Source organism: Chloroflexus sp., from assembly GCF_034434295.1.
Lineage (GTDB): Bacteria > Chloroflexota > Chloroflexia > Chloroflexales > Chloroflexaceae > Chloroflexus.
Map to the genome: position 1 here is coordinate 57672 of NZ_DAOTZQ010000148.1, position 43893 is coordinate 101564.

Sequence of the window (43893 nt, forward strand, 5' to 3'; positions counted from 1 at the left end):
CGCCACCCCACCAACTGCCAGCGAGCGTGAGCCGTAAGTGCCGTAGCCGAATGGAGTTCCTTGCGTATCGCCCCACTGCACTTCGACATCTTCGTAGGGCACACCTAACTCATCGGCGACGATCTGGGCGAACGTGGTCTCAAGGCCCTGGCCGTGAGGGAGAGAACCGGTTGTAACCACGACCTTGCCGGTCAAATGGACACGGACATTTGCACTCTCCCAGAGGCCAGCACCCCAGCCCTGACCACCCATCCAGGCACTCGGTGCAATCCCACAAATCTCGACATATGACGAGATACCAATACCGAGATACCGATCCTGCTTGCGCAACTCTGCCTGCTGCTTGCGGAACTCGGCATAACCGACAATTTCGAGCGCCTTATTCAAGGCCGGTTCGTAATTACCACTATCGTAGGGTAGCAGACCGAGACCGTTATCGTAGGGGAAGTCTTCAGGCTGGATGTAGTTTTTGCGGCGCACTTCCGCCGGATCCATCCCAATCTCGGCGGCGAAGCGGTCAACCATACGCTCGATCAGATAGCTGGCTTCAGGGCGACCGGCACCACGGTAAGCGTCCACCATTGCCGTATTGGTATACGCACCGGTCACGTGGACATACGCGGCAGGAATCTTGTAGACACCGGTAATAATGCGCCCGTAGAGTGTTGTTGGAATACCGGCAGCAACGGTTGAGAAGTACGCCCCGATATTCGCCCAGGTCTTCACGCGCAAACCGGTAATCTTACCGTCGCGCGTACCGGCCAGCTCTGCTTCCGTAATGTGATCGCGACCATGGGTTGAATACTTATAGTTCTCAGAGCGATCTTCGACAAACTTCACCGGACGGCCCAGCTTACGGGCAGCCCACATAGTGAAGGCCATATCGTTGTAGCAGAAGATCTTCTGGCCGAAGCCACCACCCACGTTCGGCGCAATACAGCGCAGCTTGGTTTCCGGCACCCCGAAGACGAATGCGGTCAAGAGCAGGCGATGCACATGGGGAGCCTGCGACGTCATCCAAACCGTCCACTCGCCGGTTGTGGCATCGTAGCGCGCAATCGCACCGCGAGTCTCCATCGGGGTGGGAATCAGGCGCTGGTTGATAATCTCTTCCTTGACGACGACCTCAGCGCTGGCAATCGCCGCATCGGCTGCCGCCTTGTTGCCACACTCCCATTCAAACACAATATTGTTAGGAGCTGCCTCGTGGATCTGGGGAGCACCGGGTTCGACTGCCTTACGCGCATCGACAACTGCCGGCAGCGGCTCGTACTCAACCTCAACTGCATCAGCAGCGTCGCGCGCAATATACCGATCTTCGGCAACCACCATCGCCACCGGATCACCGACAAGTGCTACCTTATCGACCGCCAGGGCGCGGGGCGGGACCGGATAATTCTTTACCCCTGCCGCCTGCCATGCTGCCGGCATCGGATTTATGTCAAGCATATCCTTGCCGGTAAACACGGCAACAACACCCGGCATTGCCAGAGCGCGACTGGCATCAATCGAAACAATCTTCGCGTGGGCGTATGGGCTACGCACCAGTGCGATATGGAGCATTCCCGGCAGCTTGATGTCGTCGAGGTAATTGCCGTGGCCGGTAATCAGCTTCGGATCCTCACGGCGCTTGAGCGCCCGTCCAACCAATCGCTCCTTCATTTCGGTAGCGGTCATCCTTGACTCCTCACTAGGTTTGTGAACTTCTGTCGGACGGATTAATCAGCAGCCTGCATTGCTGCCATCTTCTCGGCAGCGTAGCGTACAGCGCGGACAATGTTCTCGTAGCCGGTGCAGCGGCAGAGATTCCCTTCAAGACCGTGGCGAATCTCTTCTTCGGAGGGATTGGGGTTACGTTTGAGCAGATCGGCAGCAGCCATAATCATGCCAGGCGTGCAGAAACCACATTGCAAGCCGTGCTTCTCCCAGAAACCTTCTTGCAATGGGTGCAACTGACCATCCTGAGCCAGTCCTTCGATGGTGGTAATCTCAGCACCATCACACTGAACGGCCAACGTTGTACACGACTTCACACTGACCCCGTTAATGTGAACTACACACGCACCACACTGGCTGGTATCGCACCCGATGTGGGTACCCGTCAGATTCAGATGCTCGCGCAGGTAATGAACCAGCAGCAGGCGGGGTTCTACCTCGCTGGTATGGCGAACGCCATTAACCGTGACCGTAATCGTTGTCACTCTCCAACCTCCTCGTTGTCTGCGAAACGAACAACCAGACTAATGTTATGACGGGCGAAAACGGCGGGACAGCGTCGTGCATGGTGCCGCCCGATCAGGTAAGCAACGTAACGTGATGGTGTCTCCTGGTCAACGTCGTTGACCGAGTAGATAGCCGAGTAAGAAGGCAACAATCACCCAGGGCACCCATGGGCGCTCTTTCAGAAAATCTTCTATCACACCCAGAGCAACATCAACTTCGCTAAGTCCTTCTCCTGCCGGCACGTGAATCGTGCGGCGGAACAACGGTGTTTCCGGTTGGGCTGAGACCGATGATTCCCTTTCCTCGGTGGCAGGTGCTGAAGCCGATGCAGTAGGTGCTGAAGTCGGTGTAGATGCAGCGGTTGATGTTTCCGTCGCCGATTCGACAGGTGTTGCCGCCGGAGGTGTCTCAGGTGCAGCAGGTGCTACCGCAGGCTCTGCGACAGTTTCGCTACCCGATCCACCGGCGCGACGAGCTTCGATCTGCGCTGCCAGTGCCTTCAAGCTCTGCGAGATAAGCGTCTTGGCAGCACCATCGAGCAATCGCTGTCCAACACTGGCAATCGTGCCACCTATATGTGCTTCACCACCATAATCAAGAATTGTGCGACCGTTTTCTTCGCGAAGCTGAATACTGCCGGAACCCTTCAAAAAGCCATTGCTCCCTTTTCCATCAACATGAATTTCGTAGGACTCAGGTGGATGCAGATTGTCAATCTTGACCCGTCCACTGTACACACCGCGAACGGCTTGTAGACCAATTTTCAACGTGCTTTCATATTCATTCTCGCCGACCTGTTCGAGACGTTGACAACCGGGGATAGTGCGAGCCAATACCTCTGGATCATTCAGCGCGGCCCACACCTCCTCACGACTGGCGGCAAATGTGTAATTACCGGCGATCTTCACACTCACTCCTTGTTGACCGGTTCAGATGCGCTAAGCCGGACAACCTCTGTCGAAGATAGCTTCACCCTGATCACCTCACAACAGACATAGTAATGGCGATCAGGCTTGCAGCAATAATTCGGTACACGTACAATGGTGACTATATGTAGATTCAGATATGGGTTCCATATCTATCCTACCTAATAGTAAATGCTTTGTCAAGGCAAAAGAATGGCGATTCTGGTGTCTGTTTGCAAAGCGATACCTGATGGTGATACGGTATACAAAACTGTGAAACGCGCATCGTCCAATGAGTTTCTGCTGACGCAGCGAGAACAATCTTCGCGAAATACTTGACAAATATACGTCGCATAGTTTATATTGAATATCGCTGTATGGTGCAGGCGACACCATCAATGTACCTCAACAACATACACGCACTCATCCAGAGCGGTGGAGGGACCGGCCCGTTGAAACCGCAGCAACCCTCGTATGCGTCGCCGCATACGAACGGTGCTAAGTCCGGCAGAGGTGTTCTGGAAGATGAGCGACGTGGAAGACCGGCTTAGTGCAACGATTTCACGCCCTCATCGCACGTTGAGGGCGTTTTTGTTGCCTGCAATCTGGCTTATCTGTTTTGAGGAGGTTGTTATGTCTGATGCTCCGCGCTTCACCGGTTTTGAAACTCTCGCCCTGCATGCCGGCCAAACCCCCGATCCGACCACTGGGTCGCGAGCTGTTCCTATCTACGCCACGACATCCTATCAATTCAAAGACACAGACCACGCAGCACGCCTGTTCAATCTGCAAGAGTTTGGTAATATCTACACTCGCATTATGAATCCGACCACCGATGTCTTTGAACAGCGGATGGCGGCACTGGAGGGCGGAGTAGGTGCGCTGGCGCTGGCATCGGGGCAGGCCGCTGAAACACTGGCTATTCTCAACCTGGCCGGGAGCGGCGACAATATCGTTGCATCCTCTGACCTGTATGGCGGCACCTACAACCTTTTCCGTCATACATTACCAAAGTTAGGCATTACAACTCGCTTTGTTGATGCCCGTGATTACGATGGCTTTGCCGCTGCGATTGATGGACGTACCAAAGCCTTCTTTCTCGAATTAGTCGGCAATCCACGCCTTGATGTGCTCGACCTGGAGCGCATTGCCGCAATTGCGCATGCGCAGGGTGTGCCGGTCATCGTCGATGCCACCACAGTCACACCGTACCTATGGCAACCGATCCAGCACGGCGCCGATATTGTGATCCACTCGGCAACCAAGTACATTGGTGGTCATGGCACGGCTATCGGGGGCATCATTATTGACAGCGGTAAGTTTGACTGGGCAGCCAGTGGTCGTTTTCCCGAATTTACCAATCCCGATCCGAGCTATCACGGCCTGATCTATACCCAGGCGTTCGGCAACCTGGCGTACATTATCAAGGCACGAGTGCAGGGGCTTCGCGACATTGGCGCTGCGCTTAGCCCATTCAACAGCTTCCTTTTCCTGCAAGGGTTAGAGACGTTGCCGCTGCGGATGGAACGACACAGCAAGAATGCGCTGGCAGTGGCCCGTTATCTGAGTGAGCATCCCAAAGTGGCGTGGGTCAACTATCCCGGTCTCCCCAGCCATCCGAGCTATGCACTGGCTCAGAAGTATCTGCCGCGTGGGCAAAGCGGGATTGTTGGCTTCGGCCTGAAGGGTGGGCGTGCCGCCGGACGTACCTTCATTGAGCGGTTACGGCTATTCTCGCACCTCGCCAATATCGGTGATGCCAAGAGCCTTGCGATCCATCCGGCGACCACCACCCACAGCCAGTTGACGCCGGAAGAGCAATTGCTGACCGGCGTGACCGACGATTATGTCCGGCTCTCGATTGGCCTGGAGACGATTGATGATATTCTGGCCGATCTTGATCATGCCCTGGCAGGAACTCCATCATAGTGTTGGATCAGGGAGCAACGACAACGGCGTCGCTGCTCTCTGATACCGGCGAGGAGCAACAACCGTATGGAAGCGATTGTGCAGGCGCCAACCCCAGAAGGGGTTGGCATTGTGCGTACTCAACGGATGCATTGGACAACCCCCCTGACCCTTACGAGTGGTGCAACATTAGGCCCAATCACCCTGGCGTATGAAACCTACGGTGAACTGGCACCGGATCGCTCGAATGCTATCTTGATTCTGCACGCTCTGTCTGGCGATGCCCACGCTGCCGGGTTTCACAGTCCAACCGACCGCAAACCAGGCTGGTGGGACGCGATGATCGGGCCGGGGCGGCCGTTTGACACCAATCGTTACTTCGTAATCTGCTCAAACGTGATCGGCGGCTGCCGTGGCTCAACTGGCCCATCAAGCCCACACCCGTCTGATGGACGACCTTACGGTTCACGCTTTCCCCTCATTACTATCGAAGATATGGTGCATGCGCAACAGCGCCTGATCGATGCGCTGGGCATCGATACCCTGCTCGCCGTGGCGGGTGGCTCAATGGGTGGATTTCAGGCCCTGGCCTGGACGGTAGAGTATCCGCAGCGGGTGCGTGGCGCCATCCTGCTGGCTACCAGTGCCCGCTCTAGCCCCCAGACTGTGGCCTGGAACTATATCGGTCGGCGGGCAATTATGGCCGATCCACGCTGGCGGGGCGGGGATTATTACGATAGCGACGCACCACGCGATGGGCTGGCAGTGGCTCGTATGCTCGGTCACATTACTTATCTCTGCGAAGAAAAACTGGAACAGCGGTTTGGCCGTCGGGTTGATGGTGATGCACTCGATTTGGGGCCACGGTTTGCTATCGAACACTACCTTGAACATCAAGCAGCACGCTTCAACGACCGCTTTGATGCCAACTCGTACCTGGTGATTACGCGGGCAATGGACAACTGGGATCTGACAGCGCGGTATGGCTCGCTGGCAGCCGCTTTTGATTTGACCCGTGCCCGTTTTCTGGCCCTGGCGTATAGCAGCGATTGGCTCTACCCGCCGGCAGAAACGTATCAGATGGCAGCCGCCGCGCAAGCAGCCGGTCGTTCATTCACGCCACATTTGATTACCACCGATGCCGGGCATGATGCGTTCCTGACCGATGTTGCAGCGCAGAGCGAGTTGATCCGTGATTTTCTGAACAGCCTGATGACAGAATAGTATAGCACAAGGGTTGTTTTTTAAGAGTTTTTTTATCACTCATCCGGTTGCGCATACACTAATCTACTACATATAATATGTAGGCGTCTATCGGCACCGGGTAGAGGACACCCTTGAAGGTTTTCAGAACACTGCTGACACAGTGGTTGCGGCTACCTGTAGCCAAACGGCTTCTCATTGCGGGAATGCCGCTAATTGGGTTATTCCTCGCATATAGCGTTGGATGGGATTATCGAGGGTGGGTTGTAGCATTAACAATCCTTGCCATCGTTCTGATTATCGGGTTGTGGCAATACTTCCAGCATCGGATCGCAATCCAGCAGCAGTACATCTGCGAACTTGAGCAAGAATTAGCAGATGCCCGGACTGTAGCTGCCATCGCGACTCGTACCGAAAGTGCGTTTCTAACAAACATCAGCCACGAGTTGCGGACACCGCTAAACACGATTATTGGTTATAGTGAGTTGTTACATGAAGAAGTACTAGATGAGCCTCTCTCCGTTGATGAGGTACGTGAACGGCTGGAGCGCATTCAGGCTGCGGCCAGGCAGTTGTTGAGCCTGATCAACGACATCATCGAACTGGCGCGGCTAGAGGCTGGTGATGTTCTGTTAAATTATGAACCATGGCCAATCGGATTGCTGATCAAAGAGGTTTGTGCCACGATTGAACCCCTGGTAGAACAGCAACAAAATCGCCTCGTGGTTGATGTGCAACCAGACCCTGAGATGGTTGTTCATATCGACCGTAAAAAGGTTCGTCAGGTTTTATTCCACCTCCTGGATAATGCCGTAAAATTCACCTGGCAGGGAGAAATTAATTTCATCGTCACAATTCGGCGAAGTGATGATGGAACTGAATTATTGATCTGTAGCATCAGTGATACCGGTGTCGGTATGACCGCACAACAACTCGATCTGCTGTTTGCACCGTTTACCCGCTTCGATGAACCACTCACGCAGCGATCCAGAGGTGTCGGTATCGGTCTGACCATCGCTCATCGGTTATGTCTACTAATGAATGGAACGATTGCCGTTACCAGCAAGCCCGGTAACGGCACAACGTTCTTGATTACGCTCCCTCTGCCTTCTGGTCAAACTGACACCCAAAGTGATACCTATGACTACCAAACTGAACTCAATGCGTCTTCTTGAACGTCATCACATCGCGTACACCGTTCAGGAGTACGAATATAACGATGCATCTGATGCGCAAACAATTGCCCGAATGATCGGGGTTCCAGCAGATCAGGTTTTTAAGACACTCGTTGTTGGTAATACTGGCATGCGACCGATTCTGGCAATGGTTCCGGCTGACGCACAACTGTCACTGAAGCGTCTGGCCTCCCTGATTGGCACCAAATCGCTTGAACTACTCCCGCGCGCTGACGTCGAGCGTCTGACCGGCTTGCAAATTGGCGGGATCGGTGCGTTGGCGTTAACCGCAAAAGGGTGGACATCGTACCTCGATGAGTCTGCACTGCGATATCCGGTCGTGTATGTTAATGCCGGAAAGCGGGGCATACTTCTTGGGTTAGCACCAACCGATCTGGTACGCGTGGTCGGGGCAAAAGTTGGTGCAATTGCTGAACGAGGATAGGTGTAGAACCTGGCGGGGGAGAGGATAGCAGTGTTACCTCTGCCGGGACTTCGGTCTGGTTCAGGTCCTTGCAGAAGAGGATGTGTTTGGTATCGATGGTTGATACCTGCGAGGCAATCGGCTACGATGCAGACTCAATTCTATCAAGTCTCTCTGGGGCTTTGGCCGAGACAGAACTGCGTCGGCTACGTGGTGAGGCGTAGATATATTTAGAGAAGCCGGGGAATGATATAGAGACCGATACCCATCCAGCAGGGTGCGCAGTAAGTACAGAAGCATAGATTTCTGCACGCCAAATCATCCTGGTACGCCGGAACAGTCTTTGCCGGCCCGACGTCCGAGTTGCACGGAAAGCCGGCCTGTGCTAGAATACGGGCGACGGCGACGTAGCAAAGTGGTAATGCAGCGGTCTGCAAAACCGCCATTCGCGGGTTCGATTCCCGCCGTCGCCTCCAGATGACGTCCGTAACGAGAGGTCAATCGCCTCTCGTTCTTTGTTTCACGATAAAACATGCGAATACTCTGTGCCCTGACCTACTATCGTCCCTACACCAGTGGTCTTACCATCTATGTTGAACGACTGGCTCGTGGCCTGGCCCGTCGTGGTCATCAGGTGACGGTGCTCACCTCGCAGTACGATCCGAGTCTGCCCAAGCTTGAATGGCTCGATGGCGTGCGAGTGGTTCGCGCTCCGGTGCTGGCTCGGATTAGCAAAGGTGTACTAATGCCAACATTTGGCTGGCTGGCAACCCGACTTGCCCTCGAACATGACGCGATGAGTCTTCATTTGCCACAGTTCGATGCACCAGGACTGGCGTTACGCGGTCGTCTCTTGAAACAGCCGGTTGTATTGACCTACCACAGTGATCTGAAATTACCCCCCGGCATGTTGAACCGGGTAGCCAATCGTGTGGTTGACGTTGCCAATCAGGCAGCGGCTGCACTGGCAACCCGCATCGTAGCGTATACACAGGACTTCGCCGATCATTCACCGTATCTTCGGCGTTGGCGCACAAAAGTGACTATCATCCCGCCACCAGTTGAGGTGGCCGGGGTTCCGGAGTCAGAGATTGACGCATTTCGCCGGCGCTGGAATCTTCAGGGGCCGGTGATCGGCATGGCTGCCCGCCTGGCCGCTGAGAAGGGGGTTGAGGTGCTGTTGGCGGCACTTCCACGCATCCTGGCCGTGTATCCGACGGCACGTGTTCTTTTTGCCGGACCACACGAACATGTACTCGGCGAAGAGGCATACGCTCGCCGGCTGGCACCGCTATTTGCACAATTTCGCGATCACTGGACATTTCTCGGCACCCTCGCTCCGCGGGAGATGGCAGCGTTTTTCCCCAATCTCGATGTACTGGTGGTGCCATCGCTCAACTCAACCGAAACCTTTGGTCTGGTACAGGTCGAAGCGATGCTCTGCGGCACACCAACGGTTGCCAGTAATCTACCCGGTGTACGCCAGCCACCATTAATGACCGGGATGGGGAAGGTCGTCCCAATTGGCGATGCAACTGCTCTGGCCGAAGCTATTCTTGAGATTATTGGCAATCGCGCTGCATATGTACGACCACGCGAAGAAATCGCCGCACTCTTTAGTACAGAGCGTACCGTCATCGAATACGAAAACCTCTTCCGTCAGTTAGGAGTCGCCGATCGGGTGTGAACGCGGTACAATACCCTTGGAAGACGCTCGATGAAGGTTGCTGATATGCCTGACTACTTACGACCACATTTGCTCACATTACCTATACACCGGGCGATGATCCGTTCGATAGAAGCACGACTGTTTGCTGAACTGGCGCCTGATTTGCCGGAACCCATCATTGATATTGGCTCCGGTGATGGAACGTTTGTCCAGATTGCCCTGCCCAACAAGCAAATCTTTGGTATTGACCCACGCAAAGCCGATACGCACGAAGCGGCGCGGCGAGGTGTATACTCAGCCTTGTGTGTGGCCGATGGTGCCGCTCTGCCGTTCCCTGATCAATCGTTTGCTGCGGCAATCTCAAATTGCGTGCTTGAACACGTACAGCCTCTCGACCAAACCCTGCGCGAAGTGGCACGGGTCGTTCGTCCAGGGGCACCATTTGTTGCCTCAGTAGTTGGTGATCGTTTCCCGCGGGAATTACTCGGTACATGGCTGCTCAATCGGTTGGGGTTTGATGGCAGTAGCATTTATGGACGCTGGTTCAACCGTATTTCTTACCATTACAACACGCTCAGCAGGGCTGAATGGACAGAGCGCTTTGCCCGTGCAGGCTTCACTGTAGAGGTATGCCGACCATATATGAGTGATGCAGCCCTAAAGTTGTTTGATCTCAGTCACTACTACGGTGCACCGAGCCTGATCACGCGTGCACTGACGGGGCGCTGGCTGGTGGCACCACCCTTTACGCCTAATCTCCTGTGGGAACCGATCCTGCGTCGGATTTATGAAGCACCTGCGCCAGCCGATGCACCGTGCTACTTTTTTGTTTTGCGGAGGCATCATGACTGAATCGACAATGACGGCTGCTGAATTGACTGCTGCCGGACGAGCAGCATTGATCGCTGGCGATACCGTAACTGCGCGGTTGCGGTTTCGCGAAGCGCTTGAACTTGATCCCAATTACGTAGAAGCGCTCCTGGGGATGGCTGCTGCCGTGCGGCCATATCGCGATAAGCGCGAGTACCTTCTACGGGCACTGGCAATTGATCCCAACCTGGCCGAAGCACAAGCAACGCTGGAACAGGTCGAGGTAAAACTGGCGGCAGGTGAATTACTCGCGCCCACCGGGGTACAGGTACGTGAGCAGAATGAGACTGCGGACGTTACGGAACCCTCTCCACCACCAGCCCCACCTGAAACGGAGACGTTATTCTGCTATCGCCATCCGCAACGTGAAACCGGGCTGCGCTGTATCAGTTGTAGTCGTCCGATCTGTCCAGAGTGTGCTCGTGCTACACCGGTTGGTCAGATCTGCCCGGACTGTGCCCGTGAGCGGATGCCGGTGAACTATCAGGTAGGTCCTATACAGTTACTGATCGCCGGAATTGTTGCCCTTGTGTACGGTGTGATCGTAACTTTTGTTGCCGGGGTCGTGATTGGCTGGGCTGGATTTTTTGGCTTCATTGTCGCCTTCTTGCTCGGCCCAGTGACCGGTAATGCTCTCGCCCGTCTGATCGACTGGTCGACCGGACGTAAGCGAGGACGCCTGCTCATGATTGTGGTAAGTATCGCCTACTCGTGTGGTTCACTGCCGTACATTGGGCTGATCATCTTACTGGGAGGTTTTCCCCTCGTCTTACTCTTCTACTCGATCATTGTGGTGACCACAGCGCTGGCGTGGCTGCGTTGATAACAATTTCATCATTATCAACCAAACGCAGGGGATAGTGGTACAATAAAGCCACGTATCATCGTTTAAGAGTAGGAACATTGGCCCTGCGCGGGTGAGAGCCAATTCCCAGTATTGCGCGGCACGAGGCAGCGCTTCACCCGGCACTGGCACAGGTGCATCAGCAAAAGCCGGTAGCTCTCAGGGGAGGCGTTATGACAGAAGAGCGCACCATGAAACTGGCCATCCGCGGTGATAAAAATCCTCTTGATCTGGTAGAGAAATGTCTACGCGAACAGATTTTTGCCAGGAACGCGCCATCGAGAGCGTGATTCGCGTCTTAAACCGTTCACGATTCGGTTTTTCAGCAGGCAATAGCCGTCGTCCACGAGCGACACTCCTCTTCCTTGGCCCGACAGGCGTTGGCAAAACAGCCACAGCCCGGGCGCTGGCCGAACTGCTCCGCCCAGACGGCAGTGCATTTCTCAAGATTGACTGCTCGCTCTTTAGCCAGGGCCACGAGGTGAGTGCACTGGTTGGTGCGCCGCCAAGCTATGTAGGACGTGACCAGAAACCGTTGCTCAATCCTGACATCATCGAACAAGAGAACAGTGTCGTACTATTCGATGAGATCGAGAAGGGACAGCCCGAACTGTGGAATCTTCTGTTGCAAGTGATGGAAGATGGTGAAATTCTTCTGCTCAATGGTGGCCGACGGGTAAGTTTTCAGCAGAGCATTGTCATTTTCACCACTAATGTCGGTGCGAAGGAGATGGTTGATTTTCTTGATCGGCGCACAATCGGATTTCGCACACCTCATAAAGATGTTGAAGCGACCGGTCGTGAAATCTATCAAATCGGATTTGAAGCCTTGCAAAAGGTCTTTCAGCCAGAATGGATCAACCGGCTCGATGAGATTATTGCATTTCGCCCGCTTTCTGCCGACACGCTTAGCCAGGTATTCGATCGGATGATTGCCGAATGCAATCAGCAATATTTGCGCTATGCTATTCAATTGCGTGTCACGCCCGAAGCAAAAGAGTACCTCCTCAATAAAGGGTTTGATTCGCGTTTTGGCGCTCGTCCACTGCGACAACGCATCTTGAAAGACATCGAGTCGCCCCTGTCCGATCTCCTTGCCTCTGGGGGTATTCCTACCGGTAGCCTGGTAGAATTGCGTTATACCGGCATTGATCAGCACGGACAGGCGCTGGAGTTCTACTACACCGAAGCACCAGAATTGATTGAGCGTGCCGAAGAACTGCGGCAGCGCGATCTGCAACGGATCGCGGTTGGACAGAGTGATGGCCCTCAGCCACTAAGTATCAGTTTGACCCACGAGCGCAGTAATGCTGCCGAAGGGGGTATTTTCACTACACGTGGCCCACGAGCCACACCACGTCGCGATCCTCACTTCGGTGACAAATAGTATCAAATCTTCATAGAGCCAGCGTTGTTCATCAGTCTAGTGATAGGGTTTACCTCGCTCCAATGGGTAGACTTCTCAACGGGGATCGGCCATCACTCATACCACTGTCACAGAACGAGCACGAAAGTTAATTGATGGGCAGGCTGGACACCAGCGCCACGATCTGCACTACGATGATCAAACCAAATGGTGATCGCTGTCCAATGATTGCAAAATTAACGAAGAGGGCAGGCTGACAACCTGCCCTCCAAATCACAGCGTCACACGGGCAGTGTCACTTGCCGTCACACCCCCCATCAACCTTCACTTTCACGGCGCATTCGGATTGGGACGACGGGCGACCGATAGATCGGGTTCAGCACCATCGGCCAGAGGGCGTTTGAGAATGACGTAACTGCGTCCCGGCATCACCGCCTGTACCCCACACACTTCCCAGCCATCAGCGCCCAAACCGTTGAGGAAACGCCGGGCAAACCCGGTATTGCGCTCGCCCGCCTCCGGATAACTCTCCTGACCTTCAACGGAAACACGCTGCCACGCCTCGACAAACACCACTTTGTACTCCCAGCGCATACTATCTGCTCCTGTGTTAGGCAACGGGTGATCGTGGCGCCGGTCGCCCGTTGCGTCCGACGTGCCCCCGGTCTGTCGGGCACGCATGCAGTGTAGTACTGATTTCACGTAATGTCAATTACAAAATTACACTTCTGAAATAAAAAAGGTTTTTGGTTTTTTTATTGACAATAGACTGAAATGCTGGTAGACTGTACAGTAGTAGTTCGGAGTAGTGTGACTATGGATACCACACGTTACCCGTCCGACAGTCCAGCCGGCATCATCTTACGCTACTTGCAGCGTCATGCCAGGGCTACAGTAAAAGAACTTGCTGATTTGATCGGTGTCAGTACGACAGCCGTTCGCGATCATCTTGTGCATTTGCAGGCCGAAGGCATGGTCGAGGTTACCAGTGAGCGAAGTGGGCCGGGTCGTCCGCGATTGGTGTATAGCTTGTCTGAAAAGGCTCAAAAATCCTTCCCCAAGCAGTATGATCGGCTCATTAGCACCTTGCTGCGCGAGCTGATCGAGCTGGAAGGGGAGGGGAAAGTCGAGCAGTTGCTTGATCGGGTCAGCCAGCGCCTGGCGAGTGAGTATGCCGACCGCATGGCAGGCTCCGATGTAGCTGCACGCCTGAACGAGCTGCGGGCATTACTTGAACAGCGTGGCGTGCCGGCGGAGATTGATCCGGAAGGCGATGTGTTGCGCCTGTTCGCCTGCCCGTACTACGATGTCGCAGCCGATTATCCTGAGGTCTGTTCAATGGAGCGGCGGATGATCGAGTATGTACTGGGCGAGAAGCTGGTGCTCGAAGATACGATTCGAGCCGGAGCGCATAATTGCCGCTTCGTCCTGCGCCCACAAGATATTCCGCTGACCATGACACCTCCGGCTGCTGATCCGACGATTGAGGTATAAGCCTGTTGTAGTAAACCTGTATCGAGGAGTCCATGAGCAACGATCTGATCATCAAAGATCTCTACGCCCGGATTGGCGACAAAGAGATTCTGCGCGGTGTCAATCTGACCGTGCACCAGGGCACAGTTCACGCCATTATGGGACCGAATGGCAGTGGTAAGAGCACCCTGTCATACATCATTGCCGGCCATCCATCCTATGAGGTGACCGGGGGCGAAATCTGGTACAAAGGCCACAATCTGCTCGAACTCGAGCCGGATGAGCGCAGCCGCCTGGGTGTCTTCCTCGCGTTCCAGTATCCGGTAGCGGTGCCGGGCGTGACGGTGGCGAATTTCCTGCGTTCGGCTATCAATGCGCACCGTGTCGAGGAGGGCAAAGACCCCAAAGAGACGGTAATTCCCGCCGCCGAATTCCGCAAACTGTTGCGCGAGGGCTTGAATCTGCTCGATATGGACGAGAGCTTCGCCCGTCGTTATCTCAATGACGGCTTTAGCGGTGGCGAAAAGAAGCGGCTTGAGATTTTGCAGATGATGTTGCTGAAGCCAACAATGGCTGTGCTTGATGAGACTGACTCAGGTCTTGACATTGATGCATTGCGGATCGTTGCCAACGGTGTCAATCGACTGGCAGGACCACACATGGGGGTCCTGGTGATCACCCACTATCAGCGCCTGCTGAACTACATCAAGCCCGACGTGGTCTCGGTGATGATGGATGGCCGTATCGTCCGCGAGGGTGGCCCTGAGCTGGCGCTAGAACTGGAAGAGAAGGGTTACGATTGGCTCCGCGAAGAGCTGACCGGTGCAGCATAGGGGGAATGTAGATGACGACGACACTCCCAACCCTAAACGAAATCAGTGCTGAGTTTGTTGTTGCCCGCTCGCAAGCGGCTAGCGAGCCAGCCTGGTTAACCGAGCGCCGGCGAGAGGCGTGGTCTGCTTTCGCGCAGATGAATCCGCCAGAGTGGCGACGAACCGATCTGAGTAAGCTCGATCCCACGACGATAGCCCCTGCTGATGGTGCGCATGCAACTGCGATCCAGTGGGACCCGGCCTTGAGTAGCCAGGGTGTCATTTTCACCACGCTGGCTGCCGCCTTGCACAGCCACGAGGCGCTGATTCAGCGTTACATGGATACGGCGGTTGAGCCGTTGAAGCATAAGTTTAGCGCCCTGCGCGCTGCGCTCTGGCAAGACGGTGCGTTGCTATACGTGCCCAAAGGTGTTGCAATCGAAGTGCCGCTGCGTCTAATCTACACGCTGGGCGCTGACGGGGTGGCGATCTTCCCGCGCACGCTGGTGATTGTCGAGCCGCAGGCAAGTGTTACCCTCATCGAAGAGTTTACCTCGCCTGATCTGCGCGCCGGTTCGTTTGCCGGCCCCATTACCGAAATCTTTGTCGGTGATGGGGCCAGTGTGCGCTTTGTCAGCATTCAGCACTGGGGCGCCGGTGTATACCATCTGGGTGGACAGCGGGCGATCTTGCAGCGCGATGCCAGCCTGGAGTGGACATCCATTCAGCTCGGTGGTCAGGTACAGCATATTGAAGCTGAAACAACGCTGGTGGGCAACGGCTCGCGGCTAAACTGGCTTGGAGCAACATTTGCCTCCGATAGTCAGCATCTGGTTATCACACCCTGGATGCGCCACGTCGGACACAATTGCGAGAGCTTTATGCAGTTTAAGACGGTGGTCAACGATACCGCGTATAGTGTGTTCGACGGCATGATCAAGATCGAACACGAGTCGGCGGCGACCAGTACCCGGCTGGAAGAGCATGCGCTACACCTCAGTCCCAAGGCGCGGAACGACAGTATTCCGGGCTTGATGATTAGCACGAATGACGTGTTGAAGGGTGGCCATGCCTCAACCAGCGGTGATATTGATGAAGAGCAGCTCTTCTACATGCAAACCCGCGGTATTCCACGGGCAGAAGCGCAACGCATGATCGTGATGGGTTTCTTCGAGCCGGCACTCGAAACGGTGCTGCTGGAAGAGCTGCGGGCTGAGCTGACGGCGGAGATTGCAGCCAAAATCTAGGGTGATCTTGCCGCAGGCTGGGTTAGCCTGCGGCAACCCCCCGGATACAAAGGTCGTGCGTCGGCGGAGAGCGCCTTGCCGTATAGACTGTCGCCGGCAATCCTGGCGGTGACAGATGAGGTCATAGCATATGGCTATCCTGTCTCAGTTCGATGTGCTTGCACTGCGCCGAGAGTTTCCGATCTTGCAGCAGCATGTTCACGGCAAGCCACTGGCCTTTCTCGACAGTGCGGCATCATCACAAAAGCCACGCCGGGTGATTGAGACGCTGGAAGATTATTACCGGCGCTACAATGCCAACGTTCACCGCGGTGTCTACCGCTTGAGCGAAGAGGCAACCTTTGCCTACGAGCGAGCACGGGGAAAGCTGGCACGCTTTATCAATGCTGCCAGTCAACGCGAGATCATTTTTGTTCGTAATACCACCGAAGCGATTAACTTGGTTGCTTATGCCTGGGGCGGGGCAAATATTCGCGCTGGTGATCGCATTTTGCTGACCATGATGGAGCACCACTCGAATATTGTGCCCTGGCAGTTGCTGGCGCAACGTACCGGTGCCGAGTTGATCTATCTGCCCATCGATGGGCAAGGACGACTGGTGCTTGATGATCTCGACCGTCTGCTTGACGAACGGGTAAAGCTGGTTGCCTTTACCCACCAATCGAACGTCCTGGGCACAATCAACCCGGTGGCACCGATTGTAGACCGGGCGCGAGCGGTCGGAGCGCGGGTCTTACTCGACGCTGCCCAAAGCGCTCCACATATGCCGATTGATGTACAGGCTCTGGGTGTGGATTTTCTGGCCTTTAGTGGCCACAAGATGTGTGGCCCAACCGGGATTGGCGTCCTGTGGGGCCGGCGTGAAGTATTGCAGGCGATGCCGCCATTTCTGGGTGGTGGCTCAATGATCGACCTGGTCGAGCTTGATCATAGTACCTTCGCCGCGATACCGACACGGTTTGAGGCAGGGACACCGGCAATCGGCGAGGCAATCGCTCTCGGCGAAGCAGCCGACTACCTGCAAGAGGTGGGACTGGCTACCATCCATCAGCACGAACAGGAACTGACCGCTTATGCACTTGAACGGCTGGCCGCCGTTCCCGGTATAACGATCTATGGGCCGCCGGCTGGACCGGATCGCGGTGGCGCTATCAGCTTCAGCCTTGAAGGAGTCCATCCGCACGATGTGGCTGCGGTCCTGGATCAGGAAGGGGTTGCAGTACGCGCCGGCCATCACTGTACCCAGCCTCTGCATCGAGTGCTGGGTGTACCGGCAACCACGCGGGCCAGCTTCTACCTGTACAACTTGCCCGAAGAGATTGATCGGCTGGTTGCCGGGCTGCACAGGGCACGACAGCTCTTTGCCTGATAGAGGCAGGAAACAACAATGGATGACATTTATCGCGAGCAAATTCTCGAACATGCCCGTCATCCACGCAACTTCGGTCATCTGCCGGCACCGACGGTTATCCGCGAGGAGCGTAATCCGCTCTGCGGAGACCAAATCCGGTTGGAACTGGCGATTACCGATGATGTTATTACCGATGTGCGCTTCAGCGGGCGTGGATGTGCGATCAGCCAGGCCAGTGCGTCACTCTTGACCGAAGCGATCAAGGGGATGCCGGTCGACGCCGCCAAACAGTTTAGTAAGGATGATCTACTCGATTTAATCGGGATACCGCTGGCTCACAACCCAACCCGGCTCAAATGCGCCCTGCTTTCGCTGAAAGCCTTGAAGGCCGGCCTGTACGGAGTGAGCCAGATGGATGAGGATATGTAGTCAGATACCTGGAAAAGGAGTAGCACCGTGGTTGCTGAAGCAGTCAATTTGCAATTCGATTACTCGCGCTATGGCTTCCGTCAGGAAGAGCGCTATGTCTATAAAGCACCGAAAGGGCTAAACGAGCGCATCGTGCGCGAACTCTCCGGGATGAAGGGTGAGCCGGAGTGGATGCTCAAGCGCCGTCTGCGTGCACTTGAGATATTCAATAAGAAGCCTACGCCCCTGGTAGGCACCTGGGCTAATCCTGAACTGGCCGAATTGAACTACGACGATATTCACTACTTCGTCCGCGCCAACGAGCGTCCACAGACCGACTGGGACGCCGTGCCGCCGGAGATCAAGAATACCTTCGAGCGTCTGGGTATTCCCGAAGCCGAGCGGAAGTTTCTCGCCGGCGTTGGTGCGCAGTACGAGTCGGAAGTGGTCTATCACTCGCTGCGTGAGGAGTGGGCGAAGCAGGGCGTGATTTTCCTCGATACCGACACAGCCCTGAAAGAGTACCCCGAATTCTTCAAAGAGTACTTCGGGACCATTGTGCCGGCAGCAGACAACAAGTATGCCGCGCTCAATACCGCAGTATGGTCGGGGGGATCGTTCGTCTACGTCCCAAAGGGTGTGAAGGTTGATATTCCGCTCCAGGCGTACTTCCGCATCAATGCCGAGCGTATGGGGCAGTTCGAGCGAACGCTGATCATCATCGATGAGGGGGCCGAGGCGCACTACATCGAGGGTTGTACGGCACCGATCTACAGCACCAACTCGCTCCACTCGGCTGTGGTCGAGGTGATTGTGAAGAAAGGTGGCAAGTTCCGCTACACCACGATCCAAAACTGGGCCAACAACATCTTCAATCTGGTCACCAAGCGAGCAGTGGCCTATGAAGAGGCCAGTATGGAATGGGTGGACGGCAATATCGGCTCGAAGCTGACGATGAAGTACCCATCGGTCTATCTGATGGGACGTAAGGCACGCGGCGAGGTGCTCTCGGTGGCGTATGCCGGGCGTGGTCAGCATCAGGACGCCGGCGCCAAGATGGTACACCTGGCCCCGGAAACCACCTCACGCATTACCAACAAGTCGGTGAGCAAGGATGGTGGTAAGACAACCTACCGCGGGCTGGCAAAGGTGGCACCTGGCGCTTACGGTGCGAAGATCAACGTCAACTGTGACGCACTGATCCTGGACGAGCGCTCGGCCTCGGATACGATCCCGTATATCGAGATTGAAGAGGATCGCTGCACGCTGGCCCACGAGGCAACCGTTGGTCGGATCGGTGCCGAGCAGCTCTTCTACCTGATGAGCCGCGGGATCTCCGAGTCGGATGCCCTCTCGATGATCGTGCTCGGCTTCATGGAGCCATTCACCCGTGAATTGCCGATGGAGTACGCGGTTGAGCTAAACCGTCTGATCCAGCTCGAAATGGAAGGGTCGGTCGGCTAATTGACAGGGTGAGACGAGTAGCGAAGAGCGCTCCCGATGATAGGGAGCGCTCAGATTGTTTCGTGTACATTCTATTATGTCAACTTAAGTTGTCACCTATCCTATGAGCAGGCCACAGAGGCTAACGGTCAGGATGAACAGCACGACGTTGCCCGCAACACCGTATGGCGTACCTACGTGTACGATGTGGGGAACAGTCAGTTCCTATGGAATGTGCTACGTCACATCTCACGGTAGCAACCCGGATTATACCCATCCTTTGTATCCTCTGTGTCTCTATGGTGAGCAAGGAAGCAACTTAGGTTATGTCAAACACCTGGAACATTCACCTGTTTTGAACCAACACGGAGTAGGCCATGCAACTGGTTGAGGTCTGCACACTCGACGATGTCCCGGTGGGTAGTGGTCGCGCATTTACCGTTGGCGGGCGCCGGATCGCCATCTTTCGGGTGGCGGAGCACGACGTCTACGCGCTCGACGATCTCTGTTCACACGATGAAGCTTCGTTAAGCGAAGGTGACCTTGATACAGAAGAGTTGTGTGTCGAGTGTCCGATGCACGGTTCGCTATTTGATTTGCGAACCGGCAAGCCACGCACTTTGCCCGCATTTGCTCCGGTCGCAACGTACCGCAGTGAGGTGCGTAACAATCGGATATTTGTTGAGTTTTCTGATTAACAACTTGACTAATGAAATAAAACACGCTACAATGGTAGTGTCAGTAGGTCGCTACAGGCACTGCTATTTGCTAAGGCGGAGGTTTCTATGAGCGGTTACGCCCATCCTGAAGCACTGGTCGAGACTCAGTGGGTCGCCGATCATCTCAATGATCCCAATGTTCGTATTGTCGAGAGCGATGAAGATCTGTTGCTGTACGATACCGGTCACATTCCTGGCGCGGTAAAGATTGACTGGGTGCAAGACTTGAACGATCCAGTTGTTCGTGATTACCTTGACTCTGAGCGGTTTGCCGCGCTGATGCGGGCAAAGGGCATCAGTAACGATACCACAGTCGTTCTGTACGGTGACAAGCACAACTGGTGGGCAACCTATGCCTTTTGGGTCTTTAAGCTCTTCGGCCACCGTGATGTGCGCATTATGAACGGTGGGCGGGCGAAGTGGATTGCTGAGGGCCGTCCGTTGACGCGCGAAGTCCCCTCGTATCCACAGGGGAATTATGTCGCACCACCGCGCAATGACGCTGAAATTCGGGCATTTCGTGATCAGGTGCTAGAGTTTGTCCGTCAGCGCAAAGGCGTTCTGGTCGATGTCCGCAGCCCGCAAGAGTACACCGGTGAACGCACCCATATGCCCGATTATCCGCAAGAGGGCACGCTACGTGGCGGTCATATTCCCACTGCGGTCAACATTCCCTGGGCCAGGGCGGTGAATGAGGATAGCACCTTCAAGAGCGTCGAAGAGATACGCGAGTTGTACGCCGCTCAGGGTGTTACCCCTGACAAAGAGGTGATTGCCTACTGCCGGATTGGCGAGCGGAGCAGCCATACCTGGTTTGTGCTGACCTACTTGCTGGGCTTCCCCAACGTCCGCAATTACGATGGGAGCTGGACGGAGTGGGGCAACAGTGTCGGTCTGCCCATCGAGAAGAATGTGTAGAGCGTGGTGTAAACAGCTATATAGATCGTCTCAGCGGGTGAGGGGTGACTCATGTGTCGCCCCTGCAATGTCTCAGGTAGGTGTAAGGGTCGTAAAACGAAGGGTGTAGCGGGCAACCACGAGAATGACCGGCATACCTTCACAACATACAGGCTATTCGCGCAATGGGAGCACGCACGCCAGAGTTGTTGATACGACACCACGTCGTAATCTGCGTACAATGAAGAGTAACGGCTGAGTGAAATAGCTACTACCAGGGAGATGACAATCGGTGTCTGAACCAGTTTCACACCAGGACGCAATCGAACGTCTGCTCGATCATTACCGCCAGCCTCGTCACTATGGCGAGCTGCCCGATGCGGTGACCTACAGCGGTGGTGTGCCCGATTGTGGCGATACGCTCACAGTCTACCTGCGGGTTGCGCCCAACGGCCAGCTTACCGATTTGCAATTTACCGGTCAGGGGTGTAGTGTCAGTGTTGGCACGGCATCAATCTTGATCGAACAGTTGCAGGGAGCAACGGTAGCCGATCTGCTGGCGCTCGATGAAACGGCAGCAGTGCAGATTGTGGGCAGTGAGATCTTTCAGGCCCGACCACACTGTGCTACCCTGATATTCAGAACGTTGCAGGCCGCAGCACGACTGGTCGAGCGTCAGGCGTCATAGCACATCCTGATTGACACTGGGCGTTGTTCAGGTTGTTATGCGGGAAGGATGTGACAGTGGTGCTACGCCCAGCAGGACGCTACGACAGGTCCCCACCCTCACCCGCCCCCGCTGGGGACAGGAAGCACTGATCCAGGGTGGCCACCGCTGGCGCGAGCTAGTGCAGGTAGTGAGCACGCCGGAGGTGCGCACTCCCAGGTATGGCAGGGGGTGAGTGCGCTGGAGACGTGCGCTCCCAGGGCCTCCCAGGGCTGCGTGGGAGGTGGTGGGCACGCCGGAGGCTCGCGATCCCAGGGTGTATCATGGTGATATATGACGAGTGTATATATGACGACTCTGCTCGATCTTGTTGGTCAAACACCGTTGTTGCCGCTCCATCATGTGCTTGAGCTGCCGGCCGGCATTGAGCTGTACGGCAAAGCGGAGTGGTACAACCCCGGCGGCTCGGTAAAGGATCGGCCCGCGCTATGGATGATTCGCGACGGAGAGCGGCGCGGTTTGTTGCAACCGGGGGTTCGTATCGCCGATGCCACCAGCGGCAACACCGGGATCGCCTACGCCACGATTGGCGCAGCGCTTGGCTATGGGGTGACACTGGCGATGCCGGCCAACGCCAGCCTTGAACGGCGGCGGATCCTCCGTGCACTTGGCGCCGAGCTGATCCTGACCGATCCGGCTGAAGGAATGGATGCTGCGATCACGACGATCCGACAACTGGTGGCAGAACATCCTGATCGCTACTTTTACCCCGATCAATACAGCAATCCGGCCAATCCCCAGGCGCACTACGAGACAACCGGCCCGGAAATCTGGCAACAGACTGATGGCCGTGTCACCCATTTTGTGGCAGCATTGGGTACCAGTGGTACGTTTATGGGTACCGGTCGGCGATTGCGTGAGTACAACCCCGCCATTCGTCTGATCGCCGTTCAGCCCGATAGCCCGTACCACGCACTGGAGGGAGTGAAGCATATGGCTTCCACTCGTATTGTGCCCGCGATCTACCAGCCCGAACAGGCCGATGCGATTGTTGAAGTGCGGAGCGAAGATGCCTTTGCCATGGCCCGGCATCTGGCGCGCCGGGCGGGATTGCTGGTGGGGATTTCGGCAGCCGCAAATGTGGTGGCCGCAGCACGGGTAGCTCGTGAAGCCGGTCAGGGTGTGGTCGTGACCATTCTTTGCGATAGCGCGAATCGCTATCTCAGTGAGCGCTTTTGGGAAGAACCGGGTTTTGCCGAAGGTGCCGGTATTTAGGTTCTAGGTGCGTATGACACTCATTATTCCTGATCAGGCCGCAGCAGCAATCGCTGCCCACGCTGAAGCAACATACCCCGATGAATGTGTGGGCTTGCTGGTGGGGACCCTTAATGGCGAAAAGAAGACAGTCCTACAGGTCGTAACCCTGGAAAATCGCTGGAGCGGCCAGGTTCAACTGGCTGCGACCGATGACCCGCATTCGCGCCGGGATCGGTTTTACCTCGATCCACGTGATTATTTACGGGTGGATCGCGAAACACGTGCCGCCGGTTATGAAATTATCGGCTGTTATCACTCTCACCCCGATGCCGAGGCCGTGCCATCGGAACGAGATCGTATAGGCGCTCAGGCTATCGGCGGGTCGGGATTTTCATTTGTGATCCAATCGGTACATAACGGTGTGGCAACGGCCTTACATTCCTGGTTGCTGGTGAATGAAGGAACACGATTTATTGCGGAAGAGGTACATATCATCGCTACCGGGAATGGCAAATAATATCAGAAGGTATTACGTCTCTTTATCACTTGTAAAGGAGTCTTGCAATGGCGGTGACGGTGACAATTCCAACAGCTCTGCGCCAGTATGCTGGCGGTAATGCGAGCGTTAGCCTGGAGGCCAGCGATGTCGGTGGCCTGATTCGTGGTCTGGTCGAGCTGTATCCGGCGTTGGGTCGCCATCTGCTCGATGAGCAGGGCCGTTTGCGCAGTTTTGTCAATCTGTACGTTGGCGATGAGGATATTCGTTATCTCGATGGCGAGGCGACCCCCCTGCGCGATGGCGATACAGTGAGCATTATTCCGGCAATCGCCGGAGGAGGACAGTCATGAGTGAGGTGACCCTCTCGAATGAAGAGATCGCCCGCTATTCGCGTCACCTGATTATGCCCGAAGTGGGGATGGCCGGTCAGCGCCGGCTCAAGCAGGGCAGTGTGTTGCTGATCGGTACAGGTGGTCTGGGATCGCCGCTGGCCCTCTACCTGGCCGCAGCCGGGGTCGGGCATATCGGCCTGGTTGATTTTGATGTGGTGGATGCGTCCAATCTCCAGCGTCAGATCGTTCACGGCACGAGCACCGTCGGCGTGGCGAAGACCGAGTCGGCGAAGCGGCGGTTGCAAGATCTCAATCCCTATATCGAGATCACAACCTACGAAACGCAGATCACCTCGCAAAATGCTCTCGATCTGATGCGGCCATACGATGTGATTGTGGACGGCACCGACAACTTCCCGACCCGTTATCTCACCAACGACGCCTGTGTGTTGCTGGGTAAGCCCAACGTCTACGGCAGCATCTTCCGTTTTGAAGGTCAGGCTACGGTCTTCTCGGCCCGTGATGGCGGGCCGTGCTACCGCTGTCTCTACCCCGAACCACCACCGCCAGGGCTGGTACCGAGTTGCGCGGAGGGTGGCGTGCTGGGTGTGCTCCCTGGCGTGATTGGCACCATTCAGGCCACAGAAGTGATAAAATTGCTTACCGGGATCGGCGAACCACTGATTGGGCGTCTCCTGCTCTACGATGCGTTGAGCATGCGCTTCCGCGAGCTGAAGCTCCGTCGTAATCCGTCGTGCCCGGTCTGTGGTGATCATCCGACGATCACCGAACTGATCGATTATGAACAATTTTGTGGCATTGCACCAGAGGAGCCGACATTGTCGAACCAATTTGAGATCACGCCGCGCGAACTCGCGGAATGGCTGGAACGGCCTGATCGTCCCTTCCTGCTCGATGTGCGCAATCCCTACGAAGTGGCGATTGCCTCTATTCCCGGTACCGACAAGCTGATCCCGCTCGATCAGTTGCCCGAACGGATCAACGAACTCGATTCGGCACGCGAGATGGTGGTCTACTGCCGGAGCGGTGTGCGCAGCGGGCGGGCCGTAGAACTGCTGAAGACAGCCGGTTTTCGCAAAGTGAAAAATCTGGTCGGCGGTATTTTACGTTGGGCCGACGACGTGGATCCGTCGCTACCGAAGTATTGACACGCTGAAACAAAGCATCGTTACCCGCCGGCATCGATTGCGATGAACCGGTGTGGGCGATGTTTTGTGTAGTATCAGGAGGACGTGATGATTGGTATTATCGGTACTGGCTGGGGGGCACGGGTACAGGTTCCTGCCTTTCGGGCGGCAGGGCTGACCGTGACGGCACTGGCCGGCAGTAATCCAGACAAAACGGCACGGGTGGCTCAGGAGTTGGGCGCACCATTCGCTACCGCCAACTGGCGCGAGGTGCTTGAACGGCAGGATGTGCAGTTGGTGAGCATCGTAACGCCGCCGTACCTCCATCGTGAGATGGCCGAAGCTGCGCTGGCCGCCGGCAAGCATGTGTTGTGCGAGAAGCCAACGGCGCTGAACGCAGCCGAGGCGGAGTCGATGCTGGCTGCAGCACAGCGCTACCGCGACCGGTTGGCTCTGATCGACCACGAGCTGCGTTTCTTGCCGGCAGTGCAGGCGGCGCGGGCACGGGTAGCCGCCGGTGATATTGGTGACGTGCGGGCCGCCGAAGTCCGCTTCTTCGCTGCCGGACGAGCCGATCCGCAGCGGGTATGGGACTGGTGGAGTGATCGGGCTGCCGGTGGTGGTGTGCTGGGCGCAATCGGCTCGCACCAGATCGACCTGCTGCGTTACATCCTGGCCGACGAGGTCGCAACGGCGCAGGGCACTGTTCGCACCTTGATCGGCCAGCGTCCAGACGCAACCGGAACCCTACGCCAGGTCACCAGCGACGATTACACGACAGCCATCATCCGCTTCACCCGCGGTACTGTGGCCACCCTGACCGCAACCGTCGTTGCCCGCACCAACGAACCACTGACCGTCACAGTGTACGGCAGTGAGGGTACCTTGCGCTTTAGTGGTGGACAGCTTGCCATCGGGACTGGTGACACCTTTCACGACATCACGCCGCCGCACACGGTTGAGATACCGGCCACACTGAGCGGCGAATTTCCACAGGGTACCGTGTATCTTGGGCATGCGTTGTGCGCCGCGCTTTCCGGTGAACGCGACGCGATCAGCCCGGCGGCAACCTTCAGTGATGGCCTGGCGATTCAGCGCGTGATTGACGCAATTGCCGGTTAGCGCCTGGGGCGTGACATACTACCCTGGTACATAGCTGCCGCACACCAGCAGATCACGCTGGATGCGGCAGCATGGCAAAGCCGGAGTGGACAACTATCACCTCAACAGTTTTCATCTCCCCCCTTGACAGGTATCCCTTCTTTATCGTACAGTAGAGCACACGCTGAAAGGAAGCCAATGATGGTCACGGCACACCAACGCGCTCTCGAACAAGATGACAGGCGACTGGCCTTGCTCTGTAAGGCGTTGAGCCATCCTGTGCGTGTGCAAATCCTCCGCTACGTCCTGCGCCACCCTGGCTGCATCGTCAACCAGATTGTCCTCCATATGCCCGAAGACGGCCCCCACGCCCAATCGACCATCTCCCAGCACCTGCGCGTCCTGCGCGAGGCCGGCCTGCTTGAGACGTATGACGACGGTGCCGCCGTGTGTCATTATGTCAACCCTGACAGTCTGGTCTGGTTGCGCGAGTACCTGGAGCAGTTGTGAGGGGTTGTGGCAGAGCTAAAGAGCACGATCTATTTCAAACATGACTACTGCGGTCATAAATACCACCCGGCGGGCATCTTCCCACACAATAGGTTCTCCTTCTTTTTGCCCGGCATGTTCTTGACGCTGTATAAGATTGATCGTTTCCTGCCAATACTTCAGTAATGCGTCTAAAAATGACTTAACGGTAGTACCAGACCTTTTTCTACTGCTCTGGAGTTCAAGGACAGCTCTTACGCGGTTAATTGTTTTCGTCTTATCCGAAAAATCACTGGGTGGTTGATATTTATTTACCAACACTTCTGCAAACTCTTGCACTGCTTCTCGACAAAGATGTCCAATCGTCGAAAAGTGTTGCTCTACATCGTGCGACCACAACATTCGCTCTGCTTGATCCCACTTTTGATAAGCCAGGGAATATTTTTGCCGAAAGGTTTCAGCCTCAAGAAAATGACGAATCGAAGCTTCAACGCGCTGTATTGACTCGCCGAGCTGCTGCTTCAGATGTTCATAATACATAAAACCTCGCGGTGTTACATCGAAAAATATAGAATGCCTACCAAAAGTAATTGCAATTAATCCTTCTCTACCAAGAGTTTCTATGTCACCTTTATATGCGATATACGTTTTGTTACTGAAACCGGGATGTTGAATGAAGGAATTAGCAAGAGTTTGTACAAATATAAACTTTTGACGCTCCTCACGCCGAACATTTCGTGCTGCTTCCACAAGTACAATAAGAAGCTCCTTTTGCTCTGGTTCAAGCAAGATATGGTCAAACATTGGTAAAACTCCTGGATGTTTGAAATAGATTGCAGACATTAAAAATAATCCAATAGTTTCATCAGATTCCAATCATGATTCAGATGAGGGTACTATAGTAATCTGATATGTACGTACTATTTTTTACACACAAAAGGCTAATATTGTCAAGTAATAAAAACTAATCTTATTAGTTGCAGATAGTATCAGTAGCTCTTTACCAACAGACCACATAACCCAGCAGCTACCAGAAAGAACCGTACAACTATCACACTTCTATCACACTTCCGACCGTTGTCCCAACCCCAGACAGGATCGTTAATGACAGCGTAATGAAAAAAACTTCCATCAGAGCAAAAAAAGCCCAAAACCCCAGCTTTCCATCCACATAAACCCCATTTTTGAGTGTGTGATTTGATTATTCTCGACAATCTGATAATTTGAAGACAATGTGTTAGGAAGTAATAATCAATTTACTTTATTTGTTTTGTTACGATGGCACTTATACGATGTCGAGTAAGCTCTGGATCATGCTGGCAGTTTGTTGTTCTCAATACTTTTAGCTCTACTTTATTGTCCGAATACGCGCATTGTCAATCACTAGAAAGAGTGAGAAATGAGTGCCGACTATGGCATCCCGTAGAGGCGGGTTCTGAACCCTCCCCTACGGAAACCGTCTATCCGGGCAACGACACTGATGGTCTTATCATCGACTTGCAGTGTGTCCTGCGGTGAATCTTTCAATCCCAGGGTTGTCGATAATCAAACCAACAATGTCCCTGAGTTTTAAGGTAGGTTTTGCGCCACCCTGACCAACACACATGCCATACCTCCGAAAAGACCCCTCAGCCAACACACATGTTTGCACCGCAAAACGGCAGGCGTCTGCTCGCCATTCGACTGCGTGACTGATGGTACAATACAGCGAGAAGGATACATGCTGATCGGCAAGGGTGCAGAAGATTATGCCCATCTCGTACCGCGAGCAGGCCCAATTAACATGCCCACACTGTGGCGGTGATTTTGATGCGGAAGTCTGGTTGATTGTTGATGCCGATGAGGAGCCGGAAGCAGCGGCGGCACTGCGACGCGAAGAGTTGAATCTGGTGGAGTGTCCGCATTGCGGTGCGCGTGGACCGGCCGGAGCACCGCTGCTATACCACGATGCCCGTGCCCGCCGAGTGATCTTTACACCGGCCCCCGGCTCAACCGACCACGAGATTCGTGATCAGGCACGGGATCTGCACGCCCTGCTGGTCGGTTCGATTGACCAGGAGCAGCGCCGTCCGTACCTCACCGATGTTGATATTACCCAGGATATGAGCGGCCTGGCCCTGCTGCTGCGACGCCTCGATGCCCGTCGTTCTACGACGCCGCCGTCACCGTCGCCACCACCACCGCCGGCGGTGGCAGAACCGCCACCACTCCTCGCTGCGGTCGAAGCCTTGCTGGCCGCCGACACTGATGCCGAACTGGAACGAGTGCTGGCGCAGCACCCGGAATTGCTCGAACCGTCGGCCCTGGCGACGCTCACCCAGTTGGCCGAGGTCGCGGTTGCCCAGGGTGAGCACGAGATTGCGCAGGGCTTACGCAACGCCCGTGAGTTGCTGGCCCGCATGCAACCACGCCCGACACCTGAACAGTTGACGGCGATTCCACCTGCTGCGCTGCAAGAGCTGCTCAATGCGCACAGCGATGCTGAACTCGAACAGGTGATTGCCCGCCATCCGCTGTTGCTGCGCCCCGAAATCGATCAGTTGCTGGAAGGTGAAATCGAAACAGCCCTGGCATCCGGAGCGGATCGGCTGGCACAGTTGCTGGCGAGTCGGCGCGAGATGTTGGTGGCATTCCGTACTGCACCAACACCGGAAGCCGATCTGGAGGAAGCGATTGAGGCACTGCTGATTGCCGACGACGAAGAGACGATTGCGCAGGTGCTCGACCAATATCCGCTGCTGTTGAGCGAGGCTGCTGAACAGGCACTTTGGGAATTTGCGTCCGAAGCACGGGCCGGTGGCGATGACGAGCTGGCTCGCCACGCGATTGCCTGTCGTGAGATGTTGCGCCGTGTGCGCGCCGGATTGGAAGAAGGCCATTCATAGCTGATGGGAACGGGTATGCTGAAACGAACTCCTCTTTACAATGCGCACCTGGCAATGGGCGCGCGCATGGTCGAATTTGGCGGCTGGGAGATGCCGGTGCAGTATCGCGGCATCATTGAAGAACACCACGCTGTGCGCAACCGGGCCGGTCTGTTCGACATCAGTCATATGGGGCGGTTTATGGTGCGTGGTGCGCACGCCGAGGCGTTTCTCCAGCGGATGGTCACCTGCGACGTGCGGGCCATCCCGCTCGGCCACGCCAGCTACGGGCTGCTCTGTCGGCCTGACGGTGGGATTGTTGACGACGTGTTCCTGTACCATCTCCCCGACGAGTTTATGGTGGTGGTGAATGCGGCCAACCGGCAAAAAGACTGGGACTGGCTCCAGCAGCATACGGCTGGATTTGAGGTGGAGATTGAAGATCGTTCCGAGCGTTGGGCGATGCTGGCGCTCCAGGGGCCACAGGCTGAACAACTGCTGGCCGGGGCAGAGAGTTCAACAACCGCTGACATTGGTTTGTTGCCGTTTCACGGGGTGGCGATGACGACAATCTTCGGGCAGAATGCGCTGATTGCCCGCACCGGCTACACCGGCGAAGACGGGTTTGAAATCTTTTTTGAGGCCATCCACGCCGAACAGTTCTGGCACGGTTTGCTCGCGCTCGGCGGCAATGCGGTGCAGGCTTGCGGCCTGGGTGCACGCGACAGCCTACGCTTTGAGGCGTGTCTGGCGTTGTACGGTCATGAAATTGACGAGACGACGAACCCTTACGAAGCCCGTTTGGGATGGGTGGTCAAACTGGATAAGGGTGACTTTATCGGTCGGGAAGCGTTGCAGGCGATCAAGCAGAATGGGGTAAGCCGACGGCTGGTCGGTTTCGAGATGGTTGGGAAGGGAATTGCCCGCACCGGCTATCCGGTACATCGACTAGACGGCGAACCGGTGGGGTTTGTTACCAGTGGTATGCCATCACCGACCCTTGGTCGTCCGCTGGGAATGGCATATGTGCCAACCGATCTCAGCAGCGAAGGTAGTGAATTTGATGTCATCGTGCGCGAGCGTCCTGTACGTGCGCGCGTGGTAAAGATGCCTTTCTATAAGCCGCGCTACAAGCGCTAGAGGAGTTCGACATGGCTTACAACACTCCATCCGATCTACGGTACAGCAAAACCCACGAGTGGGTACGACAGGAGGGTGATGAGGTCGTGATTGGGATTACCGATTATGCCCAGCACGCGCTCGGCGATGTGGTGTACATCGAACTGCCGACAGTCGGCTCGACGATTACCGTCGGCGAGAGCTTCGGGATTGTCGAGTCGGTGAAGGCCAGTTCAGACCTGTACGCCCCGGTGAGTGGCGAAGTGGTGGCCGTAAATACTGCACTCGAAAGCGATCAGGCGCCGATCAACAGTGATCCGTATGGTACGGGCTGGATGTTGCGCGTGCGCCCCAGTGGCGAATCGGCTGAATTGCTCGATGCCGAGGCGTATGCTGCATTTGTTGCCGAAATCGATCATTAAACGTTAGCTAGATGGAAGCTGGTATGACCCACTACATTCCGATTACCGATGCCGATCGCCAGGCGATGTTACAGGCAATCGGTGTTGAAACAATTGAAGACCTCTTTGTTGATGTTCCGGCCAGTCATCGCTTTCCGCCGCTCGAACTGCCACCACCATTGTCGGAGCCGGAGCTGATGGCCGAACTCAATCGGCTGAGTGAAGCCAATGCCCATAACCGCAAGTACAGTATCTTTCTTGGCGCCGGTGCGTACAACCACTTTGTACCGGCAGCCGTCGATCAGATTATTCGCCGGGGTGAATACTACACGGCCTACACACCCTACCAGCCGGAGATCAGCCAGGGAACGTTGCAGGCCATCTTTGAATATCAGAGCCTGATCTGTGCCCTGACCGGCATGGAGATTGCGAACGCATCGCACTACGATGGCGCGACCGCACTCGCCGAATCGGCCATCATGGCGCTCAATGTGGTGCGTAACCGGCGCAAAATCGTGGTGGCACGCAGCGTCAATCCGCAGTACCGGGCAGTGCTGCGCACCTACATGCAAGGTCTGGATGTCGAGATTGTCGGTGATGAGAATCCGGGAGCCACTATCGCCGACGCCCTGGCCCAGGTTGACGAGCACACGGCGCTGTTGATTGTGCAGAATCCTGATTTCCTCGGTCGTCTCCACGATCTACGTGGTTTGGGTGCCCAGGTGCAGGCACGAGGTGCTCTGCTCGCCGTGCATTTCGACCCCATCGCCCTGGGGCTGTTCCAGACTCCAGCCGAGGCTGGGGCCGATATTGCAACCGGTGAAGGCCAACCACTTGGTCTCGGCCTGACCTTCGGTGGCCCGTACCTCGGTATCTTCACCACACGCCAGAAGTACGTCCACAAGATTGCCGGGCGGATTGTTGGGATAACGAAAGATGTTGATGGGCGTATGGCCTACGTGCTGACCCTGCGCGCACGCGAGCAAGACATTCGCCGTGAGCGGGCCACGAGCAATATCTGTACGAATCAGGGCTTGATGGCACTGGCCTCGGCGGTGTACATGTCGCTGATGGGGAAGCGCGGGATGCGTGCAGTAGCCGAGATTACCTACCATCGGGCACACTACGCTGCACAGCGGATCAGCGAACTACCCGGTTATCGGGTACTTGCCGACCAACCCTTCTTCCGTGAGTTCGTGGTGCAATGCCCGCGACCGGTCGCCGAGATCAATGCCGCCTTGCGCGAACAGGGGATCATTGGCGGCTATGACCTCAGCGCCGATGAACCATACCTGGGCCACGCTATGCTGGTTGCCGTGACCGAGATGAATACACCGGCAGAGATTGATCGGTTTGTAGCCGCATTGGCCGCCATATAGCAGGTCAGGCTTTGGCCTGTGTGCGACTGAGTTGAAGAGTATGGTCACCGACCTGTCACTCCCCCAAATCGAACGCATTGTTACCCGCATCCTGCCGGGAACGCGGGTGCGCGATGCTGCACCACTCGGTGCACGGAGCCTGCTCATCACGGCGACTGACCGTCAATTTGTGCTGCGGTTGCCAGCCGGCGTTGATCAGTGGGCGGGTGAAGCGTTACAAACCGAAGCTCTCGCACTCCGTTCGTTGCAGGCCGAGATCGATCTTCCCCTGCCATCAGTGTTGGGTATGACCCCTGCCGTTGCCGATGATCCACCGGCACTGGCCCTGAGTTATCTTGCCGGTACCCCGCTCTCTGAAATAATCACCGCCGTTGAGGAGGATGCGCGCTTTGCAATCGGCGAGGCGCTGGCAACGGTAATGATCCGTATCCACAGCTATCAGGCACCACAGTACGGTCAAATCCATCCCGACAATTTGCCGACGCTGACCCCACAATCACCAGCCCCTGGGGCTGACGTGGCGTATCTGCGGCAGAGGGTAGCCACTGCCATCGGTGCCGCCGTTGCCCAGGGCCGCATGACACCCGATCAGAGCGACTGGCTCCAGCGTCGGCTTGGCGAATGGCTGACCACCACCGCCCGCCCGGCCTGCCTGGTTCATGGCGACCTGCACCCGCGGCGGCTGATCGTGCGCCGGCGCGAACGGGACTGGCGTCTGGCTGGGGTCGTGGGGTGGGGATTCGCCCAAACCTGGCGTCCCGCCTGGGATCACGCGACGCTCCATCTCAATTTTGCCGACCCCGAATACTTTGGTCTGCGCGTTGGGTACGGCACAGCCTACAACGAAACAACCGACCGTCGCTACGATCAGGTGCGCGAGTTTGCCCTCCTTCCCTACCGGCTCACCCTGTTGATTGAACGCGAATGTGTTGATCTGGCGCTCAACATCGCCACCGGTCTGGATACCGTACAGGCACCACCTATCGTAGCGACACCCGATACATCTGGAGAGAACAGCGATGAATAACGAGGAACCACCGATTTTTACCTATTCACAGTCGGGCAAGATTGGCGTCAATCTACCGGCAGCCGGCGTGGCACCAACACCGCTACCCGATGAGCTGTTACGGCAAGACGATCTGGCCGGCTTTCCCGAACTCACCGAGCCGGAAGTGATTCGTCACTTTACCCGGATCAGTCAGCGCAACTATGCCATTGACACCGGCTTCTACCCGCTTGGTTCGTGTACGATGAAATACAACCCGAAGCTGCACGAAGAAGCGGCCCGGCTACCGGGTTTTGCCGGTGCTCATCCCCTGCAAGATGAAGCGCTCAGCCAGGGGGCGCTGCAACTGATGTACGAATTACAAACCTATCTCGGCGAAATCAGTGGCTTTGCAGCAGTGAGTCTGCAACCAGCAGCCGGTGCCCAGGGCGAGCTGACCGGTATCCTGGTATTCCGGGCCTACCATCTCGACCGTGGCGATACCCAGCGCACCGAAGTACTGGTGCCCGACTCGGCGCACGGCACCAACCCTGCTACCGCGGCCATGGCCGGCCTGAAGGTCGTTGAAGTGAAGAGCGACGCACGCGGGAATGTCGATCTTGACGACCTGAAGGCGAAATTGTCGCCGCGTACAGCCGGCATGATGCTCACCAACCCGAACACACTGGGCCTGTTTGAAGAGCACATCGTCGAAATCTGCCGTCTCGTTCATGAGGCCGGCGGCCTGATGTACGGTGATGGAGCGAACTTCAACGCGATCCTGGGCATTGCCAAACCGGGAGAGCTGGGATTCGACTTCATGCACTACAATCTGCACAAGACCTTCACCACCCCGCACGGCGGTGGTGGCCCCGGCTCGGGTGCAGTGGGTTGTACAGCAGAACTGGCTCCTTACCTGCCCGGCCCGCGGGTACGGCAGCGGGAAGATGGCGGCTACGAATTCTTCACCCCTGAAAAGAGCATCGGGCGTATGAAGGCATTCCACGGCAACTTCGGGATGCTGGTACGGGCGTGGACATATATCCGCTCCATGGGGGCTGCCGGATTGCGCGAGGTGAGCGAGACTGCGGTCTTGAATGCCAACTATGTGCGGGTGATGCTCAAAGACATCTATCCGCAGGCGATTGATCGCATTTGCATGCACGAAGTGGTATTGCGTGGACAGATTGCTGGCGCTCCCAAAGATGTCCGCACGCTTGACATTGCCAAGCGGCTCATTGACTACGGGTTCCACCCGCCGACGATCTACTTCCCGCTGATCGTACCAGAAGCGCTCATGATCGAGCCGACCGAAACTGAGAGCAAGCAGACGCTCGATCACTTTATTGACACCATGCGCCGAATTGCCGGCGAAGCCATCGAAACGCCGGACGTGCTGCATGCTGCACCGACCAAAGCACCGGTGCGTCGTCTCGATGAGGTGCGAGCGGCGCGCCAGCCGATCCTGCGCTACGATCCCGCCGCGATTGCGCGGTTGCAGGGTGAGTAGGACGCATCATACTCTATCCTTCGCCCTTAACACGTAGCACAGGCCAGAGCCGTGCTACGTGTTTTGTCCTGCGAAAGTGCGCACTATTCCAGGTTTTCGGGAGTGAAAAGCATGCCCGAAGCAGGTGTTCAAGGCAAATCGACCTTCTCCGACATCGTAAAAAAAAGCATCCAAAACCATGAATAAATCCTCTCGCCAAGAAGAGTGGAGAGCAGTATAATAACGGAAGAAATTGAATACCTGTTCTCAATATCAGGAGTTCTTGCCGCATGGGCAAGGACAACTAAGGTACGGGGAAGGGGCTATGAGTCTCTACCGCAGCCGCCACGTCGCGGCCCGCTTTGCGCCGACGCTATTCAGATTGTTTGTTCGTCTCTATGTCCGACCGCGGGTCGAAGGTATCGAACACATTCCAAGAGAAGGTGCGTTCATTATTGCCGCCAATCACACCAGCCATGCCGATACTGCGGTAATCTATTCGGTGTTGCCGCGTGAAGCTCGCGAACGGTTCGTTGCAGCCGCTGCACAGGACTATTTCTTTCAGGGTGGAGTGATGCAATTCCTCTCACGCATCTTGTTTAACGCCATCCCGGTTGCCCGCGACCGGCGTGGTGGTCAAGACCCACTCCGCCATGCTGCCCGTGCGCTGCGTGAGGGATACGCACTCTTGTTATACCCTGAAGGAACCCGCAGTAAAACCGGTGAAATAGGCCCATTCCGCAGCGGCGTTGGTCGTCTGATTGCCGAATTTCCCGGTACACCGGTAATCCCGACGTATGTAGGCGGTACCAACCGGGTCATGCCGAAGGGGAAAGTTGTTCCGCGCCCGTACCGGGTGACCGTGTGCTTCGGCGAACCGCTGTATTTGAAAGCGCACCCGAAGCTGCGAGCAACCTGGCAGACTGCCGCCGATGAGGTTCGTGACGCAATTATTCAGTTGAGTGGTATGGATGTTGCGCACAACCTGAACCCGGTCTCCGAACAAGACACTTAGCTTACCCAACCGATCACCACTTAAGGTGGATCGGCGGCAGTCTGCATCACGATATTCCGCTGCTTCATGCAGGAGGATGTTCATGGCTGTCGTTTCCGATCCACCTCCACCTTTCGTGAAGAACTACATTCGCGATCACTCATTCCAGCTCCTGCGCGATCTTATCTGGATAAGTCTGCTGGGCACGTTAGCCTACGCCTTTTTCAGTCCGATTGACCCGTCTTTGATGCCACAGCGAATGGTTGTGGTTATACCGCTAATCCTGAGCTTGTTGGGGGTCTGGTGGCTTATTCGACGCCAATACCTGCGACTGGCGAGTATGCTGGTCATTAGCATGCTCTGGCTGGTACTGGCATTCTCGGCGTTCATCAGTGGTGGTCTACAAGCACCGGCGTTTGCCGGAATCCCACTGGTAGTGATTATGGCCGGGATATTACTCGGTCGGCGTGGAGCTCTGACTATCGCACTATTTTCAATCGGTACCGGTGCCATTTTCGTGCGCTTTGCCGATTTCCTGCCAGCACCACCGTTATCTCACTCCCCTTTGGTCTGGTTCATTACCTATACCCTTTACCTGCTGCTAGCGGCCCGCATAATTAGCCAGATTGTTACTCACTTCTATCAGTCTATGCAAGAGACGCATAAAGAACTGAGCGAACGAAAGGCTGTCGAGCAGCAATTGCGTCTATCGGAAGAAAAATTTGCTCGCTTGTTTGATTCGGCACCGTTTCCTATGTTGATTGTACGTCTTGATGACAACCTGATTTTGAATGCTAACACCGCTTGCCGGGAATTTTTCGAGTTAAGTAGTGATCAAATCATTAAACAACAAATTAACCGCCTCGATTGGTCACAATTATCCAGCCGCTGGCCGACCATCGCCGACACATTACGCCAGGAAGGAACGGTTAGTGAGGTTGAGTTCAGTTTTTGCCGGCAAGATGGCTCAACTTGCTGTGCCCAACTGACTGCCGAGGTTGTCGAACTGGGCGAAGGATTGTGCGCAGTCGTCGCATTTCAAGATGTAACACCGTTGCGTAGTGCCAACGAACGATTGATTAAGCTGGCAGGCCAGCAGGAACAACTGGCGACACTGGCGCGAGAAGCGCTTGCGAATACTGATTTGAACGCTCTCTTTACGGTGGCAGCCGAACAAGTAGCCCAGACGTTGCCGATAAGCGGTGTTGAATTCATCGATGTCGATATTGATGGAAACATCACCATCCGCAACACCTGGGGCCAGGTGCCTGCTCTGCCTGTACCAGAGAGTTTCTTCCGCGGGTTAACCGTTGATCATCCCGGCTGGAGCATATTGCCGACTCCATTAGCAGAACGGGCCTCCGATGTCGCGCAGCACGGTGCTGTGATGTTGATCGGTGGGCATCAGCGTCTTTTTGGTGCTCTGCTGGTGTACACATCGACGGTGCTTGATACTGAGGCCATCTTCTTCTTACGCAGCGTGGCAAATGTGCTGGCGGTTGCCCTGGAGCGCTTCCACGCCGAACAGGAGCGGCGTCAGATCGAGAGCCAGATGCTTCAGACGCAAAAGCTGGAAAGTTTAGGCTTGCTGGCCGGTGGAATTGCCCACGATTTCAATAATCTGCTAACCGGCATTATGGGGCATACCAGTCTGGCCTTGATCGATCTCCCTCCAAACCACGAGCTACAACCGCATCTGGCAGCCATCGACCAGGCTGCACAGCGAGCGGCTGAGCTGTGTCATCAACTACTGGTCTACGCGGGACGAGGACAACGAACACTTGAAGTGGTAGACCTCTCGACCCTGGTGCACGAAATGGGGAATATTCTACGTCTACCGACGAACCGGAGTCATCAGGTCGCTATTCACTACGATTTAGACACCAATCTCCCACCGATTTTGGTTGAGGCGAGTCAGATTCGGCAGGTTGTGCTTAATCTACTCACCAATGCGATTGAAGCGATTGGTGAGCGTAGTGGATCGGTTACGCTTCGCACTGGGGTTACAAGTCTTAGTACAGCAGACCTGCGCCGGCTGCGGCTAATGCCGACAATTCCACCAGGTGACTATGTAACGCTCACGGTGAGCGATACCGGGATAGGTATGGACGAAGCAACCCTACGTCGTATTTTCGATCCCTTCTTCAGTACCAAACCAAAGGGTCATGGTCTTGGCCTTGCTGCCGTACAGGGAATTGTTCGACGACACAATGGCGCGATTCGGGTTGAGAGCACGCCGGGATTGGGGTCAACCTTTACCGTATATCTCCCGGCAGCCCACCAGGCTACTCCAGTAGTCACAACCAATGCAACGATGCCTATTGTGCTGCGCGGCACCGCGCTGATCGTCGATGACGATCCGGCAATACGCGCCACGCTGAACCGCATCCTCGAACGGGCCGGCATGGTCACTACGGAAGCTGCCGATGGTCGGGCAGCGCTGAGCATGCTGACCGAGTCGGCGCTTAATATTGACATCGCTCTGGTTGATCTGGCAATGCCGGGTATGAATGGGCTGGAACTGCTGGCGGTGATTCGTCGCAGTATGCCCCAATTGCCGGTTTTGCTGATGAGCGGGAATGCCAGCGAAGTGACGAAAGATAACTTACCGCTGGATCACTACACCGATTTTTTACCAAAACCGTACCGGTCACGCGATCTGCTCGAAAAAATGAGTACGCTGTTACAGCGAGTCGCGGCATTGCGTATCCACAGTGGTTGAGGTCTGGACAGAGCTGCAGCGCACGCCCTCACCCCCGGCCCCTCTCCCGCACGCGGGAGAGGGGTGAGATACATCTTCACTCTGCCCCGTCTCCCCCAGCGGGGGGTTACGCTCGCCACCTCCCCCCAGCGGGGGGAGGTTGGGAGGGGGGGAAAGGAAGGTGTACGGAAATCATACGGAGCACCGCGCCCAAACACTCTCTACCAGCAAGACCGTACCATACGGGCAAGGAGCATATCCGGCGTATAATGTAAGGTGTGGATATGAAGCTATAACTCAACCAAACCATATGTACATTCACTGGTTTCGCCGTGATTTGCGTTTGCGCGATAACACGGCACTGATGGCAGCGGCAACTGCCGCTGGTGGAGCGGTGGTGCCGGTCTTTATTTTCGATGACGCTATTCTGCGCGGGCACTTTGCCAGCCCGGCGCGAACGCAGTTCTTGCTCGATTGTCTGGCCGCGCTTGACAAGGAACTGCGCACGTTTGGGTTGCATCTGGTGGTGCGCCGGGGTGACCCGCTGCGAACGCTGTTTGATGTGCTGCGCGAGAGTGGTGCGAGCGGGGTGACCTGGAATCGTGACTATACGCCATACGCCGTTCGCCGTGACACTGCGATTAAGCAGGCGCTGCGCGAGGCCGGTTATGAAGCGCATAGTTTCAAGGATACGGTTATTTTTGAGATGGAGGAAGTGACGACTGCCGATGGCCGTCCGTATACGGTCTATACCCCGTATGCGAAGCGCTGGCGATCACGCCTGGCCGCCGAACCGGTGACGGTGCAGGATATGCCACGGCTGGCGACGATTCCGTTGCCAGTCAGTGAGCCGCTGCCCCGTCTGACTGACCTGCTACCGGATGCGCCGACGACGCTCCCCCGCTTTCCCGCCGGTGAAGCCGTTGCGCTAGAGGCGCTCGAACGATTCGTTCGTGGCCCACTGGCCGGTTATGCGCAAGGGCGTGACCTGATGGCCGTTGCCGGGACTTCGCGGCTCTCGCCGTACCTGCGTTTGGGTGTGTTATCTCCACGTCAGTGTGCCGCCGCAGCCCTCGCAGCACCACCTGGGCCGGGGCCGGAGAGCTGGATCGGCGAATTGATCTGGCGCGATTTCTATGTGCAGGTGCTCTACCATTTTCCGCACGCTCTGCGCGGTAGCTTCAAACCGGCGTATAACCGGATTGCCTGGCCGAACGATCCGGAACTGTTCACCGCCTGGCAGCAGGGGCAGACTGGCTACCCAATCGTTGATGCGGCGATGCGTCAGTTGCAGCGCGAAGGCTGGATGCACAATCGGGCCAGAATGATTGTGGCCTCGTTTCTCACCAAAGATTTGCTGATTGACTGGCGCTGGGGTGAACGCCATTTTATGCATCTGCTCATTGATGGCGATCCGGCGGCCAACAACGGTGGCTGGCAGTGGGCAGCCGGTACCGGCACTGATGCCCAGCCCTTCTTCCGCATCTTCAATCCGGTCAGTCAGGGACAGAAGTTTGATCCTGAAGGTGCGTATGTGCGACGTTACGTGCCCGAACTGGCCAACGTGCCGACCCGTTACATCCACGAACCGCACAAGATGCCGCTCGCCGAACAGCGTAAAGCCGGGGTGCTGATCGGGCGGGATTATCCGGCACCGATTGTCGATCACGCCACGCAGCGTACCAAAGCGCTTGAACTCTATCGGGCGGCAACGCGCCATAACGACTCATCAGCAGAACAGTATGCTTGACGATCAAACCCAATTGGAATTTCCGGCCAGTGGCATGACTGAACTGCCGCTCATCTGGCAACCGCAGGTGATCCGCTGCCAGGCTGCCGGACCTGGTGGTCGCCCGCTGCTCGTCTTGCTTGACACCGGCACCGATCCGTCAGCGATTGATTTGACCCTGGCACGGCGGCTCGATCTGCGCCTCGGCGACTTTGCGCTCGGCTCTGATGCGACCTGCGACACCGTGCCGTTCACCGAAACCGTGCTGCCCTGGTTGCGCCTCGGCGAGGTGATGCTGCGCAATCTCTATCTGATGGCCGTTGATTTGCGGCAGATGCCGTTTCCGGTTGATCTGGTGCTGGGATACAATGTTTTGCACCGTCTCAATCTGACAATTGATTATGCTGGTCAAACGATACGATTGTGCCACTCCGACCTGGTCCCGCCGCCGCCGGTCGCCGGAGGTGCAAGCGTGCCACTTCAGTTCTTTGAGCACTTTCCCGCGTTGCCAGCCCAGATCATCGCGCCGAGCGGAGCTACGCACGACGTCATCCTGACAATTGACACCGGTTCCAACGGTGCGCTGACCGTGAGCCGTGATCTTGCCGCCAGTCTGCATCTCGATCTGTGCACCGTCCAGGCGGCAACCGGCCACGGATTCGCTGCCACAACACCGGTGAGCCGTGGATTCACCGTCGATCTCCAGCTTGGGCCATTCCGCCTGCCGGCAGTCGAAGTTGATGTGCCGGCGACCAGCCACGGCGATCTGGGGCGACAGGGACGGGCCAACATCGGCAACCGGCTCCTCTCCCGCTTCCGACGGCTCACGCTCGACTACCGGCGGGAAGTGTGTATCCTGGATCGTTGAGGTGCAAGAACATTGCCAGGGTAGCTGTATGCGGTTGTGGATCGCTATCATGCTTGCAAACCTGCTTATCTTCACACTAACCGGCTCACGGTTAGAGCTGGCCGTCAACCCGGCGCAGCCTCCACCGATCCGTACTCCGGCGTGTCCACAGCCGACATACCCCGACGCCAATGCGCTCCTATCCATCTTACCCCAGGCCGGCTACGATTGCACAGAACAGATCGCGGTCGCGCTCAGACCACGGGTCGATCTCCGGCATATCGATCACCTGCTGACGATTGCTGCCGACACCGGCTTCGATGCCCGTACCCGGCGCAATGCGCTGCGCATCCTGGGTCGGCTGGCCGAGAGTGGCCGGGCCACGCGAGCCAGCGAGCTGATGCAGCAGAAACGGGCAGTCGCCACCAGGACGCTGGCCATCAACCTGCTCGAACGCGAAACCGACAACTTTCTCCTGCAGGATGCCGTCTGGCTGCTCGACAGCCTCTACTACCCCAGTTGGGAGGCAGCGCCGGCGCTGGCGCACATCGCCCTCAGCGACGGCTACGCACCGGCCCTGCGTTACCGGGCCGCCCGTGCTCGCACCCGCCTGATCGCGGCTGAGCCAGGCTACCTGCATGCAGATTCCCGACAGTTCCTGATCGATGCTCTGCACAGCACCGATCCCGATGCTCGCACCGCCGCTGCCGAGGCGCTGAGCTTCCTGCGCGATGAACAACTTGGCGCACTCGCATTCTGGCAACAAGTGGTAGAGGAAGCAATTGCTGCCGCCCCACCATTGACCGTCGCCACCGACGACGGCGACCCGCGTGGGGCACGGCTGTTCACCTTTGTAGAGAGTAGTCCAACCGCTTTGACCGCACGGGCGGCGTTGGCGCGGGCTGCCGACCGGCTGGCCGGCGAACGAGCAACGGCACCTCGCTTTCGGGCCTTGCAAGCGGCGTATGAAGAACTGGCCTTGCCGGTTGAAATCACGACGACGACCATCACCCTGCGTACCGGCCCGGCGAACGTGACCGACGGCCATGAGCTGCTGACCATCGTCGCCAGTGCGTACCAACAGGCACGTCAGTTCCTGGGAGCGAGTGGCGAAACCGCTATTCCCGGCGAAGAACCGGTCACGTTACGGGTCTTGATCTTCCCCTCGCAAGCCGCCTACCGCGACTACATGCGCGCCTTCACTCCATTCACAGTTGACGTTGACGGGATTTATGATGCGCAGACGGCCACCCTGTACAGCTTCCGGCGGGGTATCGGACAAACCGCCAACACACTCGCCGAAACTCTGCGCCACGAGACAAGCCATGCCGTGACTGCCGCCTACGTCTTTCCAGGCCACTGGCTCAGCCCCGGTTACCACAACGAACCAAAGGGCTGGTTCGACGAAGGACTGGCCGAGATAGTAACGGCTCAGAGCAACCCTGGCGGCCCCCTCCAGCTCCACGAACGCCACCTGGCAACCCTCTGCGCTGCACCCTACAAACCGGTGCTGGCCGATCTCCTGGCCCGGCGCGAAGGCTACGACCACTATGGCACTTTTGATTACCCGGCGGCGTGGGCCTTGCTGCACTTCCTGCTCAGCGAACGTCCGCAGGCGGTGGCTGCGCTTGCCGCTGCGTGGCGCAACCAGACCTACCGGCTGAGCGACTGGCCCCGGCTGGCCGGCTGGCCAGACCTCACAACCGCCGAAGCCGACTGGCATGCCGCGATGGTGCGCTGGTGCCGGTGAGGGGTGGGGAACTGTGTGCTCCAATCTCTGGAGCCTGTCATTCCCTACAACGCTGTGTTATCCTCTGCACTCATCATCAGGAATGACCACAGCTTGTATCAAATCTGGTGTCATAGCCTTCATAACCCTCGATCTGACGAACACCCTGCCACCACCTCCGAGCGTGGAAGTGCAGAACCGGCGTTTTCGCGTCGCACACAGTGGGATCACGTTTCGGCCTGGCTACCGTTGCCCGCCAGGATTGCCCGGGTCGCGTGGTGTGGCGTGCGGCAGCCATGCTGCCGTACCAGCCGTGCTTACCATGAGGCGCGACGCGCGGCGTGCTCACTTACCGGTAGGTGACCTTGATGGCGGCGCGAACATGGTTCGGCTCGAATACTATTGCCCAACGGGATTGCCCGGGTCGCGTGGTGTGGCGTGCAGCAGCCATAAGGACTGCACCACCGTGCCTTACGACAGCACACAGATTGCGATCCTGACACACCTGCATCTACCGGGATTTGTACGATAAGTAGCGACAACATTCGTTTCAGGAAACATTCTGCCTGACCGCTCGTTATAATACATAGAAGCCGCACACAATCTACCAGAGGAGACGCCATGCCCTACACCTATGCTCAGACCAGCGACATCACCTGTCCAGCCTGTGGCAAAGCCTTCTCGACCGAAGTCTGGTTGATCGTGGATACCAACGAACGCCCCGATCTGATCGAGCGCCTACGCACCGGTACGCTTCATACCCTGCTTTGTCCACATTGCGGGAACACAGCCGGCCTTGACGCCCCCATCCTGCTCTTCTTCCCCGATGCACCACTGCGCCTGGGAGCAGACATCGAGGCGCACCTGATCTTCTCACCACCACAACAGACCAGTGCAGAACAAGACCGCCAGATCGCCCAGGTGCTGCTCACTCACCTGCGCCAGACTGCCGGTGCCGCCTGGCAGGCGGCATGGGAAACCCGGTTCCAAACCATTCCTCGCCCCCTGCTGGCTGCTGTGCTAGGGGGAAATATGGAGGCGGTAGTGGAGGAGATGATGCGACAGGCAGCTCAGGCCCTGGAACAGTTGCAACGGGAAGACCCGGAGGCGTATCGCCAGTTAGAGGAAGCTGTTCGGAGTGCCCTCACCCCACCCCCGGCGGCTGACGCCGCTGCCGCCCTCACCCCACCCCCGGCGGCTGACGCCGCTGCCGCCCTCACCCCACC

Annotated in this window: 40 protein-coding genes, 1 tRNA gene and 1 riboswitch (1 of these 42 cut by a window edge); of the genes, 36 read left to right on the forward strand and 5 right to left on the reverse strand. The window is 56.5% G+C overall.

Translation table 11 applies throughout. The annotated features are described in order from the left end of the window. The 3 genes from VAE57_RS18540 to VAE57_RS18550 all read right to left on the reverse strand — a co-directional run. Nucleotides 1–1677, reverse strand: the 5' portion of a protein-coding gene (locus VAE57_RS18540) for a xanthine dehydrogenase family protein molybdopterin-binding subunit (protein WP_322823309.1). It extends 687 nt beyond the left edge of the window; the window shows 1677 of its 2364 coding nt (coding positions 1–1677); its start codon is at nt 1675–1677; the stop codon falls past the left edge of the window. Nucleotides 1678–1718: 41 nt separating this feature from the next. Next, complete coding sequence (locus tag VAE57_RS18545; RefSeq protein WP_322823310.1) at nt 1719–2201, reverse strand: (2Fe-2S)-binding protein; 483 nt, start codon at nt 2199–2201, stop codon at nt 1719–1721. 129 nt (nt 2202–2330) lie between these two features. Next, nucleotides 2331–3131, reverse strand: coding sequence for a carbon monoxide dehydrogenase subunit G (locus VAE57_RS18550; RefSeq protein WP_322823311.1), 801 nt, complete (start codon nt 3129–3131; stop codon nt 2331–2333). Between the two features lie 417 nt (nt 3132–3548). Continuing rightward, nucleotides 3549–3660: riboswitch (SAM riboswitch) on the forward strand. A gap of 101 nt (nt 3661–3761) precedes the next feature. Between VAE57_RS18550 and VAE57_RS18555 the strand changes: the two genes are divergently transcribed. From VAE57_RS18555 to VAE57_RS18595, 9 genes are all read left to right on the forward strand, one after another. Next, nucleotides 3762–5057 (forward strand): homocysteine synthase, encoded by a 1296-nt coding sequence (locus VAE57_RS18555; RefSeq protein WP_322816279.1) that lies wholly within the window; start codon nt 3762–3764, stop codon nt 5055–5057. 66 nt (nt 5058–5123) lie between these two features. Further along, a complete protein-coding gene (metX, locus tag VAE57_RS18560; RefSeq protein WP_322823312.1) occupies nt 5124–6260 on the forward strand; it encodes a homoserine O-acetyltransferase MetX in 1137 nt (378 codons plus the stop codon). 113 nt (nt 6261–6373) lie between these two features. Further along, nucleotides 6374–7414: a HAMP domain-containing sensor histidine kinase gene (locus VAE57_RS18565; RefSeq protein ID WP_322823313.1), complete on the forward strand. Its 1041-nt coding sequence runs from the start codon at nt 6374–6376 to the stop codon at nt 7412–7414. Further along, a complete protein-coding gene (locus VAE57_RS18570) occupies nt 7380–7859 on the forward strand; it encodes an aminoacyl-tRNA deacylase (protein WP_322823314.1) in 480 nt (159 codons plus the stop codon). Before VAE57_RS18565 ends, VAE57_RS18570 begins: the two co-directional genes overlap by 35 nt. 380 nt (nt 7860–8239) lie before the next feature. Next, nucleotides 8240–8314 (forward strand) — tRNA-Cys (locus tag VAE57_RS18575). A 56-nt stretch (nt 8315–8370) separates the two neighbouring features. Further along, nucleotides 8371–9525: a glycosyltransferase family 4 protein gene (locus tag VAE57_RS18580; protein ID WP_322823315.1), complete on the forward strand. Its 1155-nt coding sequence runs from the start codon at nt 8371–8373 to the stop codon at nt 9523–9525. A gap of 45 nt (nt 9526–9570) precedes the next feature. After that, nucleotides 9571–10359 carry a class I SAM-dependent methyltransferase gene (locus VAE57_RS18585; RefSeq protein ID WP_322823316.1) on the forward strand — a complete coding sequence of 263 codons (789 nt, stop codon included), beginning with the start codon at nt 9571–9573 and terminating at the stop codon, nt 10357–10359. Then, nucleotides 10352–11200, forward strand: a complete 849-nt coding sequence (locus VAE57_RS18590) for a hypothetical protein (protein ID WP_322823317.1) — start codon at nt 10352–10354, stop codon at nt 11198–11200. The genes VAE57_RS18585 and VAE57_RS18590 overlap by 8 nt, the downstream gene beginning before the upstream one ends. A 262-nt stretch (nt 11201–11462) precedes the next feature. Beyond that, nucleotides 11463–12608 carry an AAA family ATPase gene (locus VAE57_RS18595; RefSeq protein WP_322823318.1) on the forward strand — a complete coding sequence of 382 codons (1146 nt, stop codon included), beginning with the start codon at nt 11463–11465 and terminating at the stop codon, nt 12606–12608. 309 nt (nt 12609–12917) lie between these two features. Here the strand turns inward: VAE57_RS18595 and VAE57_RS18600 are convergent, their stop codons facing one another. Then, entirely contained in the window at nt 12918–13181 is a 264-nt protein-coding gene (locus VAE57_RS18600; protein ID WP_012259316.1) for a hypothetical protein, read from the reverse strand. A gap of 222 nt (nt 13182–13403) precedes the next feature. On the opposite strand from VAE57_RS18600, the gene VAE57_RS18605 reads away from it, so the two are divergent. From VAE57_RS18605 to VAE57_RS18675, 15 genes are all read left to right on the forward strand, one after another. Then, the gene (locus VAE57_RS18605; protein ID WP_322823319.1) at nt 13404–14081 is read left to right on the forward strand and encodes a helix-turn-helix transcriptional regulator; all 678 of its coding nucleotides are present in this window, start codon (nt 13404–13406) and stop codon (nt 14079–14081) included. A 32-nt stretch (nt 14082–14113) separates the two neighbouring features. Continuing rightward, nucleotides 14114–14893 carry a Fe-S cluster assembly ATPase SufC gene (gene sufC, locus VAE57_RS18610; protein WP_322823320.1) on the forward strand — a complete coding sequence of 260 codons (780 nt, stop codon included), beginning with the start codon at nt 14114–14116 and terminating at the stop codon, nt 14891–14893. An 11-nt stretch (nt 14894–14904) separates the two neighbouring features. Beyond that, nucleotides 14905–16119, forward strand: a complete 1215-nt coding sequence (gene sufD / locus VAE57_RS18615; RefSeq protein ID WP_322823321.1) for a Fe-S cluster assembly protein SufD — start codon at nt 14905–14907, stop codon at nt 16117–16119. Nucleotides 16120–16249: 130 nt separating this feature from the next. Next, nucleotides 16250–17488: a cysteine desulfurase gene (locus VAE57_RS18620; protein ID WP_322823322.1), complete on the forward strand. Its 1239-nt coding sequence runs from the start codon at nt 16250–16252 to the stop codon at nt 17486–17488. 18 nt (nt 17489–17506) lie between these two features. Continuing rightward, nucleotides 17507–17899 (forward strand): Fe-S cluster assembly sulfur transfer protein SufU, encoded by a 393-nt coding sequence (gene sufU, locus VAE57_RS18625; RefSeq protein WP_322823323.1) that lies wholly within the window; start codon nt 17507–17509, stop codon nt 17897–17899. A gap of 27 nt (nt 17900–17926) precedes the next feature. Beyond that, nucleotides 17927–19342: a Fe-S cluster assembly protein SufB gene (gene sufB, locus VAE57_RS18630; protein ID WP_322823324.1), complete on the forward strand. Its 1416-nt coding sequence runs from the start codon at nt 17927–17929 to the stop codon at nt 19340–19342. Nucleotides 19343–19698: 356 nt separating this feature from the next. After that, on the forward strand, nt 19699–20019 hold the full coding sequence (locus tag VAE57_RS18635) for a non-heme iron oxygenase ferredoxin subunit (protein WP_322823325.1): 321 nt from the start codon (nt 19699–19701) through the stop codon (nt 20017–20019). Between the two features lie 87 nt (nt 20020–20106). After that, complete coding sequence (locus tag VAE57_RS18640) at nt 20107–20958, forward strand: sulfurtransferase (RefSeq protein ID WP_322823326.1); 852 nt, start codon at nt 20107–20109, stop codon at nt 20956–20958. A gap of 271 nt (nt 20959–21229) precedes the next feature. Beyond that, on the forward strand, nt 21230–21625 hold the full coding sequence (locus VAE57_RS18645; protein WP_322823327.1) for an iron-sulfur cluster assembly scaffold protein: 396 nt from the start codon (nt 21230–21232) through the stop codon (nt 21623–21625). 327 nt (nt 21626–21952) lie between these two features. Then, nucleotides 21953–22879 (forward strand): cysteine synthase family protein, encoded by a 927-nt coding sequence (locus VAE57_RS18650; RefSeq protein WP_322823328.1) that lies wholly within the window; start codon nt 21953–21955, stop codon nt 22877–22879. Between the two features lie 13 nt (nt 22880–22892). Then, entirely contained in the window at nt 22893–23378 is a 486-nt protein-coding gene (locus VAE57_RS18655; protein WP_322823329.1) for a M67 family metallopeptidase, read from the forward strand. A gap of 47 nt (nt 23379–23425) precedes the next feature. Next, the gene (locus VAE57_RS18660) at nt 23426–23710 is read left to right on the forward strand and encodes a MoaD/ThiS family protein (protein WP_322823330.1); all 285 of its coding nucleotides are present in this window, start codon (nt 23426–23428) and stop codon (nt 23708–23710) included. Then, nucleotides 23707–24861, forward strand: a complete 1155-nt coding sequence (gene moeB, locus VAE57_RS18665; protein ID WP_012259329.1) for a molybdopterin-synthase adenylyltransferase MoeB — start codon at nt 23707–23709, stop codon at nt 24859–24861. Before VAE57_RS18660 ends, moeB begins: the two co-directional genes overlap by 4 nt. An 87-nt stretch (nt 24862–24948) precedes the next feature. Beyond that, nucleotides 24949–25962, forward strand: a complete 1014-nt coding sequence (locus VAE57_RS18670; protein ID WP_322823331.1) for a Gfo/Idh/MocA family oxidoreductase — start codon at nt 24949–24951, stop codon at nt 25960–25962. A gap of 180 nt (nt 25963–26142) precedes the next feature. Beyond that, nucleotides 26143–26451, forward strand: a complete 309-nt coding sequence (locus VAE57_RS18675; RefSeq protein WP_322823332.1) for a metalloregulator ArsR/SmtB family transcription factor — start codon at nt 26143–26145, stop codon at nt 26449–26451. A gap of 15 nt (nt 26452–26466) precedes the next feature. On the opposite strand, the gene VAE57_RS18680 is transcribed toward VAE57_RS18675, so the two are convergent. Beyond that, complete coding sequence (locus VAE57_RS18680) at nt 26467–27234, reverse strand: hypothetical protein (protein ID WP_322823333.1); 768 nt, start codon at nt 27232–27234, stop codon at nt 26467–26469. Between the two features lie 944 nt (nt 27235–28178). Between VAE57_RS18680 and VAE57_RS18685 the strand changes: the two genes are divergently transcribed. From VAE57_RS18685 to VAE57_RS18740, 12 genes are all read left to right on the forward strand, one after another. Continuing rightward, nucleotides 28179–29315 (forward strand): CpXC domain-containing protein, encoded by a 1137-nt coding sequence (locus tag VAE57_RS18685; RefSeq protein WP_322823334.1) that lies wholly within the window; start codon nt 28179–28181, stop codon nt 29313–29315. Between the two features lie 15 nt (nt 29316–29330). Continuing rightward, the gene (gene gcvT, locus VAE57_RS18690; protein WP_322823335.1) at nt 29331–30434 is read left to right on the forward strand and encodes a glycine cleavage system aminomethyltransferase GcvT; all 1104 of its coding nucleotides are present in this window, start codon (nt 29331–29333) and stop codon (nt 30432–30434) included. Nucleotides 30435–30445: 11 nt separating this feature from the next. Next, entirely contained in the window at nt 30446–30835 is a 390-nt protein-coding gene (gcvH, locus tag VAE57_RS18695; protein WP_322823336.1) for a glycine cleavage system protein GcvH, read from the forward strand. A 23-nt stretch (nt 30836–30858) separates the two neighbouring features. Then, nucleotides 30859–32193 carry an aminomethyl-transferring glycine dehydrogenase subunit GcvPA gene (gcvPA, locus tag VAE57_RS18700; protein WP_322823337.1) on the forward strand — a complete coding sequence of 445 codons (1335 nt, stop codon included), beginning with the start codon at nt 30859–30861 and terminating at the stop codon, nt 32191–32193. A 40-nt stretch (nt 32194–32233) separates the two neighbouring features. Beyond that, nucleotides 32234–33220 (forward strand): aminoglycoside phosphotransferase family protein, encoded by a 987-nt coding sequence (locus VAE57_RS18705; RefSeq protein WP_322823338.1) that lies wholly within the window; start codon nt 32234–32236, stop codon nt 33218–33220. Next, nucleotides 33213–34688, forward strand: coding sequence for an aminomethyl-transferring glycine dehydrogenase subunit GcvPB (gcvPB, locus tag VAE57_RS18710; RefSeq protein ID WP_322823339.1), 1476 nt, complete (start codon nt 33213–33215; stop codon nt 34686–34688). The genes VAE57_RS18705 and gcvPB overlap by 8 nt, the downstream gene beginning before the upstream one ends. 304 nt (nt 34689–34992) lie before the next feature. After that, the gene (locus tag VAE57_RS18715; protein ID WP_322823340.1) at nt 34993–35682 is read left to right on the forward strand and encodes a lysophospholipid acyltransferase family protein; all 690 of its coding nucleotides are present in this window, start codon (nt 34993–34995) and stop codon (nt 35680–35682) included. 82 nt (nt 35683–35764) lie between these two features. Further along, nucleotides 35765–38383: an ATP-binding protein gene (locus VAE57_RS18720; RefSeq protein WP_322823341.1), complete on the forward strand. Its 2619-nt coding sequence runs from the start codon at nt 35765–35767 to the stop codon at nt 38381–38383. Nucleotides 38384–38672: 289 nt separating this feature from the next. Next, complete coding sequence (locus VAE57_RS18725) at nt 38673–40112, forward strand: deoxyribodipyrimidine photo-lyase (protein WP_322823342.1); 1440 nt, start codon at nt 38673–38675, stop codon at nt 40110–40112. Continuing rightward, nucleotides 40105–40959, forward strand: a complete 855-nt coding sequence (locus VAE57_RS18730) for a retropepsin-like aspartic protease (protein WP_322823343.1) — start codon at nt 40105–40107, stop codon at nt 40957–40959. The genes VAE57_RS18725 and VAE57_RS18730 overlap by 8 nt, the downstream gene beginning before the upstream one ends. Before the next feature lie 49 nt (nt 40960–41008). Further along, nucleotides 41009–42688, forward strand: a complete 1680-nt coding sequence (locus tag VAE57_RS18735; RefSeq protein WP_322823344.1) for a collagenase — start codon at nt 41009–41011, stop codon at nt 42686–42688. 600 nt (nt 42689–43288) lie between these two features. Beyond that, a partial coding sequence (locus VAE57_RS18740; protein WP_322823345.1) for a CpXC domain-containing protein occupies nt 43289–43893 on the forward strand: 605 nt, incomplete at its 3' end.

Excerpts from the sequence above, each read along its gene's own strand:
- VAE57_RS18555 (WP_322816279.1), top strand. The coding sequence starts at position 3,762 with ATGTCTGATGCTCCGCGCTTCACCGGTTTTGAAACTCTCGCCCTGCAT.
- metX (WP_322823312.1), top strand. The coding sequence starts at position 5,124 with ATGGAAGCGATTGTGCAGGCGCCAACCCCAGAAGGGGTTGGCATTGTG.
- VAE57_RS18570 (WP_322823314.1), top strand. The coding sequence starts at position 7,380 with ATGACTACCAAACTGAACTCAATGCGTCTTCTTGAACGTCATCACATC.
- VAE57_RS18580 (WP_322823315.1), top strand. The coding sequence starts at position 8,371 with ATGCGAATACTCTGTGCCCTGACCTACTATCGTCCCTACACCAGTGGT.
- VAE57_RS18585 (WP_322823316.1), top strand. The coding sequence starts at position 9,571 with ATGCCTGACTACTTACGACCACATTTGCTCACATTACCTATACACCGG.
- VAE57_RS18590 (WP_322823317.1), top strand. The coding sequence starts at position 10,352 with ATGACTGAATCGACAATGACGGCTGCTGAATTGACTGCTGCCGGACGA.
- VAE57_RS18595 (WP_322823318.1), top strand. The coding sequence starts at position 11,463 with ATGTCTACGCGAACAGATTTTTGCCAGGAACGCGCCATCGAGAGCGTG.
- VAE57_RS18600 (WP_012259316.1), bottom strand. The coding sequence starts at position 13,181 with ATGCGCTGGGAGTACAAAGTGGTGTTTGTCGAGGCGTGGCAGCGTGTT.
- VAE57_RS18605 (WP_322823319.1), top strand. The coding sequence starts at position 13,404 with ATGGATACCACACGTTACCCGTCCGACAGTCCAGCCGGCATCATCTTA.
- sufC (WP_322823320.1), top strand. The coding sequence starts at position 14,114 with ATGAGCAACGATCTGATCATCAAAGATCTCTACGCCCGGATTGGCGAC.
- sufD (WP_322823321.1), top strand. The coding sequence starts at position 14,905 with ATGACGACGACACTCCCAACCCTAAACGAAATCAGTGCTGAGTTTGTT.
- VAE57_RS18620 (WP_322823322.1), top strand. The coding sequence starts at position 16,250 with ATGGCTATCCTGTCTCAGTTCGATGTGCTTGCACTGCGCCGAGAGTTT.
- sufU (WP_322823323.1), top strand. The coding sequence starts at position 17,507 with ATGGATGACATTTATCGCGAGCAAATTCTCGAACATGCCCGTCATCCA.
- VAE57_RS18635 (WP_322823325.1), top strand. The coding sequence starts at position 19,699 with ATGCAACTGGTTGAGGTCTGCACACTCGACGATGTCCCGGTGGGTAGT.
- VAE57_RS18640 (WP_322823326.1), top strand. The coding sequence starts at position 20,107 with ATGAGCGGTTACGCCCATCCTGAAGCACTGGTCGAGACTCAGTGGGTC.
- VAE57_RS18650 (WP_322823328.1), top strand. The coding sequence starts at position 21,953 with ATGACGACTCTGCTCGATCTTGTTGGTCAAACACCGTTGTTGCCGCTC.
- VAE57_RS18655 (WP_322823329.1), top strand. The coding sequence starts at position 22,893 with ATGACACTCATTATTCCTGATCAGGCCGCAGCAGCAATCGCTGCCCAC.
- VAE57_RS18660 (WP_322823330.1), top strand. The coding sequence starts at position 23,426 with ATGGCGGTGACGGTGACAATTCCAACAGCTCTGCGCCAGTATGCTGGC.
- moeB (WP_012259329.1), top strand. The coding sequence starts at position 23,707 with ATGAGTGAGGTGACCCTCTCGAATGAAGAGATCGCCCGCTATTCGCGT.
- VAE57_RS18670 (WP_322823331.1), top strand. The coding sequence starts at position 24,949 with ATGATTGGTATTATCGGTACTGGCTGGGGGGCACGGGTACAGGTTCCT.
- VAE57_RS18675 (WP_322823332.1), top strand. The coding sequence starts at position 26,143 with ATGGTCACGGCACACCAACGCGCTCTCGAACAAGATGACAGGCGACTG.
- VAE57_RS18680 (WP_322823333.1), bottom strand. The coding sequence starts at position 27,234 with ATGTTTGACCATATCTTGCTTGAACCAGAGCAAAAGGAGCTTCTTATT.
- VAE57_RS18685 (WP_322823334.1), top strand. The coding sequence starts at position 28,179 with ATGCCCATCTCGTACCGCGAGCAGGCCCAATTAACATGCCCACACTGT.
- gcvT (WP_322823335.1), top strand. The coding sequence starts at position 29,331 with ATGCTGAAACGAACTCCTCTTTACAATGCGCACCTGGCAATGGGCGCG.
- gcvH (WP_322823336.1), top strand. The coding sequence starts at position 30,446 with ATGGCTTACAACACTCCATCCGATCTACGGTACAGCAAAACCCACGAG.
- gcvPA (WP_322823337.1), top strand. The coding sequence starts at position 30,859 with ATGACCCACTACATTCCGATTACCGATGCCGATCGCCAGGCGATGTTA.
- VAE57_RS18705 (WP_322823338.1), top strand. The coding sequence starts at position 32,234 with ATGGTCACCGACCTGTCACTCCCCCAAATCGAACGCATTGTTACCCGC.
- gcvPB (WP_322823339.1), top strand. The coding sequence starts at position 33,213 with ATGAATAACGAGGAACCACCGATTTTTACCTATTCACAGTCGGGCAAG.
- VAE57_RS18715 (WP_322823340.1), top strand. The coding sequence starts at position 34,993 with ATGAGTCTCTACCGCAGCCGCCACGTCGCGGCCCGCTTTGCGCCGACG.
- VAE57_RS18720 (WP_322823341.1), top strand. The coding sequence starts at position 35,765 with ATGGCTGTCGTTTCCGATCCACCTCCACCTTTCGTGAAGAACTACATT.
- VAE57_RS18725 (WP_322823342.1), top strand. The coding sequence starts at position 38,673 with ATGTACATTCACTGGTTTCGCCGTGATTTGCGTTTGCGCGATAACACG.
- VAE57_RS18730 (WP_322823343.1), top strand. The coding sequence starts at position 40,105 with ATGCTTGACGATCAAACCCAATTGGAATTTCCGGCCAGTGGCATGACT.
- VAE57_RS18735 (WP_322823344.1), top strand. The coding sequence starts at position 41,009 with ATGCTTGCAAACCTGCTTATCTTCACACTAACCGGCTCACGGTTAGAG.